Genomic DNA, 55,851 nt, shown 5'->3' on the forward strand with positions numbered 1-55,851 from the left:
CGTGGCCAAGCTCAAGCAGGTCATCTGCGTCAAGGGCTGAGACCCGGGCCGGTGATGCCGGCGTCGGTGATCCGATAGATCGCCGGCATCGGCATCGCCTGGCTGAACGGCCAGTCGACCGGGACGCCGAAGCCGGCCAGGGCCCGGGCGACGAAGGTGCCGTGGCTGCCGATCACCACGGCGCCGGTGAACGACCGGAGGATCGACATCGCCCGCGCGGTGAGCTGGTTGAGGCTTTCCCCGCCGGGACGGGCGAAATCCGGGTCGGCCCAGCTGGCTTCGTAGTGCCGGGCGTAGTCCGGCGTGAGCTCCAGCCCGGAATCCCATTCCCGCAGGGCATGGTCGGTTCGGACCGGCAGGCCCAGCGCACGGGCCAGGGGCTCGACCGTCTGCACGGCCCGCAGATACGGACTGGCGGCGATCAGGTCGGGCTTGATCGCCGCCAGTTCCTCGATCAGGTGTGCCGCCTGGGCGTGGCCGGTCTCGGTCAGCGGCCGGCGGTACTCGTCGGGGCCGTCCGGGGTGGGGACGACCGATTCGGCGTGGCGGACCAGCACGATTTCCACGTCATATCAGTACCACGCCCGCCGGTTCGGTGCTCAGGCCCAAAGCGGTGGTGGCGACCACCTTCAGCGATGCCGCGTCTATCTTGCTGACGGTGCTGGAGGCGTTGTTGGTGACCCAGATCTGGTCCCGGGTAGCCGTGATGCCGGTGGGGATGTGTCCTACTTGGACGGTGGAGACCACGGCGCGCTTGGCGGTGTCGATGACCGACACGGTGTCGGAGTTGGCGTTGGTGACGTAGGCGAACAGGCCGTCGGGGCGGCAGGCGACGTTCCACGGGGACTGGCCGACCTTGAGGGTGGCGGTGACCCGGTGGGTGCTGGCGCTGACGATGGAAACGCTGTCCTGCCAGGTGTTGGCCACGTAGACGTTGCGGCCGCCCGGGCAGGCGGTGACGCCGTGGGCCTTGGCCAGGCCGGGCAGGCAAGCCCGGACCTTGCGGCTGTCGGCGTCGACGATCCACAGGCCGTCCTGACAGGACACATAGACCGTGGAGCTGTCGGGGCTGACGGTGACCTGTTGCGGGGCAAGGCCGACGGTGATCTCGCCGATGACCGAGTCGGTCTTGGCGTTGATCACCGACACCGACTTGGAGCCGCCGGGGCCGGTGTCGGGCCCGGTGTTGCAGACATAGAGCAGCCGGCCGTCCGGGGACATGGCGAGGCCGTGCGGAAACAGGCCGACAGTGATGGAGCCGACGAAGCCGCCGGTGTAGGTGCTGAGCACGGACACCTTGTCGGCCCCGGACTCCGAGACATAGAGGCTCTGGCCGTCAGGGCTGGCGGCGATGCCGTACGGATTGGTCGGGCCCTGCACAGTGGACAGCAGCTTGCCGGTGCCGGCGTCGAGCACGGACACGCTGTAGGCGACGATCCCGGTGACGTAGGCCTTCTTGACGGCGGGGGCGGCCTCGCCCGCGACCTTGTTACGCGAGGAAGGCTGCTTGTTGCGGGCCAACAACTGTGTGCCGGGGAAGCTGGTGCCGGCGACACCGGTCGGGAAGTCGGAGGCGTGCGTGGTGACGGTCTCGTCGATCCGGCTGCGGGTGCCCTGGTGCGGCGGGGTCTGGTCGGCGCCGGGGATCTTGGCCGGCGGCAGGTGCTTGACGTTGTACTCGGCCTGCCACAGCGGGGCCTTGGTCGGCGGCAGCGGGGGCAGCGGCTTGGCCGAGCCGCCGAAGCCCAGGGCGGAGGTGAGGTCGCCGAAGGTCTTGCGCCGCCAGTCGCTGATGTTGGTCTCCCGCACGCCGGTGACGGCCTCGATCAGGCGCAGCACCGAGGTGTGGTCGAATGGCTCGGTCGCGACGTAACCGCCGCGCGTCCACGGCGAGACGATGGTGCACGGCACGCGGATGCCGGCCCCGATGGGCAGGCCGTTGACGAACTCGTCGGGGGTGCCGGCCGGCGGCATGGGCGGCACGACGTGGTCGAACAGGCCGTCGTTCTCGTCGTAGTTGAGGATCACCACGGTCTTGGCCCACACGTCCGGATTCGCGGCGATCGCGTCCAGTTTGCTGGCCACGAAGTCGGCCCCGGCGGCCGGGATGTAGTCCGGGTGCTCGCACTGGGGCGAGGTCGGGATGATCCACGAGACGGTGGGCAGCCGGTCGTGCAGGGCGTCGTACTCGAACCGGTCGGCCGGCCCGATGGCCAGACCATGCTGGTGCAGCGGGGAATTCGGCCCGGCGTCCTGATAGGCCTTGAAGAACTCCAGCGGGTTGCACCCGTAGTCGTCCTCCTGCTGGTACACGTGCCAGCTGACGCCGGCGGCGGTGAGCCGCTCGGGATAGGTGGTCCACGTGTACGGGGACGGCACCACGTTGCTGATGATGGGCCCGCCGTGCTGCCCGGACGGGTCGATGGTGCCGCTCCAGTGGTAGAGCCGGTTGGGCCAGGTCGGCCCGAGCACGGAGCAGAAGTAGGCGTCGCAGATCGTGAAGTTGCGGGCCAGCGCCCACTGGAACGGGATGTCGTCCTCCGTGTAGTAGCCCATGGTGTACGGGCCGTTGTTGTCGCCGTCGGCGGCCCGGTGCGCGGGCAACCAGTTGTCCATCTTGCCGCCGTTGACCGCCGAGTGCTGCACGGTGAAGGCGTGGCTGGTGGACGGGATCGCCTGCGCGCTGGTGCGTTTGGTGTCCAGGTGGAATGGCAGCAGGTAGCCGTCCGGGTTCTTGGGATCGGGCTGGTAGAACACCGACCGGCCGCCGGGCAGCGTGACCGCGTGCGGGTCGTCGAAGCCCCGAACACCGGGCATGGCGCCGAAATAGTGGTCGAAGGACCGGTTTTCCTGCATCAGCACGACGATGTGCTTGATGTCGCGCGGTGTTCCGGGACTGGTGGCGGCGAGAGCCTTCTGGAGGTTCGGCGGCAGCACCGACGCCAGGGCGGAGGCGCCGGCCACGCCGGCGGCCGATCCGAGCAGGCGGCGACGCGAGATCCCAGCCATGGTGGTTCGTCCTCCCGAATCTCACGGTCAGGCGCCGCTCAGCAGACACCACGCGATCGCCGGCCGCAACGGTTCAAGGGCCCTTCGGGCGAATCATCCCGGGGAGCCCGGTCCCACCGAAGAGGTCTAGACCTCCCTTGACACCAGGCGAATCGGGCGTCACGCTGATCTCGCCGCCGATTAGTTAAGAAACTTTCCTAACAGGAGCGAGCGATGCGCGATCGATCGGGCCGGCTGGCGGCGGTGGCCGCCGCTGCCGCGACGATTTCCCTGTCCGTGCTGGTCTCCACGGCAACTCCCGCCGCAGCCGCCGGCGAGAGCCACCCCTTCCCCACCCACGTCACGTACAAGACGGGCGTAATGCCCTCGGCCACCCCGGCGGCCCGGGACGCGGCGGTCAAGAAGCAGTACGACTCCTGGAAGAAGGCCTACCTGCGCGCGGCCTGCGGGGGTTACCTGGTCTATGCCACCGACGACGCGCCCAACAAGGGCACCGTGTCCGAGGCCCAGGGCTACGGCATGAACATCGTGCCGCTGATGGCCGGCTACGACACGAACGCCAGGGCCGAGTTCGACGGGCTGTGGAAGGTGGTCCAGGACCACCGCGACAGCAAGGGCATGATGCAGTGGGAGATCGACGGCAAGTCCTGCAAGTACGCCGACTCCGGCACCCCTGACTCGGCCACCGACGGCGACCTGGACGTCGGCTACGGCCTGATCCTGGCCGACAAGCAGTGGGGCGGCTACACCGCGGCGGCCAAGGACTGGCTGGCCAGGTTCTACGCCGCCGACGTCGCCCCGGACGGCCACCTCAAGTGCGAGGACGACGGCCCCAACACCGACACCCGGCCGTCCGACTTCATGCTCGACCACCTGCGGGCCTTCGCCGCCTACGACACCGCGCACGACTGGAACAAGGTGATCACCCGCACCGAGGCGGTCATCAGCGAGTTCACCGCGGCCTACTCCCCGACCGCGAACCTGTTGTCGGACTTCGTGGTCAACGCCAACACCACCAGCCCCAAGCCGGCCCCGGCCAACTACCAGGAGAACCAGCCGGACAACATCGTCGGCTACAACTCGGTGCGCGTGCCGTGGCACATGGGCACCGACGCCCTGGTCTACGGCAGCCCGGTGGCGCTGGGCGTGGCCAAGAAGGAGTCGGCCAGCTACAAGGCCAAGGCCGGCGGCGACCCGGCCAAGATCTACCCGCACACCAAGCTGGACGGCACGCCGACCAACACCGGCGACCAGTCCGAGGTGGCCAACGACCCGGTGGGCGTGGCCGCGATGGCCGCCGGCGACCAGGCCTGGACCGACTCGCTGTGGAACTACCTGGCCACCAACCCGTTCGAGGACACCTACTACGGCGAGACCGTGAAGATGCTGGTCTACCTGGTGATGGCCGGCGACTACTGGACGCCCGCCTCCTGATCGCCCCCTTCGGTCCACCTCCCCGAACCCCTAGGGAGGTGGACCGATTCAGGCTTTTCGACCACACTGTGCGCCCATGATGGGCGGCACCGACGCCGACCACGCGCTGTCGGTCATCGCCGAGGCGTGTGGTCTCGGCTTCAGCAGAGTCAAATCCCTCTCCGGCGAGCACGGGGCGGTGGAGGCGACGGTCGCCGGCCGGGGCCGGTACGTGGTCAAGTGGACGTGGCATCCGGAGCAGTGGCCGTGCGAGGTGGCCGAGGTGACCGCCCGGCTGCGCTCGCGCCGCTACCCCGCGCCCCGGGTCATCGCCGCCGACCGGCTCGACACGATCGCCTTCTACGTCCAGGAGAAGCTGCCCGGCGGGCCCTCCGACGAGCTGGCGGTGGAGCAGCTGGAGCAGCTCATCGAGCTGGTCGAGTTGCATGCCGGGGCCGCCTGCGGACTGTCCTCGCACCGAGCCCTGCCGTGGGGCGAGCAGATCCTGCGGGACCTGGCCGACCCCGGGCACTGGACGCCACGAAAGCGGGCCTTGGCAGCACATTCGCCACGAGGGGCCGCCCTCGTGCACGAGATCGAGCGCCTGGCCGGCCGCCTCGACCTCGCCCGATTGCCGGCCGACGACGTCGTGCACGGCGACTACGGCCTCGGCAACATGCTGTTCCGGGCCGGCGAGCTCTCCGGCGTCGTCGACTGGGACGGCTGGCGCCCCGGCGACCGCCGCGCCGACCTGGTCACCCTGTGGTTCGCCCTGCGCATCGGCACCGACCAGACCCGCACCTCCACCGAGCTGCGCCGCCACCTGCGCCGGGTCATGGCCCCCGAGCTGCTCTGGGCCTACGCCGCCCACAACGTCCTGCGCACCCTCGGCTGGTTCGCCTTCCGCCACGGCCGCCTGCCCGACCCCAAGTGGCTGGGGGCCAGCGAACTCCTACTCAAAACCGCACTGGGCTCCTGACTTCCGTCCGGTCAGCACGGTCACCCGCACCTGCTCGACGAACGGCCCGTGCGGCCGGAGCACCTCGCCCAGCCGCTCGCTGCCCGTCGGCCGGCATCCGGTCGACGGGCCGCCCAGTCTGGGTGCGGCGGCCCGGTCGCCGCCGCCCGTTCTGCCCACAGCAGCGCGGTCCCCCACGGCCCCCATGATCAACGCTCCAATCCTCACGTTGAACGTCATGAAGGACCCCTTCACAACGTTCAACGTCAGGAAGGGGCCCTTCATGACGTTCAACGTCAGGAAGGGGCCCTTCATGGCATAAAGATCGGATGTAACCGTGTGCATCTTGCCGAAGTGGGGGTCACGGGCGAGGATTCACCCGATGTCCCGTCCGCCGCCGGGCCCGTCCTCCAACGAAGGAGCACGCATGACCAGGTGGCGGATCGGCGCTGCGCTGCTCACGGCGGCGGCAGCGCTGCTGGCGACCGGCAGTCAGGCCACGGCCGAACCGGACCGGCATCGCCCGGTGACGATCGCGAAGACCCCGCCGATGGGCTGGAGCAGCTGGAGCTCGTTGCACGGCGCCATCTCCGAGGCGATCATCGAGGCGCAGGCCAAGGTGGTGCACGATCAGCTCAAGGACCACGGCTACCAGTACGTCAACATCGACGCGGGCTGGACGGCCGGGGTGGACGAGTACGGCCGCAGCACGTGGGACACCAAGAAGTTCCCCGACGGCATCGCCGCGGTGGCGAAGTACGTGCACGGCCTGGGCCTGAAGTTCGGCATCTACATGGTGCCGGGCATCCCGAAGGCGGCGGTGGACGCGAACTCGCCGATCAAGGGAACTCCCTTCCACGTCAAGGATGTCATCGACCCGGCGCAGCCGGGCAACACCGCCGCGGACAGCTCGGGCAAGCTGGACTTCAGCAAGGCGGGGGCCGCCGCCTACGTGCAGTCGCAGGCGGATCTGTTGGCGTCGTGGGGAGTCGACTACATCAAGATGGACTTCGTCGGCCCCGGCGGCGGCCGCGTGGCCACCGACAACCGGACCGACACGCAGGTGTGGCGCCAGGCGCTGGACACCACCCGCCGGCCGATCCACCTGGAGCTGTCCAACTCGCTCAGCTTCGCCAACGCCGCGGTGTGGCAGAAAAACAGCAACGGCTGGCGGATCGAGGGCGACATCGAGTGCTACTCGCACTGCGTGGGCCTGACCAACTGGAAGGTGCGGGCCTCGCTGCGCTGGGACGACGCGCCGAAGTGGGTGCCGTTCGCCGGCCCGGGCCACTGGAACGACCTGGACTCGCTGGAGATCGGCAACGGCGCGACCGACGGCCTGAGCGCCGACGAGAAGCAGTCGGTGATGACGCTGTGGGCCATCGAGTCCTCGCCGCTGCTGCTGGGCACCGACCTGACCAGGCTGGTGCCCGAGGACGTCAAGATGATCACCAATGACGAGGTGATCGCGGTCGACCAGGCCGGCCACCCGGCGCACCCGGTCTCGCAGGCGACCCCGCAGCAGGTGTGGGTGAGCGACAACCACAACGGAAGCTACACCGTGGCGCTGTTCAACCTCGGCGACACCACGGCCACGGTCACCGCCAACTGGACCGATCTAGCACCCCATCGGCGGCTCGGATTCGTCCGGGATGTCTGGACGCACAGGAACCTTGGCGTGGCCCTCGACCACTTCTCGGCGACCCTGGCGCCGCACGCATCGCGGCTGCTGACCGTGTGGCTGTGAAATACATCGGCAATACCACGGGGCCCGCGTTCGGCGGGCCCCGTGGCGTTTCACGACCAACGTCGGGGGCCGAACGGAGTAGCCGGGCAACTGTCCACGCATTGGTCTAGGCCAAAGCCTTGACACCCCCGGTGGTCTAGTCCACATTTCTGAACACCGGGCCCGGCGAAAGAACCACCAGTGCAGTGCCTTCGACGAGGAGGACATATGCAGCGAGCCAGACTGGCCGCGACCGCGATGGCAGCGGTGGCCGTGGCGGGAGTCGCCGCGGCCGTGGCCGCCAACGCCAGCACGGCGCAGGTGCAGCCGGCCGCTTCCGCCGCCGTGCTCAGCCCCAACGCCCTGTCGAACAACTGGTACGCCTCGGCGCCGTACCTGATGCCGCAGAGCAACAACCCGCCGGACCCGACCGTGGTGATGGCGGCGACCGGCCAGAAGGCCTTCCAGCTGGCCTTCATCCTCGCCCCCGACGGCGGCGGCTGCTCGCCCACCTGGGACGGCAAGAGCGCGGTCTCCTCCGACACCGCGGTGGCCGGCGTGATCAGCAAGATCCGCGGGGCCGGCGGCGACGTGTCGGTCTCGGTCGGCGGCTACGGCGGCACCAAGCTGGGCCAGACCTGCGGCACCGTGGCGGCCACCGCCGCGGCCTACCAGCAGGTGATCGACAAGTACTCGCTCAAGGCCATCGACTTCGACCTGGAAGAGCCGGAGTACGAGAACGACGCGGCGGTGAACAACGAGCTGGGCGCGGCCAAGACGTTGCAGGCCAACAACCCCGGCCTGTTCGTCTCGGTGACCATGCCCGGCACCGCGGCCGGCACCGGCTGGTTCGGCACGCAGCTGCTGGACAAGTCCAAGGCGTTGGGCTTCACCCCCAACAACTTCTCCATCATGCCGTTCGACGGCGGCTTCAACGGCGCCGCGTCGCAGACCTCGGCGCTGGAGGCCCTGCACGGCCTGCTGATGAGCCACATGGGCTGGGACAGCGCGACGGCGTACTCGCACGAGGGCTTCTCCGGCATGAACGGCAAGTCCGACGCGGCGGAGATGTTCTACCAGGCCGACTTCCAGACGGTGCTGGACTACGCCACCAGCCACGGCTTGGGCCGGTTCACCTTCTGGTCGGTCAACCGGGACCGCCAGTGCGGCGCCAGCACCGACAACGGGATCTGCAGCAACGTCACGCAGAACGACTGGGACTTCACCAAGTACACGGCGAAGTTCGCCGGCGCGACGCCGCCGCAGTCCCCGCCGCCCACCACGACCACCACGACCACGACGCCGGGTGGCGGCGGCTCCTGCACCGCCGCGGCGTGGAACGCGGCGACCGCGTACAGCGGCGGCGCGGTGGTGTCCTACAACGGCCACCAGTGGACCGCGAAGTGGTGGACCCAGGGCGAGGCGCCGAGCACCGGCGGCTCGGGCGTGTGGACCGATAACGGGCCTTGCGGCGGTGGCGCCACGACGACCACCAACCCACCGGGCGGCGGCAACTGCACCGGCGTGGCCGCGTGGAACGCCGCGACGGCCTACAACGGCGGCGCGGTCGTCTCCTACAACGGCCACAAGTGGACCGCCAAGTGGTGGACCCAGGGCGAAGCCCCCAGCACCGGCGGCTCCGGCGTCTGGACCGACAACGGAGCCTGCTGACCATGCTTTCGCCGGCGGGTCGGTGAACCCCGAACCCGGCCCGCCGGCGAGTCTCAACCTCCCTTCTCGCAACGGAAGGCCCTGCAGATGACGTTATCCGCGAGATCGGCCCTGATCGCCGCCGCGGCGGCGACGGTCGTGGTCGGCAGCATCACCGCCGTCGGCGCGAACGCGGCCCAGCAGCAGCCCCAGTCGGTGGCGGTCACCCCGGCGGCCGCGACCGCCGCGGCGGCCACCGGCGGCCTGCGCGTCGCCTACTACGACCAGTGGTCGATCTACCAGAACGCGTACTACCCGAAGAACGTCGACGCGATCGCCAACAACCTCGACTACCTGATCTACGACTTCGAGAACATCGACCCGACCAACCTGACCTGCTTCGAGGCGACCAAGGCCAGCAATCCGGACCCGGGCGGCGAGAGCGACCCCAACGCCGGCGACGGGGCGGGCGACGCGTTCGCCGACTACCAGAAGTCGTTCGGCTCGGACATCAGCGTCGACGGCACCGCGGACGCCTTCGGCATGCCGATCGTCGGCAACTTCCACCAGCTCCAGGAGCTCAAGGCCCGGCACCCCAACCTGAAGGTGGTGCTGTCGCTGGGCGGCTGGTCGTACTCCAAGTACTTCTCCGACGCGGCGGCCACCGACGCCTCGCGCAAGAAGCTGGTCAGCTCCTGCATCGACATGTTCATCAAGGGCAACCTGCCCTCGCAGGGCGGCTACGGCGGCGCGGGCAGCGCGGCCGGCATCTTCGACGGCTTCGACATCGACTGGGAGTACCCGGCCTCGACCACCGGCCACCTCGGCAACCACACCAGCCCGAACGACACGGCCAACTTCACCGCGCTGCTGGCCGAGTTCCGGTCCGAGCTGGACGCGTTGGGCGGCAAGCACTACTCGCTGTCGGCGGCCCTGCCCGGCGGCCAGGACAAGATCGCGAAGATCCAGACCGACAAGATCGGTCAGTACATGGACTTCGCCGACGCGATGACCTACGACATGCACGGCGCGTGGGACGCCACCGGTCCGACGAACTTCCAGGACCCGCTGTACTCCTCGCCAAGCGACCCGTCCGGAACCATCCCGCCGGGCGCCGAGAAGTACACGATCGACAACGTGATCAAGGCGTACACCAAGGGTGACAGCGCCTACGGCATTCCCGGCGGCTTCCCGTCCACCAAGCTGACCCTGGGCATTCCGTTCTACTACCGAGGGTGGACCGGGGTGCCAGCCGGCTCCAACCACGGCCTGTACCAGAGCGCGACCGGCCCGTCCGCCGGCAAGACGCTGTCGGGCAACGTGCCCGGTGTGGCGATGTACAAGGAGCTGTCCGGGATCGTCGACAACCCGGCCGACACCTTCTACGACCCGACCACGCAGTCGGCCTGGTTCTACGACGGCACCACCTTCTACGGCGGCTCCTCGGCGCAGTCGATCAAGGCGCGGACCGACTACATCCACTGCAACGGCCTGGCCGGCGCGATGATGTTCTCGCTCTACGACCTCGACCCGGCGTCGACGCTGTTCAACGCGGTGGTCAACGGCCTGGGCGCGAGCACGCCGGGCTGCTCGACCCCGCCGACGTCGACCACGACGACAACCACCACCACTACGACGACGACCACGACCACCACCACGACTCCGCCCGGCAGCTGCACGGCGGCGGCGTGGAACGCGGCGACCGCGTACAGCGGCGGCGCGGTGGTGTCCTACAACGGCCACCAGTGGACCGCGAAGTGGTGGACCCAGGGCGAGGCCCCCAGCACCGGCGGCTCGGGCGTGTGGACCGACAACGGGCCTTGCGGCGGTGGCACGACGACCACCAACCCGCCGGGCGGCGGCAACTGCACCGGCGTGGCCGCGTGGAACGCCGCAACGGCCTACAACGGCGGCGCGGTCGTCTCCTACAACGGCCACAAGTGGACCGCCAAGTGGTGGACCCAGGGCGAAGCCCCCAGCACGGGCGGCTCGGGTGTGTGGACCGACAACGGAGCCTGCTGAGGTAACGGGGTGAAGGAAAGGGCCGGGCGGCGATCGCCCGGCCCTTTCTGTTTGTCAGTACGAGAACTGCTGCACCTGGTGGGCGTCGCCGGCGAACGTCCAGCCGGTCCGGGTGGCCGGATCGATCTGCACGCCGCGGCCGGGGCCCGCCCCGACCAGCCCGGTGGAGAAGTCCATGCCCCGCACCGTGCCGACCGCCTTGCCGGTGGCCAGGTCGACCACCACGACCTGGCTGGTCGCGTTGTTGTCGAAGATCAGGCCGCCGACCGCGCCGAACTGCGGCACCGCGGGCGGCGTCTCGAACGCCACCAGGGCCAGGTGGTGCACGCCGTCGACCGCCACCGTCAACGACGGCTGCTGGCGGACCGAGACGCCGCTGCCGGGCGTCAGGGTGTCGCCGGCCACCGGGATCAGGTTGGTGGTGCCGTTGATGTTCACGCTGACCGATCGGTACGACAGCTGGTACACGGTGTTCGTGCCCTCGTCCACGGCCATCGCCCCGGCGCAGCCGTCGGCGCGGTCGGCCGGGGTGACGGTGGCCGCGTCCAGGTCGACCCGGGCGATCAGGCCGACGCCGCCGGCGAAGCAGATCAGCCCGCCGCCGGCCTTGCCCACGAACACCTGGCCCGTCTGCTGGTTCAGGTCGATCAGGCGGTACGTGCCGGCGGCCACGTTCTTGTCGGCGGCGATGGGCGTGCCGGCAGTGCCGGTGTCGAGGTCCACCGCCACCACAGCGTCGGCGTTGTCTCCCTTGTGGTGCGACAGGATCGCCGCCCGGTGCCGAGTGGCGTCGACCCGGCCGCCGATCGGCGTGTAGTCGCCGAGCGGGGCGGTGGCGGCCAGCGTGCCCGCCGCCAGGTCGTAGATCTCGACCGCCGCGCCGTGCAGCACGGCCGCCCGGTGCGCGGACGGATCGACGCCCACGAGCCGGAAACCGTTGCCAGTGGCCAGAGTCGTGCCGTAGGCGCCGTTGCTCGGGTTGTAGCGGCGAACGGCCTGGTGGCCCTTGCCGTCGTCGGTCACGACCACGGAATCGGGGCCGTTGGCCGCGAAGTCCACCACCGCGGTGTTGTCCGGGGTGTGGCCGTCGTCCAGCTCCAGGAACGAGGTCGGGCTGGCCTGGCCCACCGTCTGCCCGTCCCGGTTGAGCGCGATCACCCGCACGTTGTACGAATCCGAGAACCCGAGGCCGAGCGTGGTGGCGTCCAGTTGCACGGAACCGTTGCGGCCCGGGAGTTTCCTGACACCGGCCGATCCCCCGTCCACGCCGTCGTTGTCCGGCTGGGTGCCGTTGGCGTTGGTGACGGTGTTGAGGGCGTTGTAGAGGGTCGGGGCCGGCGAGGAGAACTCCAGCTCCGCCCCGGTGGCGCCGGGGATGTCGCGCACGTCGTAGTTCACCGTGAACGTCGGCGCGGCGCGGTTGACCGCCAGCTGGTGCTGCCCGGTGTTGAAGGTGGGCGTGGCGGCCCGGCGGTCGGCGGTTCCGCCGTCGACCCGGATCGAGACGAATTCCCCGTACACCGGGCGGAAAGCGGTCGAGTCCTGCACGAGGCCGATGCCGTAGAGGCCGCCGCCGTCGTCGAAGGCGCTGGCCGGAATCGTGACGTCACCGGAGGTTCCGGTCAACGGGGCCTTGTACGCCGCCGAGAAGATCGGGGCGCTCAACGGGTTCCAGTGGCCGACCGTGGACACGATCAGCTGCGGCGACTTCACCGTGCGGACGCCGGTCAGGTCGTAGTGCACGGTGACCGGCGCGCCCAGCTTCACCGTGGCCGGCGCGGTCGGGGCGGGAGCCTCGGCGAAGGCGCCGTCGGTCGGGCCGACCGTCAGCGTCTTCTTGGCCGATGCCAACACCTTGTGGCCCTCACGGACCTCGAAGGTCAGGTCCACGGTGCGGTCGGCCGTCGCCACCACCGGCAGCCCGGCGGCCTGCAACAGCTGGGTCGGGGTGATCCGGACTGCCGGCCGGTCGGCGTGGAACTCCTTGCCGTTGACCGAAAGCACGTAGTCCAGCTTGCGGTTCGGCGCGCCGGTGACGTCCGCGCCGATGGTGATCGGCCCGACCAGGCCCTCGCCGGTGCCGCCGGTCTGGAGGTCGATCCGGTTCGGATCGGTCGCCTCGGTGAAATCGCCGCCGAGGTTGCCGGTGGTGACCCGGTGCGCGACCGAGAGCCGCTGAATCGTGGTCTTTCCTTGCGGCAGCAGGGAGTCCACCGCCGCGGTGATGTCGATCTGGTTGCCCACACGCAGCGGCCGGTCGGCCTGCGGCGGCGTGGCCACCGGGCGGCCGGTCTTCTCCAGCAGCTTGCGCACGTCGGCCGGGTCGAGCCGCTTGCCGGCGATCTTGGCCGCCTGCAACACAACCGCCGAGGCCGCCGCCACCATCGGCGCGGAGGCCGAGGTGCCGCCGTTGAGGACCGTGGTCACCGACTGCGGGCCGCCGTTGCTCGGGTGCTCGAACGCCGGAATGCCGTCGCCCGGCGCGGAGACGTCGACCCGCTCACCGAAGCCGGAGGAGTACAGCGTGCCGCCGTTGGCGCGGGTGGTGGCGAAGGTGCCGTTGGCCGAGCCCGGCTGCGACAGCGTGTCGTCCAGGGTGGTGGAGCCGACCGCGATCGCGCCGCTGTCCACCACCTTGGACGGGGTGGTGGAGTAGGCGTCGTCGTCGAGGTCCGTGCTCTCGGATGCCTTGCGCGCCAGGTCGGTCGGCACGCTGCCGCCGTCCGGCCCGACCGCCGCCGGGGTGTAGAGCCGGGTGCCGTCGTTGGAGGAGATCGTGACGACGATGTGGTAGTCGCGCACGATCGTCGACACCACCGACTGGAGGATCGGGTCGTCCTCCAGGTACCGCCCGGCGAAGCCGACCGTGTCCACGCCGAAGCCGAGGCTGGCGGTGATCACGTTCGGGCGCGGGTTCTGCCGGGCCGCGGCCAGCAGCGCCTCGGCGATGCCGTCGGAGCTGGCCTGCTGCGGCACCACCAGCCGGTACTGCGCGCCGGGGGCGATGCCGAGCAGGTCGGTCGCGCCACTGCCGGTCGCCTCCGGGCGCTGCTTGTCGTGCGGAAGCGGGGCCATCACGGCGAAGTCGAGCAGCACCTCGCCCAGGCTCGGGTCCTCGCCGGTGGTGGCGCCCAGCGGATCCACGCCGCTGCCGGTCGACACGTAGGTCGGGATCAGCGGCATGGACGGGATGTCCAGGTAGCGCTGGCCGTCCTTGACCACGGTGGTCTTGTCGGTCAGGTCGCCCACGCTGACATTGGTGATGATCTCCCCGGCCCCGGGCAGCTGGCCGGTGCGGGCGCCGATCGCGTCGTACGCGCCGAGGGCGTTCACCCCGTTGGCGTTGAGGAAACTCTGCAACGAGGACGTGACGCCGTAGTTGTCGGGGCCATTGACCGCAAGCCCGTCAACCGACAGATTGCCGGCCCAGTTCGGCAGCGGCGTCGAGCCGGCGGTCATGCCGGTCACGGCCCGGTTCGGCTCGGCGAACCGCACGCCCGGCTGCTGGCGCAACTGGTGGGCCGCTTGGTCCACATCGCCGTCGACGTGGACGAGATAGGTGTCCTGGGCGAGGTTCGCGCCGAACTTCGGCGCGGCAGTGCCGTCGGTGACCACGAGGACGGAGTCGGCCTTCGGTTCCGGCGGGGCCGCCGGTCTGCCGACGAGATCACCCAGAGCCGACGTGCCTGTCGGGGTCGGTGGCGCCGCGGTCGCGGCGGCTGATGGACCGGCTGCGGTCAGGGCGAGGGCCGAAGCCGCCGCCGTGACCAGGACCAGACCGCGCAGCATGGTGCTCCCTTCGCGGGGAAAAGCCTGAGTGCCCGGGGACCGTGGCGGCGGTCACCGGGCAACATCGCAGGCTCACCCGCGGGGAAGCAACGTGAGGGCACTCACGATTGGTTGGAGGTCTCCACTGTCGCGCCGGCCTGATCAACAGTTGGCGCGGGCAGCCGGCTGACCGTGTTCAGCACCCCGACGGCGATCGCCGCCAGCGCCGCGACCACCGCAAAGGCGTAAAAGCCCCACGGGTACACAATTCCCGCGGTGAGCAGCAGGCCGCCCAGCAACGGGCCGCAGATGCCACCGATACGTCCGATGCCTGCCGTCCAGCCCAATCCGGTCGCCCGGGCGTCGGGCGGATAGGCGCGGGTCGTGTAGGCGTACACCAGCACCTGCGCGCTGAACACGAACGAGCCGGACAGGAACACCGCCACGTACAGCGCCACGCTGGGCAGCTTGATGCTCAGCAGCGCCAACATCACCGCGGCCACCACGAACCAGCCCAGCGTGGCCGGCTTGATGCCGACCCGGTCCGCGACCACGCCGGCCACCAGCAGGCCGGCCACGCCGCCGAAGTTCAGCGTCAGCAGCAGGCCCAGCGACGCGCCCAGCGGATAACCGGCCTGGCGCATGATCTCCGGCAGCCAGGTGTTCAGGCCGTAGACCAGGATCAGGCCCATGAACGAGGTGACCCAGAACGCGATCGACACGCCCATCATGCGGCCGCGGAACAACACCGCCAGCGCCGCCTTGATCGACGACCGGCTGCGCTGGGCCGGCGCGACCGAGTCGGGCAGGTAGCGGATCATCAGCGGCACCAGCACCAACGCCGGCAGCGCGCCCACCACGAACATCGCCTGCCAGCCCAGCGGGCCGATCAGCAGGATCCCCAGCAGGGCCGTGGCCATCGCGCCCACGTGGTAGCCGCTCATCACCGCCGTCGTCGCCGTGCCCGGCCGGCCCGAGCGCTCGTAGTGCTCACTGGCCAGCGTGATCGCCGTCGGCACGCAGCCGCCCAGGCCCAGCCCGGCCAGGAAACGCAGCAGCCCGAACACGAACGCCGACGGCGCCAGCGCGCACAGCAGCGTGAACACCGAGAACACCGTCACCGAGAAGATCAGCACCCGGCGCCGGCCGAGCGACTCGTTGAGCGTGCCCAGGGTGAGGGAGCCGACCGTCATGCCGACCAGCCCGATCGTCGACACGACCGTCGCGTCGGCCGCCGTCATGTTCCACACGTGGCCGGCCAGCAGCACCGGCAGCACGGTGCCCAGCACGACCAGGTCGAAGCCGTCCAGCAGGACGGCCGACCAACACAGCGGGAGCACCCAGCTTCGGCTGGGCGCTTCTGTGGACGTCACAGGGACCTCCCGGTTGTCGCCATTGACCTTGTTCGCCATGCGAACACCCATGCGTTGTGCGCACAGCCTAACGGCCACGGGCAAACCAGGACAGAGCGAACCGAAACTCCCAGCTTTCTCCCGGAATTCGGGCAATGTCATTACGGCGAACAGCCGCAACCGGTCAGGCCCGGAGCAGTTGGTACGCCGGCAGTTTGGCCGTCACCCCCGCGCCGGCGGTGCGGAAGGTCAGCCGCCGCCACAGCCAGGGGCCGACGTGGCCGGCCACCCAGCGGACCTGCTCGGCCGGGCCGACGACGGCCGGCACGTGGGCCGGGATGCGGATGGCCGATGGGGTTGCGTTGTGCAGGAAGGCCAGGAACTCGTCGGCGATCAGCTGATGCCCGTACGGACTGGGGTGCAGGCGGTCCGTGCTCCAGATGGCCGGGTCGGTCGGCGCGGAGCGGGCCAGGTCGAGGCAGCGGATCCGGTGTTCGGCGGCGGCATGCCGGATGGCGTCGTTAAGGCGACGGCCGCGGCGCACGAAGCTGGCCCGCATCTGAGCCGGCAGGGGCACGCCGATGCCCGGCTCGGGCAGGGTGGCGGTGAGCACGGTGGCGCCGGTGGCCGCCAGCTCGCCGTAGATCGTGCTCAGGTCGCGGCGGATGCGGCCGACGTCGAACCGGGGCCGCAGCAGGTCGTTCATGCCGACGATGACGCTGGCCAGGTCGGGCCCGAGCGCGACGGCCGGCGCCAGCTGGGAGGCGAGCACCTGGGCCGTGGTGAGGCCGCGGACGGCGAGGTTGGCGTACTCCAGCTCGCCCCGCCGGGTGGCCATGCCCTGCGCGAACCGGTCGGCCCAGCCGCGTGGGCGACCGTCGTCGGCGAAGTCGCCGATGCCCTCGGTCAGACTGTCGCCCAGCGCGACATAACGTCTCATGCCGCGACCGTACCCGGCTCAGGGTGAGCCGGGCGCGAATCGTTTGGCGTCCCAGCGGCCGTGCGCCTCCAGCATCTTGCGGCCGATCCGGGCCACCGCCGCGATGTCCTCAGCGTCCAATGTGGACTCGAAGTGGGCGTGCACGGCCTGCCAGTAGACGACCATCGTCGTGCCCTGCAACACCCGCCGCCCCTCGTCGGTCAGCGTCGCGCACACCGTCCGCCGGTTGCCCGGCAGCTGCACCCGCGCCACCCAGCCCCGCTTGACCAGCCGGTCGACCAGCCGGGTCACGCCGCTCGGGCTGATGCCCAGCAGCTCCGCCAGCTCGGCCATGCTCAGCCGCCGCTCGGGGGCGGACTTCAGCCGGTACAGGGCGGCGTGCTCGCTCAGCGTGCAGCCGCAGTGCTCCTCCATGGTGGCGCTGAGCGCCTCCTCCACGGCCTGCACGCCCTGTTGCAGGTACAGCCATGCCAGCAGCGGGTCGGGTTCGGCCATCTCAACAGTTGAGGGTAGAACACTTCCACTGTCAACAGTTGCCCCGGGCGAACCTGGCATTCTTGGGCAAGTCGGGCTCACCCTGGGAGTGCTTGTGGAGTTGCGGCTGTTGGGGCCGGTGCGGGTGGCCACCGGCGCCGACGTGGTCGAGCCGGGGCCGCGGCAGCGGCGGCTGGTGCTGGCCGTGCTGGCCCTGGAGGTCAACCGGGCGGTGCCCCGGGACCGCCTCGTCGAATGGATCTGGCCCGACGACCCGCCTCGTAGCGCCGCGCACGCCGTGCAGGTGCACGTCTCCCATCTGCGAGGCGTGCTCGGCGACGACATGGCGATCGTGGCCGAGGGCGACGGCTACCTGCTGCGGGCCGATCCGCACCGCATCGACGTGCACCGCTTTCTCGACGGCGTCGCTCGCGCTCGCACGGCCCCCAACGATCGGGCTCGCGTGGGCCTGCTCGACGAGGCGCTCGCGCTGTGGACCGGACCGGCGCTGGCCGACGCCGCCTCCCCCGAGATCCGCGAACGGCTGTGCGGGGCGTTGGAGGAAACCCGCTTGGCGGCCATGGAAGACCGTTTCGACGCGCTGCTGCGGCTCGGCGGCCACCATGAGCTCATCGGCGAGCTCACGACGCTGGTGGACGCCCACCCCACCCGTGAACGGCTGGTCGGCCAGCTGATGTTGGCTCGACACCGCGCCGGGCAGACCGACCGGGCCCTGGAGCTCGCCCGGCGTACCAGAGCGCTGTTGGCCGAGGAACTCGGCGTCGATCCCGGCGTGGAGCTGCAACAGCTGGAGTTGGCCATCCTGCGCAACGACACCACGGCCGCGCCGCCGGCACCGCACCCTGAACCCGAGGCGCCGGACCGTCGCACCGGGCTGATCGGCCGCGACACCGACGTCGCCGATGTCGTGGGGCGGCTGGCCGACGACAACGTGCGTCTGCTGACGCTGACCGGTCCCGGCGGCGTCGGCAAGACCCGGCTGGCCGTCGAGGCCGCGCGGCGGATGTCCGACGGCGTCACGGTGGTGCCGCTGGCCCCCGTGCGCGATCCGAGCCTCGTGCTGCCGACGATCGCCAGCAGCCTGGCCATCCAGGACACTGTCGGCACGCAGCTGCGCACCACCTTGGCTGTGTCGCTGCGGCAGCGGCGCGTGGTGCTGCTGTTGGACAACCTAGAGCACCTGTTGGACGCCGCCCCCGACATCGGCTGGCTGCTCGACGCCGCGTCGGGGGTGACCGTGCTCGCCACCAGCCGTGCGCCGCTACGGCTGCGTGGCGAGCACGTACGCCCCGTGGAGCCACTGGACCCGCCGTCGGCAGTCACGCTGTTCACCGAGCGCGCCGCGCAGGCCGGGGCCACCGGGGACCTGGATCCGGACGTCGTGGCGGCGATCTGCCAGCGCCTGGACCGGCTTCCGCTGGCCATCGAGCTCGCCGCCGCCCGCACCCGGCTGCTGTCGCCGACCGCGCTGCTCGACCAGTTGCAACGCTCCCACGACCTGCTCGCCGACGGCGCCCGTGACCTGCCGGCCCGGCACCGGGCGCTGCGGGCCACCGTCGCCTGGAGCTACGACCTGCTCAGCCCCGACGAGCAGGCCATGCTGCAAGCCGTCGCCGTCTTCGCCGGCGGCTGGACAGTCCCGACCGCCGCCGCGGTCGCCGACCTCGACCAGACGACCACGCTGCGGCTGCTCGGCAGTCTGCTCGACGGCAGCCTCATCACCCGTCAGGACAACCGTTTCACGCTGCTGGAGACCGTGCGGGCATTCGCCCTCGCCCAGTCCGACGACCGCCTTTCCGTCTTCCGCGACCGGCACTCGGCGTACGTCAGGGACTTCGTGCAGGCCGCTCGCCGGGGCGCCGACGGGCCCGATCAGGGCATGTGGTTCGACCGGCTGCGCGAGGAACAGGACAACCTGCGGGCCGCGCTGCGATGGCTGCTCGACCAGGGGCGGGCCGAGGAGTGCGCCGGGCTGCTGGCGTTCATCCCGTACTGGGTCGTCGGCGGGCACCTCGAGGAGTACCGCCGCTGGGCCGCCGAGGCCCTCGCCGGTTCGCTCAGCACCCGGTCGCGGGCCGGAGTCCTTGCCCTGTACGGATTCGCCGTGTTCGGCGTCGACCAGGCCGCCGGCGTCGAGGCCACCGCCGAGGCCGTGCGCCTGGCCCGCTCCGCCGGCGATCCCCTTGTGCTGGCCCAGGTTCTGCTCATGCGCGGGCACGTCGCCATGTGGGTCGAGGACCAGGCCCATGCCGCCGAGGTGCTCAGCGAGGCCTCGGACCTGTTCGTGGACACCGGCTTCCCCGGCCACCTCGCCCTCGCCCGGGCCGCTCGGGCCAGCGTCGCCATGGGCTTGGGCCAGCCCGACGAGGCCGCCCGGGTGCTCGCCGAACTGGAGGCCGAACGCCGCCCCGCCGGCGGCTGGGACCTCGGCGTCACCATGGTCTACCGCGGCTACGTCCTGCTCCGCCTCGGCGACTGGGCCGCTGCCGAGCGCGTCGTGCGTGGGGCCATCGCCCTCACCCACCAGTTCGGCAGCGGCACCACCATGATGTACGCCTTGCACTACCTCGCCGTCATCACCGCCAACACCTCCCGCCCCCACCGCGCCGCCCTCCTCGCCGGCGCCGCCGCCCTCCTCGTCGAGCAGTCCGGCCCCTCCATGCTCCGCGCCGCCGTCCGCGACCTCATCCGCGAAGCCACCGAAAAGCTCCTCGCCGACCTCGGCCCGTCCGAGCTCGACCGTCTCTTCCAGCAGGGCCGCTCCCTGTCCTGGGCCGAAGTCGTCGACCTGGTGATCACCCCCTGACCCAGGTCGGCCAGTCCCACCCCAGTTGCAGGAACAGGCCGAGCCGGTCGCTGACCGCCCGAATCTCGCTGATCTTCCGGTCGCGCATGGTGAAGATCCAGATCTGCTCGACCCGGAACGCCCGGTGAGTGGGCTCGGGCATGCGGGGATGCGCGCCCGTGTGCACGCCGCTGACCGTCAGGCGGGCCACCACCCGATCGCCCTCGGCGATGAGCTCCTCGGGCTCCATCCGCCCCTCGCCGAAGGCCGCCAGCTGCTGCCGGAACCCGTCGAACGCCGCCCCCGGCTCGTCGGCCTCTCCGTGGATGACCTTGTTGTGGTCGACCACGTCGGCGACCATGTGCCGAGGCAGGTCGGCCAGTCGGCGCTCGTTGACCGCGGCGAAGAAGCCCAGCACGGTCCGCTTGTTCTCGGCGATCACGAGACCCTCCTTCTTACAGTGTAAGTGTCCAATGTCGCCCACATTGCCCTTACGATGTAAGAATGTCAAGGACACCGGGGACCAGGGCCGGCCTCTCCCGCGAGCGGGTGCTGGCCGCGGCGCTCGAACTCGTGGACCGGGACGGCCTGAAGGCATTGTCGATGCGCCGGCTCGGCGCGCAGCTGGACGTCGAGGCGATGACGCTCTACCACTACGTCCCCACCAAGGACGCCCTGCTCGACGGCCTGGTCGAGCAGGTGCTGGACCGCTCGACACCGCCGTCCTTCGACGGCGACTGGCGATCGATGCTCGACGACTACGCGCGCTCGCTGCGGTCCACGCTGCTGGCCCATCCGAACGTGCTGCCGCTGGTCGCGGCCCGGCCGGCGGTCACGCCGGAGACGCTCCGCACGGTCGAGCGGGGACTGCGGATGCTGGTCGACGCGGGCTTTCCGCTGGGCCGCGCGCTGGATGCGCTGAACGCCCTGAGCGTGTTCGTCATTGGTCACGCCACCAGCGAGGTGCACATCGACACCGACCCGGCGCTGCCCGACCTGACGGAGTTTCCCCTGCTGAGCACGGCCGCCCGGACCGGCAGCGGCATCGACGACGAGGCCCGGTTCCGGTTCGCGGTGGACGTGTTCCTGACCGGGCTGGCCGCACTGGGGCCCGAATAAAGGCTTGACCGAGGAATCTTTTCACGGTCAAGCTTTGTGCATGGAACCTTACCGAATGACGGTTGCCGTGACCGGGGCGTCGGGCACGCAGGGCGGGGCGGCGGCGCGGGCGTTGCTGGCGGCGGGGCATCGGGTGCGAGCGCTGAGCCGCAGGCCGGAGGCGGTGGAGCTGCCGGGGGCGGAGGTGGTGCAGGCCGACTTCGACCGGCCACGAGAGCTGGACCGGGCGTTCCGAGGGGCGGACGCGGTCTTCCTGGTCACGACGCCGTTCGGCACGGACCTCGACACCGAGATCCGGCACGGCGTGGACGCGGTCGACGCGGCGGTGCGGGCCGGGGTCGGGCACATCGTGTACACCTCGGCGACCAACGCGGACCGCGACACCGGGATCCCGCACTTCGACAGCAAGCGGGTGGTGGAGCGGCATCTGGCCGCCGTGACCGACGCCTGGACGGTGATCGCCCCGGCGGCGTTCATGGACAACATCGCCGGCGGCTGGGCGATCCGGTCGCTCCGGCAGGGCCACTTCTCGCTGCCGCTGTCGCCGGGCACGCCGCTGAAGCTGATCGCCGCGGCGGACATCGGCGCGTTCGCGGCGCTGGTGATCGGCCGCCGGGAGGAGTTCCGCGGCCGCCGCGTCGACATCGCCTCGGACGAGCGCACGGGCCGGCAGATCGCCCGGGCCCTCGGCGAGGCCATCGGGCGCGACATCGAGTACGACGCCGGCAACGTCGAGGACGTCGCCCGCTACTCCACCGACCTGGCGGCCATGTTCGCCTACTTCGAGCGGGTCGGCATGGACGTCGACATCACCGGGCTGCGCGCCGCCTACCCGGAGGTCGGCTGGCACACCTTCGCCGACTGGGTCCGGCTCAACTCACCTCGACTGGCAGGCTCTCCACTGCCCGGCTGAGCCGGGTGAACTGCCACGGGATCTGCCCCGCCGGCACGGCCAGCCGCAGCCGCGGAAACTCCCCGATCAGCCGTTCCAGCACGGTTTCGGCCAACACCCGGCCGAGCAGCGCGCCGACCCGGTACTGCACGCCGTGCCCGACGGTGCCGAGGTCGAGCCGATCTGACGGCCCCTCGGCCAGCATCACGAGCTCGCCGGCCGGAATCACCTTGTCGCCCAACCGAATCGGCGCAACGGTGCGGCGGAAGCTGCCGACCCGCAAGGGATCGCTGCCCCGGACCAGTTCCGCCACCAGGTCCGGCACCATGGTCGGCGCGTTGCGGGCCAGCGCCACCTGACGCGTGCTCTCCAGCAACGCCGACATGGCGTTGGCCACGAAGCTGCCGGCGATCTCCACGCCGCCGACCACCAGCATCGCCACCAGGTTCAGCAGCTCGTCGGCGCCGGTCTCGGCGGCGGCCAGCGCCGCCACCAGATCGCAGTCGGCCACCGCCGCCACGTAGCGCGGCAGCGACGAGCCGGCTCGTCCGTGCACGGCGAGCAGAATCTCCGTCCACGACAGGATCTTGTCCTCGACCGGCAACCCGAGCAGGCCGCAGACGAGCCGGGCCGGCAGCGGCCGGGCGACCTCGGCGACCAGGTCGACGGACCGCTGGTGACGCAGCGGCGTGAGCAGCTCCCCGGCCAGTTCGGCGGTCCGGGGCCGCAGCCGCTCCGCCCGTTCCGGCGTGAACACCGAGGCCGCGAGCCGGCGCAGCCGGTCGGCGGATTCGGTGCGCAGCAACGGATCGGCCAACTCCAGGGGCAGCGCCCGCAGCGCCTGGCCGTCGAGGCCGCCGCCGTCGATCACGTGCGCGGCGGCCCTGGTGTCCCGGCTCAGCCGCGGGTCGGAAAGCCCGGCCCGCACGTCCCGAAATCCGGTCACCAGCCACACTTTCGCGCCGCCGGACGTCACCGTCGGCACCACCCGCGGTCCCCCGACCGTCGGCCGCTCACACATGTCCCCCGCACCCCCGTGCCGTTCGCGTCAAGTGTCGATGACACGAACAGCACGGGCGTTCGGTTCACTCCCGAACGAATTCGGCTATCCGGGTGGCGATCTCGGCCGGCGACGGCAGCGCCGCGATCTCCGCGCCGACCTCGGCCGCCTTGGCGCGGAACTTCTCCTCGGACAGCAGCTGGCCGATCACCCGCGCGTCCAGCTCCGCCTCCTCGACCTGAAGCCCGACACCGTGGTTGTGCACGGCGGCGGCGTTGATGTAGCGGTCCGCGCCGCTGGGCGCGACCAGCTGCGGCACGCCCATGGCCAGCGGCGTCAGCGCGGTGCCGGCGCCGCCGTGGTGGATGAGCAGGGAACTGGTGGCCAGCAAGGAGTTCAGCGGCACCCAGCCGGCCGCGCGGACGTTCGGCGGCAGGGTGCCCAGGCCGTTGAGGTCGACCTTGTCGCCCAGCGCCAGCACGAACTCCGCGTCCACCTCGGGCGCGGCGGCGATGATCCGCTCCACCGGGCCCAGCCCGCTCATGTCCGGCGCGACCGTGCCCAGCGTGACCGCGACCCGCGGCCGGTCGCCGGCCCGGCCCAGCCACGACGGCTCGACGCCGCCGCCGTTGTAGGGCACGTACCGCATCGACCAGCCCTCCGGCTCGCCGGCGAGCATGCTCGGCGGGGCCACGTCGATGTAGGCCCGGCGTTGCGGCAGCTCGACGCCGTGCTGCTCGAAGTCGGCGGCCATGTGCTCGCGGAACAGCTCCGGCACGCCGTCGCCGCGCACGAAGCCGAACCCGTGCCCCACCCACGGCACGCCGAGCTTGGCCGCGGCGATCAGGCCGATGCCGCCCATCATGCCCTGGACGACGACGTCCGGACGGAACTGCTCGGCCGCCGTCAGCAGGCCCGGCAGCAGCGGGCGGCTGAGCATCGGCAGGACCGGGCCCATCTCCCGGACGTCGGTCATGCGGCGGGTGATCACCTCCTCGTACAGGGCCGGGTTCTGCTCCCTCAGCCGGGTGAACTCGGCCCGCATGTCCAGGCCGGGCAGCACGTCGGCCACCGGCAGGCCGGCCTTGGCCGCCACCAGCGCGTCGCCGGCCGTGGCGACCAGGACGTCGTGTCCGGCCGCGCGCAATGCCCAGGTCAACGGGACCATCGGGAAGACATGCCCCACACCCGGGGCCGAAACTACGAGAACACGCACGATGACTCCCCCATAGAGAACGAAACGTTTTCTATTCTCAGGGTAGGCACGAGCGTTAGAGAACACCAAGTACTCTAAGGGCAGAGATGAGTGGCGTGGATCACCGCAAGGGGCCGCGACGGCGCGGCGACGAGCTCAACCAGGCGATCTTCGCGGCCGCCCTCGACGAGCTGACCGAAGTCGGCTACCCGCGGCTGACCATGGAACGGATCGCCGAGCGGGCCCGCACCAGCAAGGCGTCGCTGTACCGCCGCTGGGCCGGCCGGGCCGAGCTGGTCATGGACGCCGTGATGCACCAGCTGCCCACCGTCGACGACCTGCCCGACACCGGCGAGCTCCGCGGCGACCTGCTCACCGCGCTGCGGGCCATGGCCGTCACCCTGAACAGCCCGGTCGGCACGGCCACCCGCGGCATGATCGCCGAGATCAGCGGCGACTCCGACACCGTGCGCCAGCAGCGGGAACGCTTCATCGAACGCCGCAACCAGCTCATGGTCGGCATCGTGCGCCGGGCCGTGGCCCGGGGCGAGGCCCGGGCCGGGGCGCTGAGCCCGCTGGTCGCCTCGGTCGGGCCGGCGCTGATCCGGGACCACTTCCTGTCCAGCGGCGGGCCGATCCCGGACTCGGTCATCGTCGACGTCGTGGACCACGTGGTCGTGCCGCTGATCAAGGCCGTCTAGTACGCGTGCGGCCGGACGATCCCGTCATCGTCGGGAACCTTGAAGTTCACCGCGCGCACCCCGTCGTTCTCCCAGCCCGGGCACCGCCCGTAGTAGATCCACGGCTCCGGCTCGAAGTCGGCCAGGAAATCGTCGGCCTCCTCGAGCGCGCTGGGGTAGTCCACGGTCATGTGCAGGGCGTCGTCGTCGACGTGCCCGACCACAATGGCCCCGGTCTCCCCCGGCAGCCCGCCCAGGTAGTCCATGAAACGGGCCATCTCGGCCCGGGTCCGCGTGGTGTAGCGGCGGTGCGCGAACCGGTCGCCGAAGAAGAAGCTGACGTCGCTGCCGTGCCGCAGCTCATCGGCCAGCGCCTCCAGCGCCGGCTGGTCGACGCATCGGTACCAGTTGGTCGAGCCGCCGCCGTAGGCCAGCCGCTCCAGGACGATCGCGGGCCCGCCGGCCAGCAGCCGGGGCACGGGACTGGTCATGACGGCCCGCCGCCGCCAGCCGCCGCCCTTCGACCTCGCCGCCCGAGTCCACCGCATCAGGTTCCCCCTAGCTGCCACACCGCCGGAGCACGTCGATCTGTGCCGGGTTGTAGAGGTCGAGGGTGGCATGATCCACCGCCTGCTGCATGAACCGGGGCCCGTGCGGGGCATCGGCCCAGGTCTCGGCGTCCATCGGCATGTCGGCGAAGACCTTGGCCACGAAGGCCTTGAGCCGCTCGGCCAGGTCGGCGCGGGTCGCCTCGTCGGCGTCGGCCGGCAGGTTGTCCAGGTCGGCCACGACCGGGTCGCCCAGGCCCGCGCGCATCCGCTCGGCGATGGCCTCGGTCGCCTTGGGCGGGAAGACCTGCGCCATCACGACGATCATGGCGCGGTCGGCGGCGCTCAGCTCGGCGCCGGCGATCAGCTCGGCCAGCCGGGGCGGCAGATCGGTGGGTGTGGCCTGGCGCAGGATCAGGGCCAGCTCGGCCCGGACCCGTCGCAGCCGCTCGATGGTGGCGGCCAGCTCGCCGTCGAGCACCCGCAGCGCCTCCTCGGGATGCTCGTCGGCGTCCCCGAGGTCGGCGATCTGCGCGAGGGACAGGCCCAGCCCGATCAGGCGCTTGACGCGCATCACCCGGACCAGGTGCGCCACGCCGTAGCTCTTGTAGCCGTTGGCCCGGCGTTCGGGCTCGGCCAGCAGGCCGACGTCGTGGTAGTGCCGGACGGCCCGCACGGTTGTGCCGGCCAGCTCGGCGAGCTGACTGGTGCTCCACCCCACGACTGCGTGCTCCTCACTGACGGCGGTGTGTCCCATTCAAAACCATGCCGTCACGACAGGGTCAACCCCGGCGCCAGTGCCCCTCGATCACCTTGCTGCGGACCAGTTCTCCCGACGCGTCGGCCGAGCGCTCTTCTGTCCTGGCCCCAGCCTCACAGCCGGACGCCCGCGCTCGCGTCGGTGGTTTTTGCCTCAGCGCGTGGCGTGTCCGCCATCAGCTGAACCGCTGCCGGCCGATCCCGGACCGGTGCGACCATGACCGCATGGCGGACATCCTTCAGTTCCACCGGGCCCCGGGTCCCGAGCCGGAGCCGCTGTGGCGCGAGCTGCTCGGGCGCAGCCTGCGCGCGGCCCGGGAGGAGCAGGGGGAACGGCTCGTCGACATCGCCGAGCGGGCCGGCATCTCGCCGCAGTACCTGTCGGAGATCGAACGCGGCCGCAAGGAGCCGTCCAGCGAGATGATCGCCGCCGTCACCGGCGCGCTCGACGTGGACCTGGCCCACCTGCTGGTCGAGATCGCCGGCGACGTCCGGCGGCTGCGCGCCCTCGGCCGGGGTCCCGCCGTCCGTCGCCGTCCCACGGGCCCCGTGCTCATGGCCGCCTGAGGTCACCGCTTCTCGATCACACGGTCGGCCAGGCCGTAGGCGACCGCCCCGGCCGCGTCGAACACGCGGTCCCGGTCCGTGTCGAGCCGCAGCTGCTCGACGTCGTGGCCGGTGTGCTTGGACAGGATGCGCTCCAGCTGCGTGCGCACCCGGATCACCTCGTCCGCCTGGATGATCAGGTCCGGGATCGTGCCCCGGCCCTGCGCCGCCGGCTGGTGCAGCACCACCCTGGTGTGCGGCAGCACGTAGCGGCGGCCGGGCGCGCCCGCGGCCAGCAGCACCGCGCCGGTCGCCACCGCCTGGCCCACGCACAGCGTCGACACCGGCGCCTGCACGAAGCACATCGTGTCGTAGACCGCGAGCATCGCCGACGGGTCGCCGCCCTCGGAGTTGATGTAGAGGCTGATCTCCTGCTCGGGGTTCTCGGCGTCCAGGAACAGCAGTTGGGCGATCAGCGCGTTGGCCACCCCGGCGTCGATTCCCGTGCCCAGGTAGACGATCCGCTCCGAGAGCAGGTGCGAGTAGACGTCCATGATCCGCTCGCCGCCGGCGACCCGCGTGATCACGTTCGGAATGGTGTACGTGCTCATGCGTTGGCCCCCAGTCCCAAAGCCTGCTTGCGCACCGGCACGATCTGGTTGATGTCGCCCACAATGTGGTCGACGAAGCCGTACTCACGGGCCTCTTCCGCCGTGAACCAGTGGTCGTGGCGGGAGTCCTCGAAGATCCGTTCCAGCGGCTGGCCCGTGTCGTCGGCGACGAGGCTCAACACCGTGTCCCGGGTGTGGCGCAGGTCGTCGGCCTGCACCTCCACCTCCACCGCCGACCCCCCGATGCCGGCCGAGCCCTGGTGCATGAGGATCCTGGCGTGCGGCAACGCATACCGCTTGCCCGGCGTGCCCGCCGACAGCAGGAACTGGCCCGCGCTGCACGCCAGGCCCAACGCCAGCGTCGCCACGTCGCACGGCACCAGCCGCATCACGTCGCGGATCGCCAGCATCGACGGCACCGAGCCGCCCGGGGAATGGATCCACAGCGCGATGTCCTTGCGTGGATCCTCACTGGCCAGGGCCAACAGCTGGGTCGCCAGCACCGTGCCGTTGTCGTCGTCCAGCACGCCGTCCAGCACCAGCACCCGCTGGCTGTAGAACCGTTCTCGGAGCCGGTGATCGAACATCGGCTGCTTCTCGTCGTTCGCCATGCCGACGACGATGCCGCGTCCACCCCGGTTTCCGGGGGCCGTGCTGCTGTGAGCAGATCAGCTCAGGGCAGGAATCTCGGCGACGTCGTGGAACACCGGGATGCCCCGTTCCCGCGCGATCCTCACGTCCTCGTCCGCGCCGGTGGATTCGCCCGGCAGCCGCAGCACCGCGTCGCAGTGCTGGAGCAGCCGGTGCGCGGTCGGGTACAGCACCTCGTCGGCGTGCACCCCGTCGGGTTCGGAGCCGCGCAGCACCGGCAGCGCCACCCACTCGCCGATCATCGGCACGTGGCCGGCGCGGAACACCGGCCACGCCGCCTCCTCCAGCCGGGCCAGGTTCCGGGCCATCAACGCGGGGTCGTCGCCCGTGCCGGAGCGGTAGGGGCCGGCGATCAGGATCATCAACGGTCTCGCCATACCCCGACCATACCGTGCATAATTGCGGAAGAACAGGAAGGAGTGTGCAGATGCTGGTCGCCGAGCGCCAGGAACTCCTGCTGAGCCGGCTCGCCTCGGCCGGCAAGGTCGTGGCCAAGGACATCGCCGCCGAACTCGGCGTCTCCGAGGACACCATCCGCCGTGACCTGCGCGAACTAGCCACCGCCGGCCGGTGCCAGCGCGTCTACGGCGGCGCCCTGCCCGCCTCCCCGGCCGTCGCCGACTACGCCGCCCGGCAGGCCGTGGCCCCCGACAGCAAGCAGCTCGTGGCAAAACGTGCACGATCGTTGATCGAACCCGGCATGACCGTGCTGGTCGACGGCGGCACCACCGCCCTGGCCGTGGTCCAGGCGCTGGACGTGGCCTGCACCGTGATCACCCACAGCCCCACCGTCGCCTGCGCCCTGCTCGACCGTCCCGCCGTCGAAGTCTTCCTGCTCGGCGGCCGCCTGTTCCGCCACTCCGCCGTCACCTGCGGCGCCGCCACCGTCGAGGCCGCCCAGTCCGTGTCCGCCGACCTCTTCCTGCTCGGCGTCACCGGCGTGCATCCCGACGAGGGGCTCACCACCGGCGACGCCGAGGAGGCCGCCATGAAACGCGCCCTCGCTTCCCGCGCCGCCGACACCTACGTCCTGGCCAGCGCCGAGAAGATCGGCACCGCCTCCCGCTACCGCGTGCTCGGCGTGCCCGAGGTCGCCGGCATCATCACCGACGTCCCCTCCGACCACCCCGTGGTCGCCCGCCTCCGCTCCGCCGGCGTCTCCGTCCTTCTCGCCGCCTAGCTCCCTGCCCCATCATGGTGTGCGGAGGTCCCCGATGATCAAGATCACCTACGCGCTCCGCCGCCGGCCCGAGCTCTCCCCCGAGGAGTTCCACCGCTACTGGCGCACCGAGCATGCCGCCCTCGTGCTCCACCACGCCGCCGCCATCGGTCTCCGCCGCTACGTCCAGTCCCACACCGTCACCACCCCCGTCGACGCTCCCCTGCGCGCCGCCCGCAGCCCCGACCCCGAGCCCTACGACGGCGTCGCCGAGCTCTACTTCGACGACCTCGACGCCCTCATCTCCCCCTCATCCCCCGAAGACGCCCTCGCCGCCGGCATCGCCCTCGTCGAGGACGAACGCCGCTTCATCGACCTCTCCCGATCGCCCATCTGGCTCTCCGAGGAACACGTCATCCTCGACACCACCCTCTGACCCCGCCACACACACAACGCCGGCACACCACGACAATCACGTTGTGGTGCACCGGCGTCCCAGCTCCCAGTCGAGCTTGAGTGGCCGCTATCCCTTGCAGGCGTCCAGCTTCTGCTTGGCGTCCGCCGCCGCCTTGGCCGCCGCGTCCGCCTTGGTCTTGACCTTGGCCTGGTCCTCCTGCGCCGCCTTGACCGTCGCGATCGCCTCCGCCGACTTGGCGATCTCCTGCGCCGCGTCCGCCATCGCCTGCGCCGCCTTCGCCGCCGACGCCGCGTCACCCCCGGCCGCCGCCTGCGCCGCATCCGCGTCCGCGTTCGCCTTGGTCATCGCCGCGTCCGCCGACGCCTGCTCCGCCTGCGCCTTCCCCACCTTGCCGTCCGCCGCCTTCAGCTCCGCGTCCGCCGCCGTCCTGGCCGCCTCCGCCGACGTCACCGCCCCCTGCTCCTGCGTGCACGACTTCGCCACCGGCGCTCCCCCGCACGCCCCCGTCACCAACGCCCCGCCGAGCACGACCGCAACCAGCACAGCACGCATCAGGTCTTCCCCCTGAATCAGTCAAAACGTGTCAGTGCCTCACTCTACGGATACCGGACAAGGCGTTATCGACGGCTCAGCACTGTCAGACCCGTGCGGCATCATGACTCCGATCACAGAAGCGAGGGGACCATGGCGAACGCCGCACGCGATGACCGAGACCCACACGTCGGCAACCATTTCGACGGAAGCTCGAACGGCTTCGTCGTGCAGGCCGACTCGATCCACGGCGGGGTCTACTACGACCAGTCGCACACCGTCTACCAGTCCGTTCACGTCGAACGGCCCAGAAAAGGCAGCGCACTTGTCGGCCTGGTGGTCCTGGGCGGCGCCGGGTACACGGCGATGGCGCTCCCTGGACTCTTCAACGTCGTCACCGGCCAGGTCTTCGTCGTGGACGGAACATCCGGCTCGGTCACGTGGCCCGGCGTCGCTCCGGGGCTGGCGATGCTGGGCGCGATCTACGGGCTCATCCTCGCTCTCCTGACGCGCCGCGGGATCCTCCCGCGACTACGCCGCAGAACGCTGGTCTTCACCGGCGCCGGCACCCTGATTCTGCCGCTGGCCTTTGCGATTCCGGACGCGGAGCACGCGAAGGTCAGCGGGTGCTTCTGTCTCGTCGGCGTCGCCGCTCTCCTCGTCTACAGCTGGATACGAAATCGCCGATAGAAGTCAGACCAACAGGGCCGGTAGGTCGCGGATGGAGTCGAGGATGTGGGTGGCGCCGGCTTCCTCGAGCTGGGCGCGGGTGCCGGCGCCGGTGAGGACGCCGGCCGAAATCGAGGCGCCGGAGCGGAGGGAGCTGAGGATGTCGGAGGGGGTGTCGCCGACAGCGGCGATCTCCCGTACGTCGTCGATGCCGAGCTGGAGGGCGGCGGTGAGGATCATGTCGGGGTAGGGGCGGCCGCGGACCGAGGACGACGGGGTGAGGGCGAGGTCGGGGAGGGACTGCCAGCCCAGCGCGGCGAGGATGGCCTCCTGGGTGGGGCGGGAGAAGCCGGTGGTGAGGACAACGCGAATGCCCGCCGACTGCAAGGACTTGATGGCGGATTCGGCGCCGGGGATGGGTTCGCACAGGCCGGACGAGACCAGGCGGGAGTAGGCGGCCTCGAAGGCGGAATTGGCCTGCTGGGCCGAGGATTCCGGCAGCAGGGCACGGAAGACGACGATCTTGGACTGGCCCATGGTGCGGCGGACGTGGTCGAGCATGGCGGGGAAGCGGTCGTCCGAAGTGGACACTCCGACGGAGGCGATGGCCTCGGTGAAGGCCCGCTCGACGAGGCCGTCGTCGGCGACGGTGGTGCCGGCCATGTCCAGTGCTGCCAACGATAACGTCACAGTCCAGCCTCCACGGCGGTGCGCTCGGCGATCGCCGGCGAGCAGGTCATGCCCCGGCCACCGGGTCCGGTGACCAGCCAGGCGTTGTCGGAAACCCGGGCCCGGTGCACGACGGCGGCGGGATCGGTGTGCTGGGCGTAGACCCCGGCCCAGCGGCGGCGAACGGGCGGCAAAGACCGGCCCAGCAAGGACTCCGCGACCGAGGCCAGGTGTTCGTAGGGCGCGGAGTCGACGTCGAACGTGAACGGCTCGGCGTACTCGTGGGTGTCGCCGATGGTGAGGGAACCGTCGAGCCGTTGCACGAGCAGGAGCTGCATCTTGTGCTCGGCGGCGACGGAGGGCTGCGGCTGCCCGGCGCCGAGGGCGTCCAGGGCAGGGCCGCGATAGGCGGGGTAGTAACGGAAACTGTCGCCATCGGCGACGGAGGTGGTCAGCACGGACTCGAGGGGATCGGTCTGCATCATCTGGAGCCGAACCCGCCGCACCGGCGCCTCGCCGGCGATTTCCCGCACCAGGCCGCCGAGCGCGGCCCCGGTGCACAGCAGGACGAGGTCGGCCTCGAAGACGTCGCCATGGTCGTCCCGCACGCCGTGAGGCAGCAACGCCCGGACTTCCCGGCCGGGCAGCCAGGTGTAGCGGCCGCTGGCCAGAAGGTGTTGGCGCAGCGCGGGTTGGGCCACCCGAGGCTCCACGGCGGCGTCCATCGAGCAGTGCAGGCCGCCGAGGAAGTCGCCCCGCAGGGCGGGGTTCAAGGAGCGAACCTCGTTGGGCGCCAGCAGTGTCAGGCCACGGTCGGCCGAGTCGGGCCTGGCCACGACGTCCGAGGCGACGGCCAGCTCCAACGGGGTCCGCACGAGCGTGAGGGAGCCGTTGGCCCGGAACCCGACCCCGGGGACCTGACGGCCGATCTCCTCCCACAGCTCACGCGCCCGCCGGGCGGTCGCCAGCTCCTCGCCGGGCGCCCGACCGCCGACCCAGACCAGCCCGAAGTTGCGCACGGAAGCGCCCCGGGCCTGCTGTTCCCGTTCGATCTGCACCACGTCGTGGCCACGGGAAACGGCCTGCCACGCGTGCATCGTCCCCAGCACGCCGCCACCGACCACGATCACTCGCACGGACACGACCGTAGCATGGACTAGAGCAGTTACCAATACGTGACCTAAGGGCCAATCGAGGCCGAACAACCCCAGACGGCAGAATCGTCGCCGTGATGTCGATTGAGCAGAGGATCGCCGACGAGCTCGGCGTGCGGGACGGGCAGGTGACCGCGGCCGTCGGCCTGCTCGACGGCGGTTCGACGGTGCCGTTCGTCGCCCGCTACCGCAAGGAAGCAACCGGCGGCCTGGACGACGCCCAGCTGCGCACCCTGGAGGAGCGCCTGCGCTACCTGCGCGAGCTGGAGGAGCGCCGCACCGCGATCCTGGAGTCCATCGCCGAGCAGGGCAAGCTGGACGACGCGCTGCGCGAGCAGATCATGTCCGCCGACTCCAAGGCGCGGCTGGAGGACATCTACCTGCCGTACAAGCCGAAGCGGCGGACCAAGGCCCAGATCGCCCGCGAGGCCGGCCTGGAGCCGCTGGCCGACGCGCTGATCGGCGACCCGACGCTGGACCCGCAGGCCACCGCGGCCGGGTACGTGGACGCCGAGAAGGGCGTCGCCGACGCGGCGGCCGCGCTGGAGGGCGCGCGGGCCATCCTGGTCGAGCGCTTCGGCGAGGACGCGGACCTGATCGGCGCGCTGCGCGAGCAGATGTGGACCCGGGGCAGCCTGGTGGCCAAGGTCCGCGACGGCCAGCAGGAGGCCGGGGCCAAGTTCAGCGACTACTTCGACTTCGCCGAGCCGTTCACCAAGCTGCCCTCGCACCGCATCCTGGCCATGTTCCGCGGCGAGAAGGAGGAGGTCCTCGACCTCACCCTGGAGCCGGAGGAGCCGGTCGAGGGCCAGCCGTCCGACTACGAGGTGCGCATCGCCTCCCGGTTCGGCATCGACAACCAGGGCCGCCCGGCCGACAAGTGGCTGACCGACACCGTGCGCTGGGCCTGGCGCACCCGCATCCTGGTGCACCTGGGCGTGGACCTGCGGGCCCGGCTGCGGTCCGAGGCCGAGGACGAGGCCGTGCGGGTGTTCGCGGCCAACCTGCGCGACCTGCTGCTGGCCGCCCCGGCCGGCACCCGCGCCACCATGGGCCTGGACCCGGGCTTCCGCACCGGCGTGAAGGTCGCGGTCGTGGACAGCACCGGCAAGGTGGTGGCCACCACCGCCATCTACCCGCACCAGCCGGCCAACCGCTGGGACGGGTCGCTGGCGACCCTGGCCAAGCTGTGCGAGCAGCACAAGGTGGAGCTGATCTCGATCGGCAACGGCACGGCGTCCCGGGAGACCGACAAGCTGGCCGCCGACCTGATCAAGCTGCGGCCCGAGCTGAAGCTGACCAAGATCGTCGTCTCCGAGGCCGGCGCCTCGGTGTACTCGGCCTCCGCGTTCGCCTCGGCCGAGCTGCCGGACATGGACGTGTCGCTGCGCGGCGCGGTGTCCATCGCCCGCCGGTTGCAGGACCCGCTGGCCGAGCTGGTCAAGATCGACCCCAAGTCCATCGGCGTCGGCCAGTACCAGCACGACCTGGCCGAGACCAAGCTGTCCCGGTCGCTGGACGCGGTGGTCGAGGACTGCGTGAACGCGGTCGGCGTGGACCTGAACACGGCGTCGGCCCCGCTGCTGACCCGGGTGTCGGGCATCGGCTCGGGCCTGGCCGAGAACATCGTGCAGCACCGCGAGGCCAACGGCCCGTTCCGCTCCCGCGAGGCGCTCAAGGGCGTGGCCCGGCTGGGCCCCAAGGCGTTCGAGCAGTGCGCGGGCTTCCTGCGCATCCCCGGCGGCGACGACCCGCTGGACTCCTCCAGCGTGCACCCCGAGGCCTACCCGGTGGTGCGGCGCATCCTGACCGCCAACAACCTGGCGCTGACCGAGCTGATCGGCAACGGCGCCAAGCTGAAGGCGATCAAGCCGGCCGAGTTCGTCGACGACAAGTTCGGCCTGCCCACGGTCACCGACATCCTCAAGGAGCTGGAGAAGCCGGGCCGGGACCCGCGGCCGGCGTTCAAGACGGCGACCTTCGCCGAGGGCGTGGAGAAGCTCGGCGACCTCAAGCCGGGCATGGTGCTGGAGGGCGTGGTCACCAACGTGGCCGCGTTCGGCGCGTTCATCGACATCGGCGTGCACCAGGACGGTCTCGTGCACGTGTCGGCGATGTCGCGCACCTTCGTCAAGGATCCGCGCGACGTCGTGAAGTCCGGGGACGTGGTGCGGGTGAAGGTGCTGGACGTGGACATCCCGCGCAAGCGGATCTCGTTGACGCTGCGTCTGGAGGACGAGCCGGAGCGCGGCGGTCCCGCCCAGAACAAGGGCGGCGGCGGTCCTCGGCGGCAGGATCAGAACCGCGGCGGTGGCGGCGGCAAGCGTGGCGGCGGCGGACAGCCGCGCCGCGAGGAGCGTCCGGCCAACGGCTCCATGGCCGACGCGCTGCGCAAGGCCGGTTTCGGCAAGTAGCGCCTGGTCGGGGTAGCCGCTTCGGCGGCTACCCCGCCAACACCTTCGCCAACGTGTCGAGCTGGGCGTTGACGCCCTGCTCGCGCCACTCCGGCTGCTCCATGTCGTCCAGGTACGCGCCCTGCTCGGCCAGCACGAGTCGCGTGCCCTCGCCGTCGGCGACGAACTCGACCGTGGTCTGCGAGACCGTGGACAGCTTGTCGCCGTCGTGCAGCGTGGCGCTGTAGACGATCCGCTCGCCGTCGACGATGTCCCGGTACGTGGCCTCGTACCGCAACTGCCCGCCGGCGGCGACTTCCGTTCCCCCGACCCGGAAATCCAGCTCGTGCCGGTGCCCGGGGGCCGTCAGCCAGCGGCCCTTGACCTCCGGGTCGGCCCAGGCGGCGAAGACCTTTCCGGGCGGCTGCGGGTAGTTCCGGTCGATGGTGAACGTCGAGTGCTTGACGGTCATGTCATTCCTCCTCGTCCAGTACGTCGGCGAGCCGGTCCAGCTTTCGCTCCCAGGCGGTGCGCCGCTCGCGCAGCCAGTCCTCGGCCGCCCGCAGCCCGGCCGGCTCGATCCGGCAGGTGCGGACCCGGCCGACCTTCTCGGTGCGGACCAGCCCGCACGCCTCCAGGGCCTGTAGGTGCTGCACGACGGCGGCGAGCGTGATCGGCAGCGGCGCGGCGAGCTCGCTCACCGACGCCGGTCCCCGGGTCAGCCGCTCGACCAGGCCCCGCCGGGTCGGGTCGGCCAGCGCCTGGAACAGCCGGTCCAACTCATGGTTAAGCACACACTTGAGTATCACCGTCTCCAACACTCAAGTCAACCCTTAAGTGTGCGGGCCCGAACGTCATGAAGGGCCCCTTACTGACGTCCAACGTCAGTAAGGGGCCCTTCATGACACAAAAATGGCGGGGGTCAGGCGGCGTCCTGGTCGAGCTGGGTGGCCTTGACGGCCTTGGCGACCTGGGCGCAGTCGTCGGCGGTGATGCCGGCGGCGCCGGCCTTGGCCAGGGCCTGGCACGAGGAGTTCAGCGCGTCGCCCACGTCGTGGAAGGTGGCGCTGGGGGTGAGGGTGTTCTCCACGCCCCACCAGACCTGGATGGCCTTGGCCAGGCCAAGGCCCCGCACGGTCTGGCCGTTGAAGGTGTCGCCGTCGGTGATCAGGTAGTCGGCCTTGTTGATCACGCCGTCGTTGATGTGCACGTCGGGGTTGTCGGTGTCCCAGCCCGGGCCGTTCACGCGGTCGGGCTGCGCCTTCTTCGAGGAGCGAGGGTCCTTCATGTTGCGCACGGCGCCGATCGCGGAGCCGGCGCCCAGCTGCCAGCGGTTGGAGCCCTGCACGTTGGGGTCGTTGGCGGTGATGGCGATGAACTGGCCGAAGACGTCGGACAGACCCTCGTTGATGGAGTCGGCTTGGCCGCCCTCCAGACCCGAGGTGTGCTGGGTGACGCCGTGGGTCAGCTCGTGACCGGTGATGTCGTCGGTGGTGACGCCCTCGCCGAAGGCCATCTGCTCGCCGTCCCAGAAGGCGTTGAGGTACGGGCAGTCCTCGCCCTGCACGCAGATCCGCACGGTGCCGCGCAGCGCCTTGCCGGTGCCGTCGTTGTAGTTGGCGCCGATCAGCGAGGTGAGGTCGACCCCGACCGAGTTCTTGTAGAAGTCCTGGGCGTTGCCGAAGAAGGTGTAGACGTTGTTGACGTCCTGGACCGACGAGGCGGCCCCGCCTTCCTTGCGGCTGAGCTTGAACGTGGTGCCGCAGCGCACCGAGTTGTTGGTGCCGGACACGACCTTGCGGTTGGCGTCGCAGACGTCGCGGTTGACCGCCTCGCGGACCTCCGACCACGAGGTCAGCACCTGCTGCGAACCGGCCTTGACGACCTCGGTCCACTTGTCCTCGATGGACGGACCGTGCACCACGACCTGGTAGGTGGGCACGGCGACCGACTCGCCGCGGGCGCCGCCCAGGGTGGCGTCGTACCAGTAGGCCTTGGGGGTGTCGGCGGTCAGCTTCGCGGCCGACAGGCCGCTGCGCTTGGCCACGTCGGCGATCGCGGTGGCGGCGGCCCCCGCGTCGGTGGCCGGGAACTGGCCGGCGGTGCGCTGCGTGGTCCGGCCGTGCCGGGCGACCACGTTCCCCTGCTGGTCCAGCACGTTGACCTGCTGGCCGCCGAACACCGGCACGCCGCCGATCGTCTGCTGGTAGCGGACCACGCTGCCGAACGGCATGGACTGCGCGGCCAGCTGCTGCATCGCCGGCGCCGCCATGGCCGGGCCCGCCGCGACGGCCGCGCTGGCCGCCATGGCGGCGACGGTCGCACCCGCGACCACCGCACCCGTGATAACTCGATTGCGTGACACTCACACACCTCCGCAGGGATCCAGTCACCGGAAGCGACTGAATGCGCAGTGTGCGTAATCCTCACGTGTGAGCGCCCCCGCCGAAAGTATGAAGATCACCCAACGACCGGGGGAAGCAATTTCGGCATCCGCCAGCTATGGCGTGACCCCGGCCCGGGCCAGCGCCGCCGCCGTCTGGGTGTCGGTGACCCGCCGGACCAGCAGCACCGCGAGCGTCGCCGCCACGGCCTCGACCGCCGTCATGACCAGCCACAGCGGCAGCTCGGAGTGCAGCGAGTAGGACCGCACCTCGGACGACACCACCAGCTGGCCCGCGTACTCGCGATGGAAGAACGTGATCGGCGGCACCCGGCCGATGACCTCGGCGAGCAGGAACAGCAGCCACCACAGGGCGACGAAGCGCCGGGACGACGTGCGCCAGCCCGCGCTGGCGTCGACGACGCTGAGCACCACCATGAACGGCAGCACGAAGTTGGCCGCCGGGATGAACCAGCTGCCGATCGTCCACCCCGGACTCCAGGGCATCGGCCTCGGCGCGGCGATGACCGCCGCGTTGGCCCAGGCCTGGTGCAGCCAGGCGATGAAAACGCCGGCCGCCACGAACAACACGAGGTAGTCCAGCGCCCCGAACACCGCCGGCCACCCCGTCCGCCACTCGCCCACGGTGTCGGCGGCGTGCAGGACGGCGGCGGCCACGATCAGGATCTGCGCGGCCATGGCCAGACCGCGTGGCGGCCGGATCACCGCAACCGGCATGCACATCATTTTCCGTCCCCTCCCCGACCGCCAAAGTACGCCGGTCAAGGCCGCCGGGGAGAGGCAAAAACGGTGTCAGGCGCGGGCGACCGACTGCCATTCGGTGACGCGCCGGATCACCAGCACCGCGAGCACGGCCGAGACGACGTCGAGCCCGGCGGCCACGAAGACCACCCCGATGCCGTTGCCGTAGGTGGCGATCCGGGCGCAGACGTTCGACGCGAAGAAGCACAGCCACCAGCCGAGCACCAAGCCCTCGCCGCTGTCCTCCCGGTTCGGCGCGCTGGCCCGCCACACGTCGACCACGTACTGGTACGGGAACCAGAAGTTGACGATCGGGCAGATCCAGGCCCCGATCGCCCACCCCCGGCCCAGCCGCTGGGTGGCCGGCCCGGCCGCGATCTCGGCGTTCGACCGCACCTGCCACAGCCACACCACGAACACCACCGCAGCGGCGGCCAGCGCCAGCAGGTAGGCGACCGCGAGCGCCCCGGCCGGCGAGCTGAGCCCCCGCGCCTCCGCGATCGTCTCCAGCACATCGACCAGCGCCACCAGTCCGACCAGCGCGGACGCCGCGATCGAGATCGCGCCGACCGACCGCCACTGCCGGTGGTTGCGCCGCTGGTCAGCGGACATCGGCGCGCCCAGCGGCGCACCGTGATTCGGTTCCATTCCATCCCCTCCGGGTAACGAGCTTCCCGACCCGGAGCGGGACAGTACCGCCGAAAGGTCACGGATACGCCGGCATTTCGCGGCTCAGGCGACCGGCCGGCGCTTACGCGGTGAGCGCCTGCCAGTCGGAGATGCGGCGGATAACCAGCAGCGCCAGCACGCCGGAGGCCAGGTCCAGGACGCAGGCGGCGACCAGCGGCACGGCGTCGACGATGCCGGCCAGCGTGATGAACCGGGTGAACAGCCACGACACCACGAAGGCCACCCACCACCACATGACCAGCCCTCCGGCGCGATCCCGGTTCGGCGTGCTGGCCCGCCACACGTCGACCACGACCTGGTACGGGAACCACAGGTTGACCACGGGGCAGATCCACGCCCCGATGACCCATTCCCGGGTCAGGCGCTGCCCGTGCGGGCCGACCAGCAGCTCCGCGTTGGCCCGCGCCCGCCACAGCCACATGACGAAGGCGACGGCGGCGACCAGCATCACGCCGGCGTTCACCCACAGCAGCACGTTGTCCAGCCCGGCCGCGCCGCTCACGTCGGCGATCGTCTCGGCCACATCGGTGACGAGCACCAGGGCGATCAGCGCCGAGGCGGCGATCGCGCGACGGCCGACCGGCTTCCAGTTCTTGGGCACGCGCCGGCCACGGGCGGTCGGCACAGTGGTCTTTGTTCTACTCACGGCTCTCCCCTGACGTCCTGCCGACGACCTTAGGGAAACAACGTCACAAATCGAGCTGTGTTATGAAGCTGAAACGGTCGCCGCGATAGAGAGAACGGACACGCTCCACCGGCACGCCGGCGTCGTCCCTGGTCACACGGTGCAGCAACAACATCGGCACCGCCGGATTGGTGCCGATGAGCAGCGCTTCCCGCGGGGTGGCGAGCACCGTCTCCACCCGTTCCTCGGCGTGCGCCAGCACGATACCGACCGACCCTGTCAAATACGCGTACAACGACGTGGCCGGATCGAAGACGGACAACAGATCGGGAAAACGGCGAGCGGACAGATAGGTCGATTCCAGGCCGATCCGCTCCGAATCGGCCAGCAGCACCCGCTCGATGTGCAGGGCCGGGTCGCCGGGCTCGATGCCCAGGTCGGCGGCCAGCCGCTCGTCGGCGGCCATGTGCTCGCCGGTGACCAGGTAGCGGCTGGGCTCCACGCCCTGGCTGCGCATGCCCTCGGTGTAGCTGACCAGCGCCAGCGGCTGCACCAGCTTCGGCGGCGCGACGAACGTGCCCGCGCCCTGCCGGCGCACCAGCCGCCCCTCCAGCACGAGTTCGCTCACGGCCTGCCGGAACGTCACCCGCGACACCTCGAACCGCTCGGCCAGCTCCCGCTCCGACGGCAGCGTCGCGCCCTCGCCCAGCTCCTCGATCAGGCCCAGCAGCCGTGACTTGACCGCGTAGTACCGCGGCACGCGCCCGTGCTCGGGGATGCCCGCGCGAACGGGCTCTCCGGCGCGGTGCGAGGGCGTTGGCATGGTTGTCCAGCTTAGAGTGGGACGGGTGGAGATCGACGAGGGGTTGCGGCGGGTCACCGAGCTGGCCAGCCGAGAGAACTGGCTGGCGGTGCTGGTCACCTTGCGCGCCAACGGAAAGCCGAGCGTGTCGGTGCTGAACGCGGCGGTGTTCCCGCATCCGGTCACCGGGGAGCAGGTGGTGGCGTTCGTGTCCCGTGGCAACACGGCCAAGCTGGCCAACCTGCGGGGCGGCGGCGAGGCCACGCTGGTGTTCCGGGCCGGCTGGGAGTGGATCTCGGTGTCCGGGCCGGCCGAGATCGCCGGCCCCGACGACGAGCTGCCCGGCGTCACCGACCTGCGGCAGCTGCTGCGGGACGTCTACCACGCCGCCGGCGGCCAGCACGAGGACCTGGACGAGTACGACCGGGTCATGGCCGAGGACCGGCGCGCGGCCGTGTTCGTGACGCCGAAGCGGTTCGCCACTAATCCGTGACGAGTGACCTGAGGCGGCGGGGGCCGGTGTCGGGCTGGGACGGCGGTTCGCCGACGGTGATCCGCGCCGAGCTGACGAACGCCCCCGCCGCCGAGGCCAGCACCGGCTCCAGCACCAGCCGCCGCACCTCCGGCAGGTCCTCGGCCAGCGCGGACAGGCGCAGCGCCAGGTCCTCCAGCGCGGCCAGGTCGGCCGGCTCGCCGCCCCGGTAGCCGGCCAGCAGCGGGGCCGCCTTCGGCGCGCGGACCAGGGCGGCCGCGTCGACGTCGGTCATCGGCACGGCCCGGTAGGCGCGGTCGCCCAGCAGGTCGCTGACCACGCCGCCGAGCCCGAAGCTGACCAGCGTGCCGAACGACGGGTCGTCCTGCAGGCCCAGCTGGCAGGAGACGCCCTTCGGGGCCATCCGCTGCACGTACACCTCGGCCGAGCCGGAGACCTCCAGCAATCCCTGGTACGCCACGCGAACTGCCTCGGCGCTGGCCAGATCCAGCCGCAGGCCGAGGAAATCGGTGCGGTGCCGCAGCCGCTCGCTGGTGGACTTCAGCACCACCGGATAGCCCAGGTCGTCCGAGGCCCTGAGCGCGTCGTCCACAGTGGACACGGTACGGAACGGCACCACCTCGATGCCGTAACAGGCAAGCAGGGCAACGAGTTCCTCGTCGGTGGAGGTCTTCAGCACCAGCTCTCGCGCCCGCTCGGTGTCGATGCCCTCGGGGCGGGCGAACTCGCCGCGCGGGCGGGACCGCCACTGCGCGTACCGGGTCGCACGGACCAGCGCCGACACCGCGCGCTCCGGGCTCGGGTACGACGGCACCGAACCTCGCGACGGCGACCCGTCCGGACCAGGCACCGCCAGCTCGTCGGGCACGCCCTCGACCGCCAGGAACGTTGTCACCACAGGCTTTCCGGTGGCGGCCTCGCGCAGCGCCTTGGCGTAGTCGGCGGCCGGCATGGCGATCGGCGGCACAAAAACCACCACCAGCGCGTCCACGTCCTCGCACTGCGCCGTCGAGCGGACGGCCTCGGCGAACACCTCAGGGCCGGCGTGCACGCCGACGTCCACCGGCTCGCGGGCGAGCTCCAACCCCTGTGCCAGCAAGGCATCCGCGGCCAGCAGCCCGATCGCCGTGGAGTTGCCGACCACCGCCACCCGCGGCCCGGCCGGCAGCGGCTGGTGGGCCAGCAGCAGCGCCGTGTCGAACAGCTGCCCCAACGACTCGACGCGGATCACGCCCGTCTGCTCGAACAGCGACTGGAGGCTGAGCTCGTCGACCGCCACCGTGCCGGCCAGGCCCGGATTCACCGCGTGCCGCCCGGTCTTCACGGCCACGATCGGCTTGCTCCGCCCCAATCTCCGGGCCAGGCGGGCGAACTTCCGCGGATTGCCGAAGGACTCCAGGTACAGCAGCACGACATCGGTCGCCGGATCATCGGCCCAGTACTGCAACAAGTCGTTGCCGGAGACGTCCGCGCGGTTGCCGGCCGACACGAAAGTGGACAGCCCGAGGCCACGCTCCGCCGCCGTGGCCAGAATCGCGATGCCCAGCGCGCCGGACTGGCAGAAGAAGCCGGTGCGGCCGCGCCCCGGCAGCTTCGGCGCCAGCGTCGCGTTCAACCGCACCTCGGGATCGGTGTTGACGACGCCGAGCGCGCTCGGCCCCACCACCCGCATCCCGTGCGCACGGGCCTGCGACACCAGCCGCCGCTCCGCCTCCGGGTCCGACACCGTGGACACCACCAGCAGCGCCTTCACGCCCTTGGCCAGGCAGGCGTCCAGCACGTCCTCGATGCCGGCGGCGGGAATCGCCACCACCGCCAGGTCCACGTCGTCGGGGATGTCCAGCACGGAGCCGTAGGCGCGGACCCCGCGCACCGACCGGTGCTCGGGATTGACCGGGTACACCGGCCCGGCGAAGTCGGCGACCAGCAGGTTCGTCAACACCGCGTGCCCGATCTTGGCGTGGTCCGTGGACGCCCCGATCAGCGCCACCGACCGCGGCGTGAGCAAGTTGCGCACGCTGCGCGCCTCCGCCGCCTGCTCACGGGCCCGCGCCACCGCCACGGACTGCTCCGTGGGATCCAGCGCGAACTCCAGGTGCAGCGTGCCCTCCTCGAACGAGCGCGCGATCTGGTAGCCGGCGTCCCGGAACACCCGCACCATCTGCCCGTTCTCGGCCAGCACCTCGGCCACGAACCGGGTCAGGCCGCTCTCCCGCGCCGCCGCGGCCAGGTGCTCCAGCAGGATCGAGCCCAGCCCCCGGCCCTGGTGCGAATCCTCCACCACGAACGCCACCTCGGCCGAGTCCGCGCCCGCGAGCCGGTCGTAGCGGCCCACGGCGACGATGTCGTCCCCGAGCATCGCCACGAACGCCGCGCGGTCGCCGTGGTCGACCGTGGTGAACCGCTCCACATCGCGCTGGGGCATCCGCGGATACGGCCCGAAGTAGCGGAAGTAGCGCGTGCGCTCGGACAGCCGGCCGTGGAAGGCAACCAGCCGGTCCGCGTCGTCCGGGGTGATCGGTCGCAGGTGGACGGTGCCGCCGTCGGACAGCACGACGTCGGCTTCCCAGTGCTTCGGATAGTCGTACGGGTCCATGCTCAGTCTCTCGGGTCATCGGGATCGAGCCCGTGCAACGGGAACACCGCGCGGCGCGTGCCCAGCACCGCCATGTCCACCGGATCGCCGCCACCGCCCGACCACGGCAGAAACGAAGTGCCGCCGCCGTCGGTCATGTCCGGCACGCCCAGCCGCTGCCCCCAGTCGCCGGGCAGCTCCGTCTTCACCGGGATGTCGCGGTCCAGCGCCGTGGCCAGCAGATGCGTCCACGACCGCGGCACCACGCGCCGCAGCTGGTAGCCGCCACCGCCCAGCGCCAGCCAGCGGCCGCCGTGCTCGATCGACAGCTCACGCAGCGCCATGTAGATCGCGCGGTGGCCGTCGACCGTCAACCCGAGGTGCGCGAGCGGGTCGTCCCGGTGCGTGTCCACGCCGCACTGCGTCACCAGCACCTGCGGCCGGAACGCGCGCAGCAGCGAGGGCACCACCGCGTGGAAGGCGCGCAGCCAGTGCTCGTCGGTCGTCCCCGGGGGCAACGGAACGTTCACGGAAGTGCCGTACGCGTCGCCCGTGCCCAGCTCGCGCGCGTAACCGGTGCCGGGCCACAGCGTCGCCGGGTGCTGGTGCAGGGAGATCGTCAGGACGCGTGGGTCGTCGTAGAACGCGACCTGCACGCCGTCGCCGTGGTGCACGTCCGTGTCGATGTAGGCCACCCGCTCCACGCCGCGGTCCAGCAGCCGGTCGATCGCCGCAACGCAGTCGTTGTAAACGCAGAAGCCGGCCGCGTGGTCCCGCATGGCGTGGTGCAGCCCGCCACCGATGTTGACCACCCGGTCAGTCTCGCCCGCCAGCAGCAGCTCGGCGGCGGTCAGCGAGGAGCCCAACACCAGGCTGGATGCCTCGTGCATGCCGGCGAACACGGGGTTGTCGGGCGTGCCCAGGCCGTGCCCGACCTCCAGCGGCGACTCCGGCGCCGCCTTCACCGCCGCGATGTACTCGGGCGAGTGAACCCTGAGCACCTCCTGCTCGGTGGCCGGCGCCGGCCGGAGCGGCTCCACCCCCTCCAGCACGCCCAGCGCCCGCGCCAACCCCATGGTCAGGTCCAGCCGGACCGGATTGAGCGGGTGGTCGGCCCCCATGTCGTAGCCCAGCAGAGTGTCGTCCCACACGACTCCGGCACGCTTGCCCATGACGACCAAGGTAGGCGCTCGACGCCGGGGTTGCCCGGGTGTGCCTGCCTGGTGGACTCTTGAGGGGTGAGTGAGGAACTGATCAGCCTGGATCTCGATGACTCCGGCGTCGGTGTCGACCTGCCCCGCCCGAAGAATCAGAAGGACCAGGTTCAAGGGGTCCCCTACCGTCCCGTCGAGTTCCGGGACGACGATCTGCCCGCGGCGTTGGAACGGGCCGCGGCCTGGCTGCGACAGGCGCAGGAGTGGCTCGGCGAGCCGATCGACGTGATCGCCATCCATCTGGACTACGACGACACGCCGAGTGCGCCGTACTACGACGTCAAGCTGCTCTGCAACGAGGAGGACCTGGCCGGCGCCCCACTGGCCCTCCGCGAACGGGAGCAGACGCCAAAGTAGTCCGTTGAGAGCGCCCGTGGGCCCCATGGCCCACGGGCGTCCCCTTCACCGGTCGCCGTGGATCGCCCGGTACACGGCGTCGCGCAGCGCGTTGGCCCGCTCGTCGGTCAGCGTCCGCTCCAGGTCCCGCAGCACCACCCGGAGCAGCACGTTCTTCTCGCCCGCGCGCAGCCCGAGTCGCTCCCGCGCGGCCGGCGGCAGCAACTCGCCCGCGGTCTCGGACAGCACCCGCACCTCCTCGACGACGTGCGCGTCCGGGCCCAGCGCCTCCCGGACCGCCTCGCCCAGCTGCTCGGCGTCCACCTCGGCGTCGACCGCCACCGACAGGTCCCGGCGGATCGGCGGTCGCATGGAGACCGACCGGTAGCGCTGGAGATCCAGCATCTGCTTGGCGATCCTCGGCTCGGTGGAGCGCAGCAGCCGGATGTCGTCGATTCCCTTGCGTAGCATGAGAAGCCGGTCCAGGCCGAAACCCAGCGCCAGGCCCTGGCACAGATCCGGCCGGGCCAGGCCGCCCTCGCCGACCTCCACCCCGTTCACTCGGATCTCCTTGCCGTGCACGGTGTACGGATGCTCGGACGGCTCCAGCCGGGCGTGCGCGCCCGGCGCCGCCGCATCGACCACGACCTGGGCCAGCTCCTGGAAATCGTTGTCCGACAAGCCTTTCCGCACCAGCCAGAGATCCAGTTGGTGCGGCTGGCCGACATGCTGGCGGTCGATGGCGTCCCGGCGGTAGCAGATGCCCGGCACGCTCAGCAGCGTGTCCCCCTCGATGCCTTGCAGCAGCGGGGGAATCATCGCCGTGGTGTGCGCCCGCAGCATCAGGTCCGGCCTGAGATAACGGGAATAGCGCGCGTCGCGGGCCACCGCGTCGGCCGGGTAGCCGAGCCGGTCGTAGTTGTCGGCCGTCGGCACCACGGGATTGCCGCGGTGTCGGCGTACGGGCAGGCCGGCCCACGCCGCGACGGCTTGCTCGATCTCGGCCAGCAGCAACTGCATGGCGTGCGGGCCCTGGTTGGAGTCGGTGAGGTCGCGCACGGACAGCGCCGTGCGCACCTGTTCGGCGGTCATCAGCTTCATGGGTTCGGTCCTGACGTGAGCTGGGGGTGGCCGCTAGCCCCCTCGGCTCCCGGTCAGAACGCGCGACTCAACGCCCCCGGGACACCGAGGGGCGTCGAAATCGCCTGTGGCCGCTCACAACTCCATGGTGACGGTCGAGTCAACCGTTTTCACCCACGAGAGCGCTCGGCCGAGCCGCCCTGCCGGAGGCGGGGCCGAAAACACCGTCAACCGGTTTCCACGGGGCGCTGCGGGTCCACGCACCAGTGCGACCAGGAGCCGGCGTACATTGGCGCCGTCCCGAGGCCCGCCACCTCCAGCGCCAGCACCACCGAGGACGCCGTCACGCCCGAGCCGCAGTACGCGCCGACGTGGCCCTCCTGGACCTTCAGCTCGACGAATCGGGCCTTGAGCTCCTCCGGCGTGTGCCAGCGGCCGTCCGGTCCGATGTGGCCGGCGAACGGGGCGTTCACCGCGCCCGGGATGTGCCCGGCCCGCGGGTCGATCGGCTCCACGTCGCCGCGGTACCGCTCCGGCGCGCGGGCGTCCAGCAGCACGCCGGTGCGCGCCAGCTCCGCCGCCTCCTCGGCCGTGAGCACCGGCATGTGGCCCGGCGTCACCTCGATGTCGCCCGGCACCGGCGTCGGGACCTCGGTGTCGACCGGACGGCCCTCCGCCGTCCACGCCGCGTAGCCGCCGTCCAGCACCGCCACCTGCGCGTGGCCGGCCCAGCGCAGCAGCCACCAGGCCCGTGCCGCCGTCGAGCCGTCACCCGCGTCGTACGCCACGACCGGGTGATTTCGCCGCACGCCCGCGGCCCGCAACGCCGCCTGCAACCGCTCCGGCGTCGGCAGCGGATGCCGACCGCCCGCGCCCGGCGCCTCGGCCAGGTCCCGGTCCAGGTCCACGAACACCGCGCCCGGCAGGTGGCCGGCCCGATAGTCCTCGACGGCCGGCGGCCCGGCCAGCCGCCAGCGCACGTCCAGCAGCACCGGCGCCTCGGCGAGACCGGCCAGCTCGGTAGGGGTGATCAAGGCACGCACCCCGCCATCCTGCCCGGTCGCCGTGGGCCACGACCAGGTAACCCGCCGCATACGGCACGGACCTTGTCGGTGTCACCCATTAATATTGACCCCACACGTGCGGGAACGGCTGTGGCGACCTCGCGACCCCTGAACCGGGAGCGCGCCCGCGCCGTCAAGAAAGCGGAAGGAGGCGGCCCATGCCCACCACCCAGCGGGGCCGCCGCCCGGCCGCCGGGCCCGTGCCCTCAGACCACCACACACCCCCGTTCCGCAGCCTCCGACAGTCCCGGCCGTCCCGACGGCCCGTTACCATCGGATCGGCTCCTGCCGGCCCCGTTGGCCGCAGCCTCCGCCGATTGGAGTCTTGGTGAACGACCTCATCGACACCACCGAGATGTACCTGCGCACCATCTACGAGCTCGAAGAAGAGGGCGTCGTGCCGCTGCGCGCCCGCATCGCCGAGCGCCTGGCCCAGAGCGGGCCCACGGTCAGCCAGACGGTGGCCCGGATGGAACGCGACGGCCTGCTCATCGTCGCCGGCGACCGCCACCTCGAGCTCACCGACGCCGGCCGCGAGCTGGCCATCGCCGTCATGCGCAAGCACCGGCTGGCCGAGCGGCTGCTGGTCGACGTCATCGGGCTGGAGTGGGAGCAGGTGCACGCCGAGGCCTGCCGCTGGGAGCACGTGATGAGCGAGGCCGTCGAGCGCAAGCTCGTGGCGCTGCTCGGCCACCCCACCACCTCCCCGTACGGAAACCCCATTCCCGGGCTGGACAAGCTGGGCGAGGGCGGCAAGCCCGCCCCGTCGCCCGAGCCCGGGCTGGTCCGGGTCGACGAGGTCGCCCGCCGCGGCGGCGGCCAGGTCGAGGTCCGGCGCATCGCCGAACACGTGCAGATCGACGAGGAGCTGATGGCGGAGTTGAAGACGGTCGGCCTGATCCCGGGCAACACCGTGCAGGTGCAAGGCGGTCCCGCCGCCGCCGCGGTGGTCGAGGTGCACGGGCTCGGCGCCGTGGCCAAGATCGACGCCTCTGTCGCCCACGCTGTCCTGGTTACGGCCCGTTGAGCCGGGCGAACGCTGGGGAAGGTGTGTTCGCGGAGAGCGCGAACCACGGCGGTCGCCCCGATGACACTTCCTGGGGGCGAAGCCCCCAGACCCCCTCTCCCTCCGTCCACAAGGCTGAAAAAGCGTTCACCGAGCTCCACGGCCACGCCCCCGCGGGGGTGTGGTCCGCTCCGGGCCGCGTCAACCTCATCGGCGAGCACACCGACTACAACAACGGCTTCGTGGCGCCCTTCGCGCTGCCGCACCGGGCCGCCGTCGCCGCGTCCCCGCGCACCGACGGCGTGCTCACCGTGGCCACCCTGGGCGACGACGGCCAGCTCCAGGCCGCCGATCCCGCGGTCATCGCCGACCTCGCTCCCGGCGCCGTCACCGGCTGGGCCGCCTATCCCGCCGGCGTGGCCTGGGTGCTGCGGGAGAACGGCTTCGAGCTGGCCGGGGCCGACCTCGTCGTCTCCGGCAACGTGCCCACCGGCGCCGGCCTGTCGTCCTCGCACGCCCTGGAGTGCGCCACCGCGCTGGCCCTGCTCGGCCTGGCCGGCCGTGAGGTCGACCAGCCCGGCTCGCCCACCCGGCCCGAGATCGCCCGGTTCGTGCAGCGCACCGAGAACGAGTTCGTCGGCGCCATGACCGGTCTGCTGGACCAGACCGCCTCCCTCTGCTGCGTCGCCGGGCACGTCCTGTTCCTCGACGTCCGCTCCGGCGAGTCCGAGCAGGTCGCCTTCGACGCCGAGGCCGCCGGCCTCGAGGTGCTGGTCATCGACACCCGGGCCAAGCACGCCCTCGTCGACTCCGGCTACGGCGACCGCCGCCGCGGCTGCGAACAGGCCGCCTCCCTGCTCGGACTCCCCTCCCTTCGCGAGGTCACCGACCTGGACGCCGCCCTGGTCCAGCTGCCGTCGGAGCTCCAGCCCCTGGTCCGCCACGTCGTGACCGAGAACGCCCGGGTGCTGTCCGTCGTCGACAAGCTCAAGTCCGGCCGCCTCGACGCCATCGGTCCCGAGCTCACCGCCTCCCACGTCAGCCTCCGGGACGACTACCAGGTCTCCTGCCTGGAGCTCGACGTCGCCGTCGACGCCGCCCTCTCCGCCGGCGCCCTCGGCTCCCGCATGATCGGCGGCGGCTTCGGCGGCTCGGCCATCGCCCTCATCCACGCCTCCGTCCGCCCCGCCGTCGAACAGGCCGTCCTCGACGCCTACGCCGCCCACTCCCTCACCCCTCCCCGCCTCTTCGCCGGCGTCCCCTCCCCCGGCGCCGGCCGCGACGAGTAGCCGGCGCACCCTTTCCCGCCTTTCGACGTATCCCCGCCACCCCCGTGGCGGGGATACGTTCGTGTTCCGCCCCCGTCCCCACGGGCGCCCCGCCCACCACCGCCACAACTGCCGGCCCTGTCCCCATCGCGACCACCCCAGGCACCGCACTCAACGATTCAGCGCCCTGGCGACTGCCCCACCAACTCCCGGGCACCGTGCCCCACCACCGATCCTGAGGCCTGGTCCCGCCACTTTCCGCCCAGCTCACCGGGCGCGGCCCACTCTGGACACCGGTCCCGGTCACATCCCCTCCCCCGCCCGCCTTCGACACCTCCGCCCGACGCCGCCGCCCGCCTTCGATACCGTCGTCACGTCAGACCTTCCCTGCCTTCCCTGATCCCTTCCCCTGCGACACCTGAATCGAGAGGCTGAGACGCGTGAAGCTGGTCGTCACCGGCGGAGCTGGCTATGTCGGAAGCGTGAGCGCGGCGCGGCTGGTGGAAGCCGGCCATGAGGTCGTGGTGGTGGACGACCTGTCCACCGGGCACGCCGACGCCGTACCGGAGGGGGTGCGCTTCGTCGAGGGCGACATCGCCGAGGTCGCCGGGCCGCTGCTGGCCGAGGGCTTCGACGGTGTGCTGCACTGCGCGGCCAAGTCCCTGGTCGGCGAGTCCATGCAGGACCCGGCCAAGTACTGGAACGGCAACGTGGTCACCTCGCTGCGGCTGCTGGAGGCGATGCGCGACAACGGCACCCAGCGGCTGGTGTTCTCCTCGACCGCGGCCACCTACGGCGAGCCCGAGCAGGTCCCGATCGTGGAGACCACGCCGACCCGGCCGACCAACACCTACGGCGCGACCAAACTGGCCATCGACTACGCCATCACCTCGTTCGCCACCGCGCACGGCCTGGCCGGCATGAGCCTGCGCTACTTCAACGTGGCCGGCGCGTACGTGGCCCCCGAGGTCAAGCACCTCGGCGAGCGGCACGCGGTGGAGACGCATCTGATCCCGATCGTGCTCCAGGTGGCGCTCGGCCAGCGCGAGAAGGTCCAGATGTACGGCGACGACTGGCCGACCGAGGACGGCACCTGCGTCCGCGACTACATCCACGTGCTCGACCTGGCCGAGGCGCACCTGCTGGCGATGGAGCACGCCAAGCCCGGCCGGCACGGCATCTACAACCTGGGCAGCGGCTTCGGTTTCTCCGTCAAGCAGGTGATCGACACCTGCCGGCAGGTCACCGGGCACGAGATCCCGGCCGAGGTGGCGCCGCGGCGGGCGGGGGACCCGGCCGTGCTCGTCGCCTCCAGCGAGCGGGCCCGGCAGGAACTGGGCTGGCAGCCCAAGCACGAGGACCTGGCGTCGATCGTCGGCGACGCGTGGGCGTTCGCCCGCGCCAGGCGGGGGGACTGAGCAATGACCGATTTCACCGATCTGGACGCCGTGGCCAAGCTGCCGCGGATCGGCTCGCTCGCGCTGTCGCCGGACGGCACGCGGCTGGTCGCCACCACCGCGGAGCTCGCGCCGGACGGCAAGAGCTGGCAGTCCGCGCTGTGGGAGGTCGACCCGGCCGGCTCACGGCCGGCGCGCCGGCTCACCCGGGCCGCCAAGGGCGAGTCCTCGCCGGTGTTCACGCCCGACGGCTCCGTGCTGTTCGTGAGCTCCCGGGCCAACGCCGAGGCCAAGCCCGGCGACGACAAGGAGACCTCGGCGCTGTGGCTGCTGCCGTCCTCCGGTGAGGCCCGGCAGGTGTACGCCCCGGCCGGCGGCGTCTCCGGGGTCTGCGTTGCCCGCGACGCCGGCACCCTCGTCGTCACCACCGCCGCGCTGCACGGCGCCGCCGTCGGCGACGAGGACAAGGAGCGCCGCAAGGCCCGCGAGGACGCCGGCGTGACCGCGATCCTGCACGAGGCCTACCCGGTCCGGTACTGGGACCACGACCTCGGGCCCGACCGGCCGCGCGTCGTCTCCGCCCCCGCCATCACCGGCGAGGACTGGGTCACCGACGTCGTCGAGCTCACCCGGGACATCCCGCACCCGGTCTCCGGCGCGGTCGTCAGCCCCGACGGGCAGTGGGTCGTGTACGGCGTCAGCGAGGAGATCACCGCCGCCTACGGCCAGCGTGACCTGCTTCGGGTCGTGCGCTCCGACGGCACCGGCGACCGCGAGCTCGCCGCCGACCGCACCCTCGGCGACGGTCCCGCGTACGCGTACTCGAACGCCGTCTTCCTGCCCGACTCCTCCGGTGTCATCGCCATCCGCGGCACCGAGTCCACCGAGCAGGAAAGCCCGCGCTACGACCTCGTGCTCATCACCCTGGCCGACGGCGCCATACGGCCGCTGACCGCCGATTTCCCCGACTGGTCCGAGGATCCCTCCGTCTCCCCCGACGGCCGGGTCGTCTACTTCTTCGCCAACCGCTCCGGCCACCGTCCCCTGTGGCGGCTCGACCTGGAGTCCGGCGAGATCACCCGGCTCACCGGCGACGGGCACTACAGCGGGCTCTGCGTCGCCGCCGACGGCTCCGCCCTCTACGCGCTGCGGGACTCCATCGCCCATCCGCCGCAGCCCGTCCGGCTCGACCCCGTCGCCACCGAGCAGGATCCCGCCTTCCTTCCCGCGCCCGGCGTCGTCGAGTCACTGCCCGGCACGCTCACCGAGGTCTCCACCACCGTCGCCGACGGCCGCGCCGTGCGGGCCTGGCTCGCCCTGCCCGCCGGGGCCTCCAAGGACTCGCCCGCGCCCCTGGTCCTGTGGGTGCACGGCGGTCCCATGATGAGCTGGAACGCCTGGTCGTGGCGGTGGAACCCGTGGCTGCTGGTCGCTCGGGGCTACGCCATCCTCATGCCCGACCCCGCCCTGTCCACCGGCTACGGCCGCGACATGATCCAGGCCGGCTGGGGCTCCTGGGGCGGCGCTCCGTACACCGACCTGATGGCCATCACCGACGTCACCGTCGAACGACCCGACATCGACGAGGGCCGCACCGCCGCCATGGGCGGCTCCTTCGGCGGCTACATGGCCAACTGGATCGCCACCCAGACCGACCGCTTCGACGCCATCGTCACGCACGCGTCGCTGTGGAACCTGGACGCCTTCACCGGCACCACCGACGCGTCGTTCTACTGGATGCGGGAGATGACCGATCCCCTTCGGTCCACCGAACGCATCCTCGCCAACTCCCCGCACCTGCGCGTCGCCGACATCAGCACGCCCATGCTCGTCATCCACGGCGACAAGGACTACCGCGTCCCCATCGGCGAGGGCATCCGCCTCTACTTCGACCTCGTCCGCCACGGCGTGCCCGCCAAGTTCCTGTACTACCCCACCGAGAACCACTGGATCCTCACCCCGGGCAACTCCAAGGTCTGGTACGAGACCGTCCTCGCCTTCCTCGCCGAGCACCTCCTCGGCGAGAAGTGGGACCGCCCCGCCCTGGTCTGAGCCCCGCCACCACGCAACACCGTCACCGCGCAACGGCCCGCCGGCATCCGGCGGGCCGTTTGCTTTGTGCCCCAATCACCATCGAACCACCACCGGAGCCCGTTCGCCTGTGCCGAGCACAGCCGCGACAGCACCGCCTGCCAGGCTTCTCTCCACACACCGGGCTTCCCGGTCGGGCAGCCCCCCTTGGTTTCCTTGCCCGGCAAGCACTTTCCGACCCCTGCCGCTACTCCGTGCCGGGGTCCCGCATCTCGGCGGCCCAGCGGGCACGGATCAGGTCGGCGCTGCGGCGGCACCAGTCCAGGTTCTCCTGCTCGAACCGCTTGCCACGCAGGCAGGTCAGGTAGGGGCCGACGCGTTCACCGGTGGCGAGAAAGGTGTCCTCGTCGAGGTCGCCGCGCAGGGCCTGGAGGGTGCCGTCGAACAGTTCGACCTTGGCGGCGGCCTGCACCGCCCGCTCCTCGAGCTGCGCGACCACGGCCCGCGCATCGGTCCGGTCCACTGCGTGGACCTTGACCAGGAGGTCGTCCCGGATGACCGCGGGCTTGGCGTCCGTCTCGGCGAACCGGAGGAGCTCGGCCACCCCGGCCTCGGTCACCGTGTAGACGCGCTTGTTGGGCCGGTCGAGCTGGATCACCAGCCGACCGTCGACAAGGCCGGACTTCTCCAGCTTGGCCAGCTCGAGATACAGCTGCTGCGGCGCCGCGTACCAGAAGTTGGCCACGCCGGTGTCGAACACCTTGGCCAGCTGGTACCCGCTGAACTCACCGCCGAGCAGCACAGCCAGCACCGCATGCCGCAACGCCATCGGCCGCCCTCCCTCTCCCGCCCGCTCATCTCCGCAGGCCCTCGCCCCGCACCGTCGACCGGACGGTCTTCGGCCGCGGTCGGCCCAGGTCCGGCCACTGCCGCCGGCAGCCGCCACAACGCGCGACCACATCCACGCCCAACCACATCCACATCCGTGGCCACACCGCGTCCACATCCGCGTCCACATCCGCGTCCACATCCGCGTCCACATCCGCGTCCACATCCGCGTCCACATCCGCGTCCACATCCGCGTCCACATCCGCGTCCGCGTCCGTGGCCGCGTCCGTGGCCGTGGCCGTGGCCGTGGCCGTGGCCGGCTCAATCCTTGACCGGCGCGGGCACACTAGGCAAGACTGCGACTAGTCAATTTTATGACTAGGGAGGCCTACCGTGTCCACCACCCCAGCGGCCGAGACCCGGGCCGCGGATTCCACCAGCGCGGACACACCGGCGGCCAGGTCGACCGCCCGGCTGCGCGCGGCGGTCGAGCAGGGCGACCACGACGCCATCGTGGAGCTGTTCCGCGAGGACATCGTGTTCCACAGCCCGGTCAAGTTCCGGCCGTTCGAGGGCCTGCCCACCGTGAGCGCGCTGTTCACGGTGCTGCTGCGCACCTTCGAGGACTTCCGCTACGTCGGCGAGCTGTCCGGCGATGTGGAGGGCGACGCGGAGTCGCGCGTGCTGGTGTTCCGTGCCAGGGTCGGCGACAAGCAGATCCACGGCATCGACATGATCCAGTTCGACGACGAGGGCCGGATCGCCACGTTCACGGTGATGGTGCGCCCCCAGTCGGCGGCCATGGCGCTGAGCGACGCGGTGTTCGCCGGACTGGTCGCCGACGGCGTCGTGCCCGCCCCGCAAGGAGGTCAGCAGTGAAGCTCGGCTACCACACGGGATACTGGTCGTCCGGGCCGCCGGCCGGCGTCGCCGAGGCCGTGGTCGAGGCCGACCGCCTCGGGTTCGACTCGGTGTGGACGGCCGAGGCCTACGGCTCCGACGCGCTCACCCCGCTGGCCTGGTGGGGCGCGGCGACCAGGAACATCAAGCTGGCCACCAACATCATGCAGATGTCGGCCCGCACCCCGGCCGCCGCCGGCATGGCCGCGATCACCCTGGACCACCTGTCCGGCGGCCGTTTTGTGCTCGGCCTCGGCGCGTCCGGCCCCCAGGTCGTCGAGGGCTGGTACGGCCAGCCCTACCCGCGGCCGCTGGCCCGCACCCGCGAGTACATCGACATCGTGCGCAAGGTCGTGGCCCGCGAGATCGTCGACTACCAGGGCGAGTTCTTCCAGCTGCCCTACCCGGGCGGCGCCGGCCTCGGCAAGCCGCTCAAGTCCACCGTGCACCCGCTGCGCGCCGAGATCCCGATCTTCCTCGCCGCCGAGGGCCCGAAGAACGTGGCGCTGGCCGCCGAGATCGCCGACGGCTGGCTGCCGCTGTTCTACTCGCCCAAGGTCGACGGCTTCTTCCGGGCCGCCCTGGCCGAGGGCTTCGGCCGCCCCGGCGCCCGACACACCCTCGACGACTTCGAGGTCGCCGCGAGCGTGCCGGTGCTGGTGCACGACGACGTGGAGCAGGCCGCGGACTTCATCCGCCCCATGCTCGCCCTCTACATCGGCGGCATGGGCGCGAAGGGCGCCAACTTCCACCGGGACGCCATCGCCCGCCTCGGCTACGAGGCCGAATGCGATCGGATCCAGGACCTGTACCTGGCCGGCGACAAGAAGGCGGCGATCGCCGCCGTGCCCACCAGGATGGTCGAGGACCTCGCGCTGATCGGTCCCGCGGCCAAGATCCGCGACGAGCTGCCGGCCTGGGAGGAGACCGTGATCACCACTCTGCTGGTGCAGGGCGACGTCAACGCCGTGCGCAAGATCGCCGAACTGTTCTCCTGATCCACCACCACCTTTCTGATCGGCGCCGCTCGTCCCGGGGCCCGTCCACCACCGGCCGGGCCCCGGCCCGTCGCCGCCGGCCTGAGCAAGAGGCAACGGCGAACCGTCGGCGGGGGACCCGTGGTCGATGGACGGGCCCCGGCTCCGGACCGGATCGCCCCTGGGCGGCGACCGCGATCCTGAGCAGTGCGGCCCGGAATCGTCTATCGGCTGAGAAACCCACCAGAAGACAGGCCACGGTTGGCATCGAAGTCACGCGCACGGGATCGGACCGCGCCTTCGACAGC

At 71.3% G+C, this 55,851-nt stretch carries 53 protein-coding genes and 1 pseudogene (1 of these 54 cut by a window edge); 23 read left to right on the forward strand and 31 right to left on the reverse strand.

Going from position 1 to position 55,851, the window contains the following annotated elements; all coding sequences use genetic code 11:
* Positions 1–40 carry the final stretch of an RtcB family protein gene (locus tag ACIG5F_RS10400; RefSeq protein WP_396517193.1) on the forward strand. 1,139 nt of this gene lie to the left of the window's left edge, so 40 of the gene's 1,179 nt are visible here — the last part of the coding sequence; its start codon lies beyond the left edge, outside the window; the stop codon is at positions 38–40.
* Here ACIG5F_RS10400 and ACIG5F_RS10405 read toward each other — a convergent pair.
* On the reverse strand, positions 30–566 hold the full coding sequence (locus ACIG5F_RS10405) for a histidine phosphatase family protein (RefSeq protein WP_396517194.1): 537 nt from the start codon (positions 564–566) through the stop codon (positions 30–32). The two genes, ACIG5F_RS10400 and ACIG5F_RS10405, sit on opposite strands and share 11 nt — an antisense overlap.
* Position 567: 1 nt before the next feature.
* Positions 568–3,009, reverse strand: a complete 2,442-nt coding sequence (locus ACIG5F_RS10410) for an alkaline phosphatase family protein (RefSeq protein ID WP_396517195.1) — start codon at positions 3,007–3,009, stop codon at positions 568–570.
* A gap of 213 nt (positions 3,010–3,222) precedes the next feature.
* On the opposite strand from ACIG5F_RS10410, the gene ACIG5F_RS10415 reads away from it, so the two are divergent.
* Positions 3,223–4,443 (forward strand): glycosyl hydrolase family 8, encoded by a 1,221-nt coding sequence (locus ACIG5F_RS10415; protein WP_396517196.1) that lies wholly within the window; start codon positions 3,223–3,225, stop codon positions 4,441–4,443.
* 76 nt (positions 4,444–4,519) lie between these two features.
* Positions 4,520–5,401 (forward strand): phosphotransferase family protein, encoded by an 882-nt coding sequence (locus ACIG5F_RS10420; protein ID WP_396517197.1) that lies wholly within the window; start codon positions 4,520–4,522, stop codon positions 5,399–5,401.
* On the opposite strand, the gene ACIG5F_RS10425 is transcribed toward ACIG5F_RS10420, so the two are convergent.
* A complete protein-coding gene (locus tag ACIG5F_RS10425) occupies positions 5,375–5,695 on the reverse strand; it encodes a hypothetical protein (protein WP_396517198.1) in 321 nt (106 codons plus the stop codon). The genes ACIG5F_RS10420 and ACIG5F_RS10425 overlap by 27 nt on opposite strands.
* A 112-nt stretch (positions 5,696–5,807) precedes the next feature.
* Here ACIG5F_RS10425 and ACIG5F_RS10430 point away from each other — a divergent pair, with 112 nt between their 5' ends.
* The 3 genes from ACIG5F_RS10430 to ACIG5F_RS10440 all read left to right on the forward strand — a co-directional run bounded on the left by ACIG5F_RS10430 (position 5,808) and on the right by ACIG5F_RS10440 (position 10,778).
* Positions 5,808–7,127 carry a glycoside hydrolase family 27 protein gene (locus ACIG5F_RS10430; RefSeq protein WP_396517199.1) on the forward strand — a complete coding sequence of 440 codons (1,320 nt, stop codon included), beginning with the start codon at positions 5,808–5,810 and terminating at the stop codon, positions 7,125–7,127.
* Positions 7,128–7,334: 207 nt separating this feature from the next.
* Positions 7,335–8,777, forward strand: coding sequence for a chitinase (locus ACIG5F_RS10435; RefSeq protein ID WP_396517200.1), 1,443 nt, complete (start codon positions 7,335–7,337; stop codon positions 8,775–8,777).
* 87 nt (positions 8,778–8,864) lie between these two features.
* A complete protein-coding gene (locus ACIG5F_RS10440) occupies positions 8,865–10,778 on the forward strand; it encodes a glycosyl hydrolase family 18 protein (RefSeq protein ID WP_396517201.1) in 1,914 nt (637 codons plus the stop codon).
* Between the two features lie 54 nt (positions 10,779–10,832).
* Here ACIG5F_RS10440 and ACIG5F_RS10445 read toward each other — a convergent pair whose 3' ends face one another.
* The 4 genes from ACIG5F_RS10445 to ACIG5F_RS10460 form a co-directional block, all read right to left on the reverse strand.
* The gene (locus tag ACIG5F_RS10445) at positions 10,833–14,567 is read right to left on the reverse strand and encodes a S8 family serine peptidase (protein WP_396517202.1); all 3,735 of its coding nucleotides are present in this window, start codon (positions 14,565–14,567) and stop codon (positions 10,833–10,835) included.
* Positions 14,568–14,668: 101 nt separating this feature from the next.
* Positions 14,669–15,919 (reverse strand): MFS transporter, encoded by a 1,251-nt coding sequence (locus tag ACIG5F_RS10450; protein ID WP_396517204.1) that lies wholly within the window; start codon positions 15,917–15,919, stop codon positions 14,669–14,671.
* A 163-nt stretch (positions 15,920–16,082) separates the two neighbouring features.
* Positions 16,083–16,838 (reverse strand): SGNH/GDSL hydrolase family protein, encoded by a 756-nt coding sequence (locus ACIG5F_RS10455; protein ID WP_396517205.1) that lies wholly within the window; start codon positions 16,836–16,838, stop codon positions 16,083–16,085.
* A gap of 18 nt (positions 16,839–16,856) precedes the next feature.
* Entirely contained in the window at positions 16,857–17,333 is a 477-nt protein-coding gene (locus ACIG5F_RS10460; protein WP_396517206.1) for a MarR family winged helix-turn-helix transcriptional regulator, read from the reverse strand.
* A 94-nt stretch (positions 17,334–17,427) separates the two neighbouring features.
* Here ACIG5F_RS10460 and ACIG5F_RS10465 point away from each other — a divergent pair, with 94 nt between their 5' ends.
* Positions 17,428–20,139, forward strand: coding sequence for a BTAD domain-containing putative transcriptional regulator (locus ACIG5F_RS10465; protein WP_396517208.1), 2,712 nt, complete (start codon positions 17,428–17,430; stop codon positions 20,137–20,139).
* Here the strand turns inward: ACIG5F_RS10465 and ACIG5F_RS10470 are convergent.
* Entirely contained in the window at positions 20,129–20,560 is a 432-nt protein-coding gene (locus ACIG5F_RS10470) for an ester cyclase (protein WP_396517209.1), read from the reverse strand. The two genes, ACIG5F_RS10465 and ACIG5F_RS10470, sit on opposite strands and share 11 nt — an antisense overlap.
* 62 nt (positions 20,561–20,622) lie before the next feature.
* On the opposite strand from ACIG5F_RS10470, the gene ACIG5F_RS10475 reads away from it, so the two are divergent.
* Positions 20,623–21,237: a TetR/AcrR family transcriptional regulator C-terminal domain-containing protein gene (locus tag ACIG5F_RS10475; RefSeq protein WP_396517210.1), complete on the forward strand. Its 615-nt coding sequence runs from the start codon at positions 20,623–20,625 to the stop codon at positions 21,235–21,237.
* A 55-nt stretch (positions 21,238–21,292) separates the two neighbouring features.
* A complete protein-coding gene (locus ACIG5F_RS10480; RefSeq protein ID WP_396517211.1) occupies positions 21,293–22,150 on the forward strand; it encodes an NmrA family NAD(P)-binding protein in 858 nt (285 codons plus the stop codon).
* Here the strand turns inward: ACIG5F_RS10480 and ACIG5F_RS10485 are convergent.
* Together ACIG5F_RS10485 and ACIG5F_RS10490 are read right to left on the reverse strand one after the other, a co-directional pair.
* Positions 22,110–23,114: a hypothetical protein gene (locus ACIG5F_RS10485; RefSeq protein WP_396517212.1), complete on the reverse strand. Its 1,005-nt coding sequence runs from the start codon at positions 23,112–23,114 to the stop codon at positions 22,110–22,112. The genes ACIG5F_RS10480 and ACIG5F_RS10485 overlap by 41 nt on opposite strands.
* A gap of 100 nt (positions 23,115–23,214) precedes the next feature.
* Entirely contained in the window at positions 23,215–24,345 is a 1,131-nt protein-coding gene (locus tag ACIG5F_RS10490; protein ID WP_396517213.1) for a nucleotide disphospho-sugar-binding domain-containing protein, read from the reverse strand.
* Between the two features lie 95 nt (positions 24,346–24,440).
* Between ACIG5F_RS10490 and ACIG5F_RS10495 the strand changes: the two genes are divergently transcribed.
* Entirely contained in the window at positions 24,441–25,025 is a 585-nt protein-coding gene (locus ACIG5F_RS10495) for a TetR/AcrR family transcriptional regulator (RefSeq protein WP_396517214.1), read from the forward strand.
* Here ACIG5F_RS10495 and ACIG5F_RS10500 read toward each other — a convergent pair.
* Positions 25,022–25,552 (reverse strand): hypothetical protein, encoded by a 531-nt coding sequence (locus ACIG5F_RS10500; RefSeq protein ID WP_396517216.1) that lies wholly within the window; start codon positions 25,550–25,552, stop codon positions 25,022–25,024. The genes ACIG5F_RS10495 and ACIG5F_RS10500 overlap by 4 nt on opposite strands.
* 10 nt (positions 25,553–25,562) lie before the next feature.
* Positions 25,563–26,273: a MerR family transcriptional regulator gene (locus ACIG5F_RS10505; protein WP_396517218.1), complete on the reverse strand. Its 711-nt coding sequence runs from the start codon at positions 26,271–26,273 to the stop codon at positions 25,563–25,565.
* Between the two features lie 263 nt (positions 26,274–26,536).
* Between ACIG5F_RS10505 and ACIG5F_RS10510 the strand changes: the two genes are divergently transcribed.
* Positions 26,537–26,878 carry a helix-turn-helix domain-containing protein gene (locus ACIG5F_RS10510; RefSeq protein ID WP_396517219.1) on the forward strand — a complete coding sequence of 114 codons (342 nt, stop codon included), beginning with the start codon at positions 26,537–26,539 and terminating at the stop codon, positions 26,876–26,878.
* Positions 26,879–26,880: 2 nt separating this feature from the next.
* On the opposite strand, the gene ACIG5F_RS10515 is transcribed toward ACIG5F_RS10510, so the two are convergent.
* Genes ACIG5F_RS10515 through ACIG5F_RS10525 form a run of 3 tightly spaced genes read right to left on the reverse strand, consistent with a single transcriptional unit; the run spans position 26,881 to position 28,496 of the window.
* Positions 26,881–27,468 carry a ClpP family protease gene (locus ACIG5F_RS10515; protein ID WP_396517220.1) on the reverse strand — a complete coding sequence of 196 codons (588 nt, stop codon included), beginning with the start codon at positions 27,466–27,468 and terminating at the stop codon, positions 26,881–26,883.
* The gene (locus ACIG5F_RS10520; RefSeq protein ID WP_396517221.1) at positions 27,465–28,079 is read right to left on the reverse strand and encodes a ClpP family protease; all 615 of its coding nucleotides are present in this window, start codon (positions 28,077–28,079) and stop codon (positions 27,465–27,467) included. Before ACIG5F_RS10520 ends, ACIG5F_RS10515 begins: the two co-directional genes overlap by 4 nt.
* A 57-nt stretch (positions 28,080–28,136) precedes the next feature.
* Complete coding sequence (locus tag ACIG5F_RS10525; RefSeq protein WP_396517222.1) at positions 28,137–28,496, reverse strand: DUF4406 domain-containing protein; 360 nt, start codon at positions 28,494–28,496, stop codon at positions 28,137–28,139.
* A gap of 50 nt (positions 28,497–28,546) precedes the next feature.
* Here ACIG5F_RS10525 and ACIG5F_RS10530 point away from each other — a divergent pair, with 50 nt between their 5' ends.
* On the forward strand, positions 28,547–29,299 hold the full coding sequence (locus ACIG5F_RS10530; RefSeq protein WP_396517223.1) for a DeoR/GlpR family DNA-binding transcription regulator: 753 nt from the start codon (positions 28,547–28,549) through the stop codon (positions 29,297–29,299).
* 34 nt (positions 29,300–29,333) lie between these two features.
* Positions 29,334–29,714 (forward strand): EthD domain-containing protein, encoded by a 381-nt coding sequence (locus ACIG5F_RS10535; protein ID WP_396517224.1) that lies wholly within the window; start codon positions 29,334–29,336, stop codon positions 29,712–29,714.
* Between the two features lie 87 nt (positions 29,715–29,801).
* Here ACIG5F_RS10535 and ACIG5F_RS10540 read toward each other — a convergent pair whose 3' ends face one another.
* Complete coding sequence (locus ACIG5F_RS10540) at positions 29,802–30,248, reverse strand: hypothetical protein (RefSeq protein ID WP_396517225.1); 447 nt, start codon at positions 30,246–30,248, stop codon at positions 29,802–29,804.
* Positions 30,249–30,380: 132 nt separating this feature from the next.
* On the opposite strand from ACIG5F_RS10540, the gene ACIG5F_RS10545 reads away from it, so the two are divergent.
* Entirely contained in the window at positions 30,381–30,917 is a 537-nt protein-coding gene (locus ACIG5F_RS10545; RefSeq protein WP_396517226.1) for a hypothetical protein, read from the forward strand.
* A 3-nt stretch (positions 30,918–30,920) separates the two neighbouring features.
* On the opposite strand, the gene ACIG5F_RS10550 is transcribed toward ACIG5F_RS10545, so the two are convergent.
* Complete coding sequence (locus tag ACIG5F_RS10550) at positions 30,921–31,586, reverse strand: phosphonatase-like hydrolase (protein WP_396517227.1); 666 nt, start codon at positions 31,584–31,586, stop codon at positions 30,921–30,923.
* The gene (locus tag ACIG5F_RS10555; protein WP_396517364.1) at positions 31,583–32,701 is read right to left on the reverse strand and encodes a TIGR03364 family FAD-dependent oxidoreductase; all 1,119 of its coding nucleotides are present in this window, start codon (positions 32,699–32,701) and stop codon (positions 31,583–31,585) included. The genes ACIG5F_RS10550 and ACIG5F_RS10555 overlap by 4 nt, the downstream gene beginning before the upstream one ends.
* A 95-nt stretch (positions 32,702–32,796) precedes the next feature.
* On the opposite strand from ACIG5F_RS10555, the gene ACIG5F_RS10560 reads away from it, so the two are divergent.
* Positions 32,797–35,133: a Tex family protein gene (locus ACIG5F_RS10560; RefSeq protein ID WP_396517228.1), complete on the forward strand. Its 2,337-nt coding sequence runs from the start codon at positions 32,797–32,799 to the stop codon at positions 35,131–35,133.
* Positions 35,134–35,161: 28 nt separating this feature from the next.
* On the opposite strand, the gene ACIG5F_RS10565 is transcribed toward ACIG5F_RS10560, so the two are convergent.
* The 7 genes from ACIG5F_RS10565 to ACIG5F_RS10595 form a co-directional block, all read right to left on the reverse strand.
* Complete coding sequence (locus ACIG5F_RS10565; RefSeq protein ID WP_396517229.1) at positions 35,162–35,584, reverse strand: SRPBCC family protein; 423 nt, start codon at positions 35,582–35,584, stop codon at positions 35,162–35,164.
* A gap of 1 nt (position 35,585) precedes the next feature.
* On the reverse strand, positions 35,586–35,906 hold the full coding sequence (locus ACIG5F_RS10570; protein ID WP_396517230.1) for an ArsR/SmtB family transcription factor: 321 nt from the start codon (positions 35,904–35,906) through the stop codon (positions 35,586–35,588).
* A gap of 128 nt (positions 35,907–36,034) precedes the next feature.
* The gene (locus tag ACIG5F_RS10575; protein WP_396517231.1) at positions 36,035–37,477 is read right to left on the reverse strand and encodes a M4 family metallopeptidase; all 1,443 of its coding nucleotides are present in this window, start codon (positions 37,475–37,477) and stop codon (positions 36,035–36,037) included.
* A gap of 135 nt (positions 37,478–37,612) precedes the next feature.
* Entirely contained in the window at positions 37,613–38,233 is a 621-nt protein-coding gene (locus ACIG5F_RS10580; protein ID WP_396517232.1) for a DUF4328 domain-containing protein, read from the reverse strand.
* 75 nt (positions 38,234–38,308) lie between these two features.
* The gene (locus ACIG5F_RS10585; RefSeq protein WP_396517233.1) at positions 38,309–38,905 is read right to left on the reverse strand and encodes a DUF4328 domain-containing protein; all 597 of its coding nucleotides are present in this window, start codon (positions 38,903–38,905) and stop codon (positions 38,309–38,311) included.
* 103 nt (positions 38,906–39,008) lie between these two features.
* Complete coding sequence (locus ACIG5F_RS10590) at positions 39,009–39,593, reverse strand: DUF4328 domain-containing protein (RefSeq protein ID WP_396517234.1); 585 nt, start codon at positions 39,591–39,593, stop codon at positions 39,009–39,011.
* Between the two features lie 43 nt (positions 39,594–39,636).
* Positions 39,637–40,395 (reverse strand): GntR family transcriptional regulator, encoded by a 759-nt coding sequence (locus ACIG5F_RS10595; RefSeq protein WP_396517235.1) that lies wholly within the window; start codon positions 40,393–40,395, stop codon positions 39,637–39,639.
* Positions 40,396–40,420: 25 nt separating this feature from the next.
* Between ACIG5F_RS10595 and ACIG5F_RS10600 the strand changes: the two genes are divergently transcribed.
* Complete coding sequence (locus ACIG5F_RS10600; RefSeq protein WP_396517236.1) at positions 40,421–40,867, forward strand: pyridoxamine 5'-phosphate oxidase family protein; 447 nt, start codon at positions 40,421–40,423, stop codon at positions 40,865–40,867.
* Here the strand turns inward: ACIG5F_RS10600 and ACIG5F_RS10605 are convergent.
* Complete coding sequence (locus tag ACIG5F_RS10605) at positions 40,857–43,463, reverse strand: GNAT family N-acetyltransferase (protein ID WP_396517237.1); 2,607 nt, start codon at positions 43,461–43,463, stop codon at positions 40,857–40,859. The genes ACIG5F_RS10600 and ACIG5F_RS10605 overlap by 11 nt on opposite strands.
* A 2-nt stretch (positions 43,464–43,465) precedes the next feature.
* The gene (locus ACIG5F_RS10610; RefSeq protein ID WP_396517238.1) at positions 43,466–44,614 is read right to left on the reverse strand and encodes an acetoin utilization protein AcuC; all 1,149 of its coding nucleotides are present in this window, start codon (positions 44,612–44,614) and stop codon (positions 43,466–43,468) included.
* Positions 44,615–44,680: 66 nt separating this feature from the next.
* On the opposite strand from ACIG5F_RS10610, the gene ACIG5F_RS10615 reads away from it, so the two are divergent.
* Positions 44,681–45,013, forward strand: a complete 333-nt coding sequence (locus ACIG5F_RS10615) for a hypothetical protein (protein WP_396517239.1) — start codon at positions 44,681–44,683, stop codon at positions 45,011–45,013.
* Positions 45,014–45,058: 45 nt separating this feature from the next.
* Here the strand turns inward: ACIG5F_RS10615 and ACIG5F_RS10620 are convergent, their stop codons facing one another.
* A complete protein-coding gene (locus ACIG5F_RS10620; RefSeq protein ID WP_396517240.1) occupies positions 45,059–46,093 on the reverse strand; it encodes a hypothetical protein in 1,035 nt (344 codons plus the stop codon).
* Between the two features lie 206 nt (positions 46,094–46,299).
* Positions 46,300–47,115, reverse strand: a complete 816-nt coding sequence (locus ACIG5F_RS10625) for a sulfurtransferase (RefSeq protein WP_396517242.1) — start codon at positions 47,113–47,115, stop codon at positions 46,300–46,302.
* A gap of 349 nt (positions 47,116–47,464) precedes the next feature.
* Between ACIG5F_RS10625 and ACIG5F_RS10630 the strand changes: the two genes are divergently transcribed.
* From ACIG5F_RS10630 to ACIG5F_RS10645, 4 genes and pseudogenes are all read left to right on the forward strand, one after another.
* A complete protein-coding gene (locus ACIG5F_RS10630; RefSeq protein WP_396517243.1) occupies positions 47,465–48,163 on the forward strand; it encodes a metal-dependent transcriptional regulator in 699 nt (232 codons plus the stop codon).
* Positions 48,164–48,273: 110 nt separating this feature from the next.
* Positions 48,274–49,431 (forward strand): annotated as a pseudogene (gene galK / locus ACIG5F_RS10635) (galactokinase); the annotation flags it as partial.
* 419 nt (positions 49,432–49,850) lie between these two features.
* A complete protein-coding gene (gene galE / locus ACIG5F_RS10640; protein WP_396517244.1) occupies positions 49,851–50,828 on the forward strand; it encodes a UDP-glucose 4-epimerase GalE in 978 nt (325 codons plus the stop codon).
* A gap of 3 nt (positions 50,829–50,831) precedes the next feature.
* A complete protein-coding gene (locus tag ACIG5F_RS10645; protein WP_396517245.1) occupies positions 50,832–52,859 on the forward strand; it encodes a S9 family peptidase in 2,028 nt (675 codons plus the stop codon).
* A 226-nt stretch (positions 52,860–53,085) separates the two neighbouring features.
* Here ACIG5F_RS10645 and ACIG5F_RS10650 read toward each other — a convergent pair whose 3' ends face one another.
* On the reverse strand, positions 53,086–53,667 hold the full coding sequence (locus ACIG5F_RS10650) for a PadR family transcriptional regulator (protein WP_396517247.1): 582 nt from the start codon (positions 53,665–53,667) through the stop codon (positions 53,086–53,088).
* 25 nt (positions 53,668–53,692) lie between these two features.
* Complete coding sequence (locus ACIG5F_RS10655) at positions 53,693–53,926, reverse strand: hypothetical protein (protein WP_396517248.1); 234 nt, start codon at positions 53,924–53,926, stop codon at positions 53,693–53,695.
* A gap of 133 nt (positions 53,927–54,059) precedes the next feature.
* Here ACIG5F_RS10655 and ACIG5F_RS10660 point away from each other — a divergent pair, with 133 nt between their 5' ends.
* Both ACIG5F_RS10660 and ACIG5F_RS10665 read left to right on the forward strand, forming a co-directional pair.
* Positions 54,060–54,545, forward strand: coding sequence for a nuclear transport factor 2 family protein (locus tag ACIG5F_RS10660; RefSeq protein ID WP_396517250.1), 486 nt, complete (start codon positions 54,060–54,062; stop codon positions 54,543–54,545).
* Complete coding sequence (locus ACIG5F_RS10665) at positions 54,542–55,564, forward strand: LLM class F420-dependent oxidoreductase (RefSeq protein ID WP_396517252.1); 1,023 nt, start codon at positions 54,542–54,544, stop codon at positions 55,562–55,564. The genes ACIG5F_RS10660 and ACIG5F_RS10665 overlap by 4 nt, the downstream gene beginning before the upstream one ends.
* Positions 55,565–55,851: the final 287 nt, after the last annotated feature.

It is taken from the genome of Kutzneria sp. NPDC052558 (genome assembly GCF_044547355.1).
GTDB lineage: Bacteria > Actinomycetota > Actinomycetes > Mycobacteriales > Pseudonocardiaceae > Kutzneria.

What these genes read in the sequence shown, in the direction of transcription:
- ACIG5F_RS10515 (WP_396517220.1), bottom strand. Translation starts at nt 27,468, where the DNA reads ATGAGCACGTACACCATTCCGAACGTGATCACGCGGGTCGCCGGCGGC.
- ACIG5F_RS10410 (WP_396517195.1), bottom strand. Translation starts at nt 3,009, where the DNA reads ATGGCTGGGATCTCGCGTCGCCGCCTGCTCGGATCGGCCGCCGGCGTG.
- ACIG5F_RS10445 (WP_396517202.1), bottom strand. Translation starts at nt 14,567, where the DNA reads ATGCTGCGCGGTCTGGTCCTGGTCACGGCGGCGGCTTCGGCCCTCGCC.
- ACIG5F_RS10425 (WP_396517198.1), bottom strand. Translation starts at nt 5,695, where the DNA reads ATGAAGGGCCCCTTCCTGACGTTGAACGTCATGAAGGGCCCCTTCCTG.
- ACIG5F_RS10530 (WP_396517223.1), top strand. Translation starts at nt 28,547, where the DNA reads ATGCTGGTCGCCGAGCGCCAGGAACTCCTGCTGAGCCGGCTCGCCTCG.
- ACIG5F_RS10420 (WP_396517197.1), top strand. Translation starts at nt 4,520, where the DNA reads ATGATGGGCGGCACCGACGCCGACCACGCGCTGTCGGTCATCGCCGAG.
- ACIG5F_RS10500 (WP_396517216.1), bottom strand. Translation starts at nt 25,552, where the DNA reads ATGCGGTGGACTCGGGCGGCGAGGTCGAAGGGCGGCGGCTGGCGGCGG.
- ACIG5F_RS10430 (WP_396517199.1), top strand. Translation starts at nt 5,808, where the DNA reads ATGACCAGGTGGCGGATCGGCGCTGCGCTGCTCACGGCGGCGGCAGCG.
- ACIG5F_RS10475 (WP_396517210.1), top strand. Translation starts at nt 20,623, where the DNA reads ATGTCAAGGACACCGGGGACCAGGGCCGGCCTCTCCCGCGAGCGGGTG.
- ACIG5F_RS10610 (WP_396517238.1), bottom strand. Translation starts at nt 44,614, where the DNA reads ATGGGCAAGCGTGCCGGAGTCGTGTGGGACGACACTCTGCTGGGCTAC.
- ACIG5F_RS10580 (WP_396517232.1), bottom strand. Translation starts at nt 38,233, where the DNA reads ATGCCGGTTGCGGTGATCCGGCCGCCACGCGGTCTGGCCATGGCCGCG.
- ACIG5F_RS10460 (WP_396517206.1), bottom strand. Translation starts at nt 17,333, where the DNA reads ATGGCCGAACCCGACCCGCTGCTGGCATGGCTGTACCTGCAACAGGGC.
- ACIG5F_RS10435 (WP_396517200.1), top strand. Translation starts at nt 7,335, where the DNA reads ATGCAGCGAGCCAGACTGGCCGCGACCGCGATGGCAGCGGTGGCCGTG.
- ACIG5F_RS10540 (WP_396517225.1), bottom strand. Translation starts at nt 30,248, where the DNA reads ATGCGTGCTGTGCTGGTTGCGGTCGTGCTCGGCGGGGCGTTGGTGACG.
- ACIG5F_RS10620 (WP_396517240.1), bottom strand. Translation starts at nt 46,093, where the DNA reads ATGAAGCTGATGACCGCCGAACAGGTGCGCACGGCGCTGTCCGTGCGC.
- ACIG5F_RS10535 (WP_396517224.1), top strand. Translation starts at nt 29,334, where the DNA reads ATGATCAAGATCACCTACGCGCTCCGCCGCCGGCCCGAGCTCTCCCCC.
- ACIG5F_RS10565 (WP_396517229.1), bottom strand. Translation starts at nt 35,584, where the DNA reads ATGACCGTCAAGCACTCGACGTTCACCATCGACCGGAACTACCCGCAG.
- ACIG5F_RS10545 (WP_396517226.1), top strand. Translation starts at nt 30,381, where the DNA reads ATGGCGAACGCCGCACGCGATGACCGAGACCCACACGTCGGCAACCAT.
- ACIG5F_RS10510 (WP_396517219.1), top strand. Translation starts at nt 26,537, where the DNA reads ATGGCGGACATCCTTCAGTTCCACCGGGCCCCGGGTCCCGAGCCGGAG.
- ACIG5F_RS10480 (WP_396517211.1), top strand. Translation starts at nt 21,293, where the DNA reads ATGACGGTTGCCGTGACCGGGGCGTCGGGCACGCAGGGCGGGGCGGCG.
- ACIG5F_RS10440 (WP_396517201.1), top strand. Translation starts at nt 8,865, where the DNA reads ATGACGTTATCCGCGAGATCGGCCCTGATCGCCGCCGCGGCGGCGACG.
- ACIG5F_RS10595 (WP_396517235.1), bottom strand. Translation starts at nt 40,395, where the DNA reads ATGCCAACGCCCTCGCACCGCGCCGGAGAGCCCGTTCGCGCGGGCATC.
- ACIG5F_RS10520 (WP_396517221.1), bottom strand. Translation starts at nt 28,079, where the DNA reads ATGGCGAACGACGAGAAGCAGCCGATGTTCGATCACCGGCTCCGAGAA.
- ACIG5F_RS10645 (WP_396517245.1), top strand. Translation starts at nt 50,832, where the DNA reads ATGACCGATTTCACCGATCTGGACGCCGTGGCCAAGCTGCCGCGGATC.
- ACIG5F_RS10455 (WP_396517205.1), bottom strand. Translation starts at nt 16,838, where the DNA reads ATGAGACGTTATGTCGCGCTGGGCGACAGTCTGACCGAGGGCATCGGC.
- ACIG5F_RS10415 (WP_396517196.1), top strand. Translation starts at nt 3,223, where the DNA reads ATGCGCGATCGATCGGGCCGGCTGGCGGCGGTGGCCGCCGCTGCCGCG.
- ACIG5F_RS10605 (WP_396517237.1), bottom strand. Translation starts at nt 43,463, where the DNA reads ATGGACCCGTACGACTATCCGAAGCACTGGGAAGCCGACGTCGTGCTG.
- ACIG5F_RS10525 (WP_396517222.1), bottom strand. Translation starts at nt 28,496, where the DNA reads ATGGCGAGACCGTTGATGATCCTGATCGCCGGCCCCTACCGCTCCGGC.
- ACIG5F_RS10650 (WP_396517247.1), bottom strand. Translation starts at nt 53,667, where the DNA reads ATGGCGTTGCGGCATGCGGTGCTGGCTGTGCTGCTCGGCGGTGAGTTC.
- ACIG5F_RS10585 (WP_396517233.1), bottom strand. Translation starts at nt 38,905, where the DNA reads ATGGAACCGAATCACGGTGCGCCGCTGGGCGCGCCGATGTCCGCTGAC.
- ACIG5F_RS10560 (WP_396517228.1), top strand. Translation starts at nt 32,797, where the DNA reads ATGTCGATTGAGCAGAGGATCGCCGACGAGCTCGGCGTGCGGGACGGG.